General features: G+C 60.8%; 44 protein-coding genes, 1 pseudogene and 1 riboswitch (2 of these 46 cut by a window edge). Of the genes and pseudogenes, 12 read left to right on the top strand and 33 right to left on the bottom strand.

All coding sequences use genetic code 11. From position 1 onward, the window contains the following. On the bottom strand, nucleotides 1-413 hold the 5' end (the start) of the coding sequence (gene serB / locus AC2LD7_RS09855; protein WP_484597572.1) for a phosphoserine phosphatase SerB. 802 nt of this gene lie to the left of the window's left edge; only the first 413 of its 1,215 coding nucleotides appear in the window; the start codon lies at nucleotides 411-413; the stop codon falls past the left edge of the window. Between the two features lie 206 nt (nucleotides 414-619). Here serB and AC2LD7_RS09850 point away from each other — a divergent pair, with 206 nt between their 5' ends. Beyond that, nucleotides 620-2,152 carry an AhpA/YtjB family protein gene (locus tag AC2LD7_RS09850; RefSeq protein WP_484597571.1) on the top strand — a complete coding sequence of 511 codons (1,533 nt, stop codon included), beginning with the start codon at nucleotides 620-622 and terminating at the stop codon, nucleotides 2,150-2,152. Between the two features lie 185 nt (nucleotides 2,153-2,337). On the opposite strand, the gene AC2LD7_RS09845 is transcribed toward AC2LD7_RS09850, so the two are convergent. The 9 genes from AC2LD7_RS09845 to nudF all read right to left on the bottom strand — a co-directional run bounded on the left by AC2LD7_RS09845 (nucleotide 2,338) and on the right by nudF (nucleotide 11,707). After that, the gene (locus AC2LD7_RS09845; RefSeq protein ID WP_484597570.1) at nucleotides 2,338-3,024 is read right to left on the bottom strand and encodes a PqiC family protein; all 687 of its coding nucleotides are present in this window, start codon (nucleotides 3,022-3,024) and stop codon (nucleotides 2,338-2,340) included. Nucleotides 3,025-3,236: 212 nt separating this feature from the next. After that, nucleotides 3,237-5,495: a DNA topoisomerase IV subunit A gene (gene parC, locus AC2LD7_RS09840; protein ID WP_484597569.1), complete on the bottom strand. Its 2,259-nt coding sequence runs from the start codon at nucleotides 5,493-5,495 to the stop codon at nucleotides 3,237-3,239. Beyond that, a complete protein-coding gene (locus AC2LD7_RS09835; protein WP_484597568.1) occupies nucleotides 5,492-6,019 on the bottom strand; it encodes a retropepsin-like aspartic protease family protein in 528 nt (175 codons plus the stop codon). Before AC2LD7_RS09835 ends, parC begins: the two co-directional genes overlap by 4 nt. After that, a complete protein-coding gene (locus tag AC2LD7_RS09830; RefSeq protein ID WP_484597567.1) occupies nucleotides 6,016-7,011 on the bottom strand; it encodes an esterase-like activity of phytase family protein in 996 nt (331 codons plus the stop codon). Before AC2LD7_RS09830 ends, AC2LD7_RS09835 begins: the two co-directional genes overlap by 4 nt. Beyond that, nucleotides 7,008-8,894, bottom strand: coding sequence for a DNA topoisomerase IV subunit B (parE, locus tag AC2LD7_RS09825; protein WP_484597566.1), 1,887 nt, complete (start codon nucleotides 8,892-8,894; stop codon nucleotides 7,008-7,010). The genes AC2LD7_RS09830 and parE overlap by 4 nt, the downstream gene beginning before the upstream one ends. 19 nt (nucleotides 8,895-8,913) lie before the next feature. After that, nucleotides 8,914-9,531: a YqiA/YcfP family alpha/beta fold hydrolase gene (locus AC2LD7_RS09820; RefSeq protein WP_484597565.1), complete on the bottom strand. Its 618-nt coding sequence runs from the start codon at nucleotides 9,529-9,531 to the stop codon at nucleotides 8,914-8,916. Nucleotides 9,532-9,669: 138 nt separating this feature from the next. Next, a complete protein-coding gene (gene cpdA, locus AC2LD7_RS09815; protein WP_484597564.1) occupies nucleotides 9,670-10,485 on the bottom strand; it encodes a 3',5'-cyclic-AMP phosphodiesterase in 816 nt (271 codons plus the stop codon). A 161-nt stretch (nucleotides 10,486-10,646) separates the two neighbouring features. Further along, nucleotides 10,647-11,093 carry a DUF1249 domain-containing protein gene (locus AC2LD7_RS09810; RefSeq protein WP_484597563.1) on the bottom strand — a complete coding sequence of 149 codons (447 nt, stop codon included), beginning with the start codon at nucleotides 11,091-11,093 and terminating at the stop codon, nucleotides 10,647-10,649. Then, nucleotides 11,090-11,707, bottom strand: coding sequence for an ADP-ribose diphosphatase (nudF, locus tag AC2LD7_RS09805; protein WP_484597562.1), 618 nt, complete (start codon nucleotides 11,705-11,707; stop codon nucleotides 11,090-11,092). Before nudF ends, AC2LD7_RS09810 begins: the two co-directional genes overlap by 4 nt. Nucleotides 11,708-11,937: 230 nt before the next feature. Between nudF and AC2LD7_RS09800 the strand changes: the two genes are divergently transcribed. Further along, complete coding sequence (locus AC2LD7_RS09800; protein WP_484597561.1) at nucleotides 11,938-12,663, top strand: DUF3298 domain-containing protein; 726 nt, start codon at nucleotides 11,938-11,940, stop codon at nucleotides 12,661-12,663. Here AC2LD7_RS09800 and cytX read toward each other — a convergent pair. Together cytX and thiC are read right to left on the bottom strand one after the other, a co-directional pair. Beyond that, the gene (gene cytX / locus AC2LD7_RS09795) at nucleotides 12,629-13,930 is read right to left on the bottom strand and encodes a putative hydroxymethylpyrimidine transporter CytX (protein ID WP_484597560.1); all 1,302 of its coding nucleotides are present in this window, start codon (nucleotides 13,928-13,930) and stop codon (nucleotides 12,629-12,631) included. The genes AC2LD7_RS09800 and cytX overlap by 35 nt on opposite strands. Nucleotides 13,931-14,142: 212 nt before the next feature. Beyond that, nucleotides 14,143-16,023, bottom strand: a complete 1,881-nt coding sequence (thiC, locus tag AC2LD7_RS09790) for a phosphomethylpyrimidine synthase ThiC (RefSeq protein WP_484597559.1) — start codon at nucleotides 16,021-16,023, stop codon at nucleotides 14,143-14,145. Nucleotides 16,024-16,126: 103 nt separating this feature from the next. Continuing rightward, nucleotides 16,127-16,233: riboswitch (TPP riboswitch) on the bottom strand. Nucleotides 16,234-16,428: 195 nt separating this feature from the next. Between thiC and AC2LD7_RS09785 the strand changes: the two genes are divergently transcribed. Beyond that, nucleotides 16,429-17,880, top strand: a complete 1,452-nt coding sequence (locus tag AC2LD7_RS09785; RefSeq protein ID WP_484597558.1) for a TolC family outer membrane protein — start codon at nucleotides 16,429-16,431, stop codon at nucleotides 17,878-17,880. A 243-nt stretch (nucleotides 17,881-18,123) separates the two neighbouring features. On the opposite strand, the gene waaA is transcribed toward AC2LD7_RS09785, so the two are convergent. After that, nucleotides 18,124-19,389: a lipid IV(A) 3-deoxy-D-manno-octulosonic acid transferase gene (waaA, locus tag AC2LD7_RS09780; protein ID WP_484597557.1), complete on the bottom strand. Its 1,266-nt coding sequence runs from the start codon at nucleotides 19,387-19,389 to the stop codon at nucleotides 18,124-18,126. 145 nt (nucleotides 19,390-19,534) lie between these two features. On the opposite strand from waaA, the gene AC2LD7_RS09775 reads away from it, so the two are divergent. The 4 genes from AC2LD7_RS09775 to AC2LD7_RS09760 all read left to right on the top strand — a co-directional run bounded on the left by AC2LD7_RS09775 (nucleotide 19,535) and on the right by AC2LD7_RS09760 (nucleotide 22,847). After that, on the top strand, nucleotides 19,535-19,867 hold the full coding sequence (locus tag AC2LD7_RS09775; RefSeq protein WP_484597556.1) for a DMT family transporter: 333 nt from the start codon (nucleotides 19,535-19,537) through the stop codon (nucleotides 19,865-19,867). A 67-nt stretch (nucleotides 19,868-19,934) separates the two neighbouring features. Continuing rightward, complete coding sequence (locus AC2LD7_RS09770; RefSeq protein WP_484597555.1) at nucleotides 19,935-21,110, top strand: NAD(P)/FAD-dependent oxidoreductase; 1,176 nt, start codon at nucleotides 19,935-19,937, stop codon at nucleotides 21,108-21,110. After that, nucleotides 21,107-21,919, top strand: coding sequence for an aldo/keto reductase (locus AC2LD7_RS09765; protein ID WP_484597554.1), 813 nt, complete (start codon nucleotides 21,107-21,109; stop codon nucleotides 21,917-21,919). Before AC2LD7_RS09770 ends, AC2LD7_RS09765 begins: the two co-directional genes overlap by 4 nt. Nucleotides 21,920-21,959: 40 nt before the next feature. Next, on the top strand, nucleotides 21,960-22,847 hold the full coding sequence (locus tag AC2LD7_RS09760) for a metal ABC transporter ATPase (RefSeq protein ID WP_484597553.1): 888 nt from the start codon (nucleotides 21,960-21,962) through the stop codon (nucleotides 22,845-22,847). Between the two features lie 175 nt (nucleotides 22,848-23,022). On the opposite strand, the gene hldE is transcribed toward AC2LD7_RS09760, so the two are convergent. From hldE to AC2LD7_RS09745, 3 genes and pseudogenes are all read right to left on the bottom strand, one after another. Further along, a complete protein-coding gene (gene hldE / locus AC2LD7_RS09755) occupies nucleotides 23,023-24,444 on the bottom strand; it encodes a bifunctional D-glycero-beta-D-manno-heptose-7-phosphate kinase/D-glycero-beta-D-manno-heptose 1-phosphate adenylyltransferase HldE (protein ID WP_484597552.1) in 1,422 nt (473 codons plus the stop codon). Nucleotides 24,445-24,597: 153 nt separating this feature from the next. Beyond that, nucleotides 24,598-26,427 (bottom strand): lipid A export permease/ATP-binding protein MsbA, encoded by a 1,830-nt coding sequence (gene msbA, locus AC2LD7_RS09750; RefSeq protein ID WP_484597586.1) that lies wholly within the window; start codon nucleotides 26,425-26,427, stop codon nucleotides 24,598-24,600. 261 nt (nucleotides 26,428-26,688) lie between these two features. Further along, nucleotides 26,689-27,114: pseudogene (locus AC2LD7_RS09745) on the bottom strand (O-antigen ligase family protein); the annotation flags it as partial. A gap of 592 nt (nucleotides 27,115-27,706) precedes the next feature. Here AC2LD7_RS09745 and AC2LD7_RS09740 point away from each other — a divergent pair. Continuing rightward, a complete protein-coding gene (locus tag AC2LD7_RS09740) occupies nucleotides 27,707-28,336 on the top strand; it encodes a toluene tolerance protein (protein ID WP_484597585.1) in 630 nt (209 codons plus the stop codon). Here the strand turns inward: AC2LD7_RS09740 and AC2LD7_RS09735 are convergent. From AC2LD7_RS09735 to glnE, 14 genes are all read right to left on the bottom strand, one after another. Beyond that, nucleotides 28,288-29,409, bottom strand: coding sequence for a glycosyltransferase (locus AC2LD7_RS09735; protein WP_484597551.1), 1,122 nt, complete (start codon nucleotides 29,407-29,409; stop codon nucleotides 28,288-28,290). The genes AC2LD7_RS09740 and AC2LD7_RS09735 overlap by 49 nt on opposite strands. A 30-nt stretch (nucleotides 29,410-29,439) precedes the next feature. Further along, a complete protein-coding gene (locus AC2LD7_RS09730) occupies nucleotides 29,440-30,306 on the bottom strand; it encodes a DUF6625 family protein (RefSeq protein WP_484597584.1) in 867 nt (288 codons plus the stop codon). Nucleotides 30,307-30,359: 53 nt separating this feature from the next. After that, nucleotides 30,360-31,319, bottom strand: a complete 960-nt coding sequence (locus tag AC2LD7_RS09725; RefSeq protein WP_484597583.1) for a glycosyltransferase family protein — start codon at nucleotides 31,317-31,319, stop codon at nucleotides 30,360-30,362. A gap of 21 nt (nucleotides 31,320-31,340) precedes the next feature. Continuing rightward, complete coding sequence (locus AC2LD7_RS09720) at nucleotides 31,341-32,162, bottom strand: hypothetical protein (protein WP_484597550.1); 822 nt, start codon at nucleotides 32,160-32,162, stop codon at nucleotides 31,341-31,343. 177 nt (nucleotides 32,163-32,339) lie between these two features. Then, on the bottom strand, nucleotides 32,340-33,455 hold the full coding sequence (locus AC2LD7_RS09715) for a glycosyltransferase (protein WP_484597549.1): 1,116 nt from the start codon (nucleotides 33,453-33,455) through the stop codon (nucleotides 32,340-32,342). After that, nucleotides 33,452-35,194 (bottom strand): carbamoyltransferase family protein, encoded by a 1,743-nt coding sequence (locus AC2LD7_RS09710; protein ID WP_484597548.1) that lies wholly within the window; start codon nucleotides 35,192-35,194, stop codon nucleotides 33,452-33,454. Before AC2LD7_RS09710 ends, AC2LD7_RS09715 begins: the two co-directional genes overlap by 4 nt. Before the next feature lie 99 nt (nucleotides 35,195-35,293). Then, nucleotides 35,294-36,733, bottom strand: coding sequence for a lipopolysaccharide kinase InaA family protein (locus tag AC2LD7_RS09705; protein ID WP_484597547.1), 1,440 nt, complete (start codon nucleotides 36,731-36,733; stop codon nucleotides 35,294-35,296). Between the two features lie 100 nt (nucleotides 36,734-36,833). After that, complete coding sequence (locus tag AC2LD7_RS09700; protein ID WP_256047474.1) at nucleotides 36,834-37,571, bottom strand: lipopolysaccharide kinase InaA family protein; 738 nt, start codon at nucleotides 37,569-37,571, stop codon at nucleotides 36,834-36,836. Next, complete coding sequence (rfaP, locus tag AC2LD7_RS09695) at nucleotides 37,568-38,380, bottom strand: lipopolysaccharide core heptose(I) kinase RfaP (protein ID WP_484597546.1); 813 nt, start codon at nucleotides 38,378-38,380, stop codon at nucleotides 37,568-37,570. The genes AC2LD7_RS09700 and rfaP overlap by 4 nt, the downstream gene beginning before the upstream one ends. Further along, nucleotides 38,377-39,498 carry a glycosyltransferase family 4 protein gene (locus AC2LD7_RS09690; RefSeq protein ID WP_484597545.1) on the bottom strand — a complete coding sequence of 374 codons (1,122 nt, stop codon included), beginning with the start codon at nucleotides 39,496-39,498 and terminating at the stop codon, nucleotides 38,377-38,379. The genes rfaP and AC2LD7_RS09690 overlap by 4 nt, the downstream gene beginning before the upstream one ends. Continuing rightward, entirely contained in the window at nucleotides 39,498-40,499 is a 1,002-nt protein-coding gene (waaC, locus tag AC2LD7_RS09685; protein WP_484597544.1) for a lipopolysaccharide heptosyltransferase I, read from the bottom strand. The genes AC2LD7_RS09690 and waaC overlap by 1 nt, the downstream gene beginning before the upstream one ends. Then, entirely contained in the window at nucleotides 40,500-41,534 is a 1,035-nt protein-coding gene (gene waaF / locus AC2LD7_RS09680; RefSeq protein WP_484597543.1) for a lipopolysaccharide heptosyltransferase II, read from the bottom strand. A gap of 80 nt (nucleotides 41,535-41,614) precedes the next feature. Then, nucleotides 41,615-42,538 carry a branched-chain-amino-acid transaminase gene (ilvE, locus tag AC2LD7_RS09675; protein ID WP_256047469.1) on the bottom strand — a complete coding sequence of 308 codons (924 nt, stop codon included), beginning with the start codon at nucleotides 42,536-42,538 and terminating at the stop codon, nucleotides 41,615-41,617. Nucleotides 42,539-42,583: 45 nt separating this feature from the next. Further along, nucleotides 42,584-45,529, bottom strand: coding sequence for a bifunctional [glutamate--ammonia ligase]-adenylyl-L-tyrosine phosphorylase/[glutamate--ammonia-ligase] adenylyltransferase (gene glnE / locus AC2LD7_RS09670; protein ID WP_484597542.1), 2,946 nt, complete (start codon nucleotides 45,527-45,529; stop codon nucleotides 42,584-42,586). Nucleotides 45,530-45,805: 276 nt separating this feature from the next. On the opposite strand from glnE, the gene aceE reads away from it, so the two are divergent. Together aceE and aceF are read left to right on the top strand one after the other, a co-directional pair. Further along, nucleotides 45,806-48,451: a pyruvate dehydrogenase (acetyl-transferring), homodimeric type gene (aceE, locus tag AC2LD7_RS09665; RefSeq protein ID WP_484597541.1), complete on the top strand. Its 2,646-nt coding sequence runs from the start codon at nucleotides 45,806-45,808 to the stop codon at nucleotides 48,449-48,451. A gap of 27 nt (nucleotides 48,452-48,478) precedes the next feature. Beyond that, complete coding sequence (gene aceF / locus AC2LD7_RS09660) at nucleotides 48,479-50,476, top strand: dihydrolipoyllysine-residue acetyltransferase (protein WP_484597540.1); 1,998 nt, start codon at nucleotides 48,479-48,481, stop codon at nucleotides 50,474-50,476. 131 nt (nucleotides 50,477-50,607) lie between these two features. Here the strand turns inward: aceF and AC2LD7_RS09655 are convergent, their stop codons facing one another. After that, the gene (locus AC2LD7_RS09655) at nucleotides 50,608-51,135 is read right to left on the bottom strand and encodes a hypothetical protein (protein ID WP_484597539.1); all 528 of its coding nucleotides are present in this window, start codon (nucleotides 51,133-51,135) and stop codon (nucleotides 50,608-50,610) included. Between the two features lie 110 nt (nucleotides 51,136-51,245). Between AC2LD7_RS09655 and AC2LD7_RS09650 the strand changes: the two genes are divergently transcribed. Both AC2LD7_RS09650 and msrA read left to right on the top strand, forming a co-directional pair. Then, on the top strand, nucleotides 51,246-53,921 hold the full coding sequence (locus AC2LD7_RS09650) for a putative bifunctional diguanylate cyclase/phosphodiesterase (protein ID WP_484597538.1): 2,676 nt from the start codon (nucleotides 51,246-51,248) through the stop codon (nucleotides 53,919-53,921). A gap of 102 nt (nucleotides 53,922-54,023) precedes the next feature. Beyond that, complete coding sequence (gene msrA / locus AC2LD7_RS09645) at nucleotides 54,024-54,671, top strand: peptide-methionine (S)-S-oxide reductase MsrA (protein WP_484597537.1); 648 nt, start codon at nucleotides 54,024-54,026, stop codon at nucleotides 54,669-54,671. Nucleotides 54,672-55,079: 408 nt separating this feature from the next. Here the strand turns inward: msrA and AC2LD7_RS09640 are convergent, their stop codons facing one another. Both AC2LD7_RS09640 and AC2LD7_RS09635 read right to left on the bottom strand, forming a co-directional pair. Further along, a complete protein-coding gene (locus AC2LD7_RS09640) occupies nucleotides 55,080-56,858 on the bottom strand; it encodes an acyl-CoA dehydrogenase C-terminal domain-containing protein (protein WP_484597536.1) in 1,779 nt (592 codons plus the stop codon). Between the two features lie 375 nt (nucleotides 56,859-57,233). Then, nucleotides 57,234-57,671 carry the 3' portion of an acyl-CoA dehydrogenase C-terminal domain-containing protein gene (locus tag AC2LD7_RS09635; protein WP_484597535.1) on the bottom strand. 1,356 nt of this gene lie beyond the right edge of the window, so only the last 438 of its 1,794 coding nucleotides appear in the window; its start codon lies beyond the right edge, outside the window; it ends in the stop codon at nucleotides 57,234-57,236.

Below are 57,671 nucleotides of genomic sequence, written 5' to 3'. Positions count from 1 at the left end.
AGCGGCTGGCGCCCTGAAAGACGGTCGATGTGATCGATATTGAGGCCATATTTGGCAGTGATCGAGCTGACCCGTTGCAACTGTTCGGCGGTGACCTTTCGTGTCAGCAGAGTGACGATATGCCGAGGTTTACCCTGTCCCGCGACCCACTGCTGGTAGTCCTCCTCAGCAACGGGCGTGAAGCGCACCTGCTGGTCGTGCTTGTAGCCCATGAAGAGCACGTCCTTGAGCACCGAGGAAGCGCGCTCGGTATCAGGGATTTCAACCAGAATGCCGAACGACAGCGTGTCATGAATCACCGCCTGACCGATATCCAGGATATTCACGCCACCCTGGGCGAGCACGCCGGTGATGGCCGCGGTCAGCCCGGGGCGATCTTCCCCGGTAATGTTGATCAGGACGATTTCGCGCAAGGCGTAGCTCCCATGGCAAAGAAGGCAGGCATTCTACAACAGCCGGCCCGGCAGCTGGACGCCGCTGCATGCGGCAGATCATCGGCACCACGTGGTCGTTCCGGTGCATATTTCTGCAATTCGTCAGCTTTGACCGTGAGACCTTCAGCCCCCAGTGCGCTTTCCGTATACTGCGCGGCACTTCCCTAAGAGTAGAGCCGCGCTCTGTGAACCGGCCCGCATCCGTCAAGCCCGACAACTTCTTCCTGCTGATCTACCGCGCACTGCGCCAGCGACGTATTCCGCTGGTGCTGCGAGTGGCCAGTCATACACTGCTGCTGGTCGCCCTGGCGCTGATCATCTATGCCTGGGTCATGGGTATGCAGTTCAAGCACGCCATGGAACAGCAAGCCGATGCCCTCGGCCAGAGCCTGATCACCCAGACAGCCGCCTCGGCGACCGATCTGTTGGTGGCCAACGATATCCTCAGCCTCAACGTTTTACTGAGCAATCTGGTAAAGAACCCGCTGGTGGCTCACGCAGCGATCTATAGCGTCGACAACCGCGTACTGGCGGAGTCTGGCGCTCGCCCGCAGCGCAGCCTGCTAGGCGACGAGGAAGGCCTCTACTCTACCCCCATCAGCTTCCAGGACGTGATTGCCGGCCACCTGCGTATCAACCTCGACATGCAGCAGTTCCAGCAACCGATGACCATTAGCTTGCAGAGCATGGGGCTGCTGAGCCTGATCCTGCTGGCGCTTACCCTGACGCTCAGCATGCGCCTGGGCCGTCAGCTGTCGCTGCCGCTGATGCAGCTGCGCCTGTGGCTGCGTGACCCGGACGATCCAGCCCCCGGTGCAGGACGGCAAGACGAAATTGGCGATCTCGCGCGGCAATTGCAGGCTCGCCTGGTGCCAGAAGAGCCCGAGCCGGAGATCGAACTCGACGAAAGCATGCAGGACATCTACTCGGCGCACTTCGATGTTCCTGCCGCTGCCCTCAATGCCGTCAACGACCGCCCCGCCACTGATCTCAGCGATGACGCCGTAGACGAAGACGACTGGGACAGCTATCGCCCCGACACGCTGGCGGCCGCGGATGACTTCGACCCGCCATTCGAGGAGCCAAAGCCACAGCCACGTCCAGCGACCTCCGCCCCGGTGTTACCTGTCCCTGTCGTGAGCGGAAAAAGTGGTGTACTGGCGATACAGCTGGGGGCCCAGGAGCAGTTACGTCGACTGCCCCGCGCTCGCCTTACCGAGCTGCTGCAGCGCTACACCGACTGCCTGCAGCAAGCCGCGACGCTGTATCAGGCCGAGCTTCATACACTCAACGATGGCAGCAGTCTGATGCTGTTCCACAGCCAGGACGACGAGCAGAACTACCTGACCCACGGCCTGTGCTGCGGCGAGCTGATGCGTGCTCTCGGGCATGCATTGCAGATCGAGGTGGCTGACAGCGGTATTACCCTGCAGTTGCAGCTCGGCCTGACCCAGGGCGAAGGACTCTACGATCTGAGCCAGGGCGACCTGCTACTCAGCGAGCCAGCACAAGCAGCGCTGGCCATGTCCCAGCACAGCCGCAATCTGTTGCTGGTCGAGCGCAGTATTGGCGAAGACAACCTGATCCGACAACGTGCACGCATCCGACCGATTGCCAGCCCGGAGGGTGCCTGCTGCGTCGAACGCCTGCTCGAACCCTACCCGTCACTGCTCGAGCGCCAGTTGGCGCGCATGCATGAGCTGCGCAGCCGTAGCTGAGCAAACCTTCATGATGCGTAAGTAGGAACGGTTGAATCCGGCCGCCAGCATGAGCACTGGCCGTGGACCGATGACGCAAACTGGGGATTTATCTACCGGAACTACCTGACAGACCCTTGAAAGGGTCTGCGTTATGGTCGTTCCAGCTTCTCTCGGCTGCCTCGCCTATCTTTTTCAACGACCAGCTAGAAGCGGAAGACTTCCAGATCGGTCCTGATCGGCTCCGCCGCGGGAATTGCCGGGAGGGCTTCAGACTTGCCCCGCCCCTTGGAGGTGTTGCGCTTGGCGGGTATCTTGGCGACCACCATCGGCTCGATGGCCGTCGCCATCATCTCGCTCAGACGCTGCAGCAGAACGCTCTGTGCACGCACCTGGTCGGTCGTGCTGCCCTGATGCTCTTCCTGCAACCGCACCAGGCGGCTGGCCTGACGCTTACCCTGATTGTCCAGCAGGCGCCATTGAGCCTCCAGCACAGCGGGGTGCTGTGGCCCGGAATCCAATCGGGTGATTTCGAGTTCGACCTGCACCTCGGGAGTAAAGCCCTTGCTGCCCGGGCTCAGTTCGAGGCTCTGAGTCTTTAAACGCGAAGCCAATTGGCGCAGCAACAACTGGCTGATATCGCCCTGCAGACTGCCGGCCCAGCGCGCCTGCTGTCCATCAACCGCCAGGCTGCCATCGGGCAAACGCTGCAGCAGCACATCACGCTGCAGATAGTCGGCCAGCAGTACCGGCCCCAGCAATATCGCCGCACCATCCGCTTGGGCGGGCATCTCGACAGTTCCGTTGTCGAGGCGATACATGGGCACCGGTTGGGTGACACAGCCAGCGAGGCCGGCACAGGTCAGCAGTAAAACAGTCGTGAAGCGCAGCACGTTGGTCTCTACCTTTGCACCGGACCCAGGTGAGGTTATCGCCAGCGGGGTTCGCCCGCCCCGCTGTCAGCGGTCACCATCGGTCGCCGTGCCGATTATCTTCGACTGCCGATGCAGCTGGTGGTCGAGCTGCATCGGCGAATCGGGATGAAATTGAAGGCCGCTATCTTCCGTGAAACCGTCGTCGGAAGCCAGCCTCTAGCGCCACCATCTCAGTTCGCAAACTCGGCCAGCAGCGCATCCACACGTTGGAAGCCGCGCGGCAGCTTGTTGCCACGGCGTCCGCGCTCGCCCTTGTAGTGTTCGAGGTCGTCAGGCTTGAGCGACAGAGTACGCTTTCCGGCTTGCAGCATCAGCGTCGCCCCCTCAGGCAGCACGGCGAGGTCCGTCAAATATTCCTCCCGGGTAGCCACGCGATCGCCGGGGATACCGATGATCTTGTTGCCTTTGCCCTTGCCCAACTGCGGCAGGTCGCGGATCGGAAATACCAGCAGGCGCCCCTCGGTGGTGACCGCGGCCAGCCAATCCTGATCACGATTCTTCAACGGCCGCGGCGGAACCACGCGCGCGCCTGCCGGCAACGACAGCAGCGCCTTGCCCGCCTTGTTTTTGGCCTGAAGATCCTCGCCCTTGACCACGAAGCCGTAACCGGCATCGGAAGCGATCACATACAACGCTTCGTCATCCGGAAGCAGCACGCACTCGAAGCTGGCACCAGGCGGTGGGGTCAAGCGCCCCGTAAGCGGCTCACCCTGCCCTCTGGCCGAGGGCAGCGAATGCGCCGCCAGCGAATAGCTGCGCCCGGTGGAATCGATAAAGACTGCATACTGATTGGAGCGACCTGCCGCCGCGGCCCGGAAACCATCGCCAGCCTTGTAGGACAATCCGGTGGCATCGATATCGTGCCCTTTGGCGCAGCGTGCCCAGCCCTTCTCGGAGATCACCACCGTGACCGGCTCGGAAGGCAGTAACTCGTTTTCCGAGAGCGCCCGGGCTTCGGCCCGCGCGACGATCGGCGAGCGCCGGTCGTCGCCATAGGTTTCGGCGTCGGCAATCAATTCCTTGCGCACCAACTTCTTCAGCTTGGCCTCGCTACCGAGCAGCGCCAGCAATTTCTCACGCTCTTTTGCCAGTTCGTCCTGCTCGCCACGGATCTTCATTTCCTCCAGCCGCGCCAGTTGGCGCAGGCGGGTGTCAAGAATGTAGTCGGCCTGCAACTCGGACAGCTCGAAACGTGCCATCAACACCGGCTTGGGCTGGTCCTCGGTACGGATGATATGAATCACCTCGTCGAGGTTGAGGAAGGCCACTAACAGGCCTTCCAACAGGTGCAGGCGCTTTTCGACCTTGTCCAGGCGGAACTGCAGCCGTCGGCGCACGGTGCCGATGCGGTAGGTGAGCCATTCGCTGAGCAGCACCCGCAGATTTTTCACCTGGGGTCGGCCGTCGAGACCGATGACATTAGTATTGACCCGGTAACTGGATTCCAGCTCGGTAGTGGCGAACAGATGCTGCATCAGCTCGTCGGCATCGACCCGGTTGGAACGCGGGATGATGACGATCCGACACGGGTTCTCGTGATCCGATTCGTCACGCAGGTCGGCCACCATCGGCAACTTTTTCGCCTGCATCTGCGTCGCAATTTGCTCCAGCACCTTGGAGCCGGACACCTGATGTGGCAGCGCGGTGACGACAACATCGCCATCCTCGACGCGGTATACCGCGCGCATGCGCACCGAGCCGCGTCCGGTCTCATAAATCTTCAGCAGATCGGCACGTGGCGTGACAATCTCCGCCTCGGTCGGGTAGTCCGGGCCCTGCACATGTTCACAAAGCTGCTCGACCGTACTGCTGGGTTCGTCCAACAGACGCACGCACGCAGCAGCGACTTCACGAAGGTTGTGCGGTGGCACATCGGTTGCCATGCCCACGGCGATGCCGGTGGTGCCGTTGAGCAGCAGATTGGGCAGGCGCGCCGGCAGCGTCGCAGGTTCGTCGAGGGTGCCGTCGAAGTTGGGCACCCAGTCGACGGTGCCCTGGCCGAGCTCGGACAGCAACACCTCGGAATAGCGCGACAAGCGTGCCTCGGTGTAACGCATGGCGGCAAAGGACTTCGGATCGTCCGGCGCGCCCCAGTTACCCTGACCGTCGACCAGCGTATAGCGGTAGCTGAACGGCTGAGCCATCAGCACCATGGCTTCGTAGCAGGCCGAATCGCCATGCGGGTGAAACTTGCCGAGCACGTCACCGACGGTACGTGCCGACTTCTTGTGCTTCGAATCGGCGCTCAGTCCAAGTTCGCTCATGGCATAGACGATGCGCCGCTGAACGGGTTTAAGACCATCGCCGATATGCGGTAGCGCACGATCCATGATCACGTACATGGAGTAGTTGAGATAGGCCTGCTCGGTGAAGTCGGCGAGAGAGCGTCGCTCCACGCCGTCCAGGCTCAGGTCAAGAATTTCGCTCATGGTCGATCCGTGGCGTGTTGGCGCAGCACCAGGGTGCCGGCGCGCTGGGTGAATTCGAGTTGTTTCAGGGCGCTCATGCCGAGCAGAATCTGTTCGCCACCAAAGCCGGGCGCGACGATGGCACGGACGTCACGCAGAACGATGTCGCCGAGGGCAAGGCTATCGAGAACGGTGCGATAGCCGGTGGTCTGGCCGTTGGCGGTCTGTAACATCACGGGAGCGCCCCGGGCAAGTTCGAGGCGTTCCGCCTGCTCAGCCGGTATTGCCACATCGGTGGCACCGGTATCTAACAAAAAGGTTACCGGCTCGCCGTTAATCAAACCATCGGCAACGAAATGTCCTTGCACGTTGCCTTCCAGGCGCACCTCGATCTGGTCCCCCTGCACCATCGATACAGGTTCGCGATTGGGATTGACGCGGCTTTGCTCCCAGTCAGCGAAAAATCGCGTTGCCAGCAGCAATCCCGCGCCCCAGGCCAATACCAGCATGACGCGACCGGCACGACGACCGGCAGGCTGAGTCACTGCGCGGCACCCCAGCCGCCCTCGGGTGCGGCGAAGCGCCAGACGATCGGCCGCTGCTCGCCGTCGGCACGGGGGTGTCGATTGTTATCGACACCAATCCAGGCGCCCTCGGCATCAACCCAGAGCGCCTCGGCGTTGCCGAACGGCGTGTCGTAGCGACGCGAATCAGCCAATGCCGTAGCGGCGTAGGACCAGCACAGTCCCCTGTCGCCACTGGACGGATCGCGCCGACAGACCTTATGCGCGGCGGGCTCCAGCGTGAACAGCTTGCCCTGGTGAAACGCCACCCCGGAAAAGGCCCGCGGCAATGCTTGCTCACCCAGCGCCAGCGGCGGTAGTTCGCGACCACCTTCGGCAAGCAATACGCAGCCGCCAGTGCATTGCCAACTGCTCTGATTGCGATGCATGACCAACAAGCCACGCCGGTCACGCTCGGCGGCGAGCCAGAGGCGACCGGCCTCGGGGTCAACCGCAACGCCTTCGAACATGGCGTTGAACTCCAGCAGCATGCCGCTCGCGCGTGCCTGGCGAACCAAAGCACTCGGCAGATTGAGCCATGCGGCGGTGCCGGCCGGACTGACCTGGAGTACTGCGGCATGCGCCTCGCTGGCCAGATAGCGATTGCCCAAGTTGTCGCAGCTGAGCCCTTCGAAATCCATCTTGCCGCCGCGCACCATGCCGCTGATGGCAGTGCGCACACGCATGCCCCATGACAAACCGGTATCAGGCGCTGGCGGTAAATCGAAGCTTTCGCCCTCGGCCTGCCAGACGGTTTCGCTGGCCTCGAGGCGATACAGTTGGTTGTCCTCTCGGTCCGAGACGGCCCAGAGCGCGTCACCACACCAGGCCAGCCCGGACAGGTTACCTTGGGCTATCCCTTCGACAGGGTGCTCGCTGATCAGTGTCAGCTCGGGCGCCAGTTCGGGCGCCCTCTCGGCGCCCCACGCCGGCGTCGCCAGGGCAAACAGCAATGCGATCCAACGACGATTCAAATCAGTACCTCGGCGAGATTGCCCTTGGACTCGAGCCAGCTCTTGCGATCACCCGCGCGCTTCTTGGCCAGCAGCATATCCATCATTTCATGGGTGCCGTCGAAGTCACCGAGGGTCAGCTGCACCAGCCGGCGCGTGTTCGGGTCCATAGTGGTTTCGCGCAGCTGCGGCGGATTCATTTCACCGAGGCCCTTGAATCGTGTTACCTGGGGCTTGCCGCGGCGCTTTTCGGCCAGCAGGCGCTCGAGAATGCCGTCGCGCTCGGCTTCGTCCAAGGCGTAGAAAATGTCCTTGCCCAGGTCGATGCGGTACAGCGGCGGCATCGCGACATAAACGTGCCCGGCATCCACCAGTGGCCGAAAATGCTGAACGAACAGCGCGCAAAGCAGCGTGGCAATGTGCAGGCCGTCGGAGTCGGCGTCGGCGAGGATGCAAATCTTGCCGTAGCGCAGCTGCGATAGATCATCCGAACCCGGATCGAGCCCCACCGCCACGGCAATGTTGTGCACCTCCTGGCTGGCCAGCACCTCGCCCCCATCCACCTCCCAGGTGTTCAGGATTTTGCCGCGCAACGGCAATATGGCCTGGAATTCCTTGTCGCGCGCCTGCTTGGCAGAGCCACCTGCGGAGTCACCCTCGACCAGGAACAGCTCGGAGCGCGCCGGGTCCTGCCCGGCACAGTCGGCCAGTTTGCCGGGCAGCGCCGGACCCTGAGTGATTCGCTTGCGCTCGATCTTTTTACTCGCCTTGAGCCGCCGGCCGGCGTTGCTGATCGCCAGCTCAGCCAGTTGCAGGCCCAATTCGGGATGCGCGTTGAGCCAAAGGCTGAAGGCATCCTTGACCACGCCGGAAACGAATGCTGCCGCCTCGCGGGAGGAGAGACGCTCTTTGGTCTGGCCGGAGAATTGCGGTTCCTGCATCTTCGCCGAAAGCACGAAGGCAATCCGTTCCCAGACGTCCTCAGGTGCCAGCTTGACGCCACGCGGCAGCAGCGTGCGGAACTCGCAGAACTCGCGCATGGCGTCCAACAGCCCCTGACGCAGGCCATTGACGTGGGTGCCGCCCTGCGCGGTGGGAATCAGATTGACGTAGCTTTCCTGCACGCTGTCGCCGCCTTCGGGCAGCCACAGCAAGGCCCAGTCGATGGCCTCCTTGTTACCGGCCAGGCTGCCGCAGAAGGGTTCGTCGGGCAGACGGGCAAACTCACTGACGGCATCCACCAAGTAGGAACGCAGACCGTCCTCGTAATGCCACTCGACCTTTTCGCCAGTGCTCTTGTCTTCGAAGCTGACGTTAAGCCCCGGACAGAGCACCGCCTTGGCTTTAAGCACATGTTTGAGGCGGCTGATGGAGAACTTCGGCGAATCGAAGTATTTCGGATCGGCCCAGAAATGCACGCTGGTGCCCGTGTTGCGCTTGCCGACAGTGCCGATAATGTCCAGCTCGCTGGCCTTGAATCCATCGCTGAAGGCCATGCGATATTCACTGCCATCACGCTTGACCGTCACCTCGACCCGAGTCGACAGGGCGTTCACAACCGAAATGCCAACCCCATGCAGACCGCCGGAGAACTGGTAGTTCTTGTTGGAAAACTTTCCGCCCGCGTGCAGCTTGGTGAGGATCAGCTCGACGCCCGATACGCCCTCGTCCGGATGGATGTCCACCGGCATGCCACGGCCGTCGTCGATCACCTGCAGCGAACTGTCCTGGTGCAGGATTACCTGCACTGAACTGGCGTGGCCGGCCAACGCCTCGTCGACGCTGTTGTCGATGACTTCCTGAGCCAGGTGGTTGGGCCGCGAGGTGTCGGTGTACATGCCCGGACGCTTGCGCACCGGATCCAGGCCGGAAAGGACTTCAATGGCTTCTGCGGTGTAAGACATGTGCGTCTCGTGATGTCCTTTATAAATCGGAGAAATCGAGTTCTGCAAAGACTGCCGGGTCGAAGCCGGCAAAAGCCAGCAATGCTGGAAGTCGCGCGGCAAAACCCTGGAAGCCATGATCGCCGCCGGCCTGGATGCGCACGGCACACCCCTGGTAGAAGCCAGCAGCGTGGCGGTAGTCCAGCGTTTCGTCGCCAGTTTGCAGCCATACCTGATAGCGCTCGGCATCCTGCGGCGGGGGTACTTCCAGTTCGGACAGGGCAACGACGTGGTCTTCGGTCAGGTCCCAGACCTCACCGGTATACAAATTGGTCTGCGGTCCGAGGTAGCCATCGAAGCGCCGATGCGGCGTCACTGCCGGATTGATGAGCAGGGCCTTGAGCCCATGACGCTCGGCGAGGTGCGTTGCATAGTATCCGCCGAGAGAGCTACCGACCAGCACGGGACGCCCCAACTCTGTGATCGCCGAATCGAGTTGAGCGATGGCCTGACGCGGATGATGAGGCAACGCCGGCACTCGCAGCCGTGCACTCATACCCATGCGCTTCAGCGCTGCGGTCAACTGATTGGCCTTCTGCGATAGCGGAGAGCTGTTGAGGCCATGCATATAGAGAATGGCGGGTTGGTCGCTGATCATCGGGTTCGCTGAGCTGGCAAAAGATGGGAAAGGCTACTAGGCGCAAGCTGCAAGCTGCAAGCTGCATCAGGTATTCCTGACTGCCCCTCCGCTTCATCTGCTTTATTTGCCGCTTATGGCTTGTAGCATGCAGCTGATTCAATACCCCTTGATGCCGTAGTCCACTTCGAAGTCCATCCCGACGACTCGTGAAACGCCGGTTTCGAGTTTGCCATCAGCGTACAGCCGCAGCCAGCGGTAGCCCGGCGCGAGCGTATCAACCTGAAAGTCTTCACTGCCAGGCGTGAATTGCACCCCCGTAGACGGAGCGGCCAACAATCGAACACCGCCACGCCACCCATCGAACTCCTGATGAATGTGCCCCCAGAGCAGCGCCTTGACGCAGCTGAATCGGTCGAGGACTTCGAACAAAGCCTCACGGTTGTGCAATCCGATAGTGTCCATCCAGCGGCTACCGATGGTAACCGGATGATGATGCAGGCAGATCAGGTGAGGTCGCTCAGGCGATTGCTGTAAGGCGCTTTCCAGCAGCTCCAACTGCTCGGTGCAGAGCATACCGAAGACTGCTCCGGGCACTAGGGTATCGAGCATCACGACACGCCAGGCACCGATATCGAGCACCGGCGCCATCAACTCGCTGTCACGGGCGGCACGCTGCATTGTCGCGCGTTCATCATGGTTACCGGGACACCAGCGCACGGGCGCCTCGATTCGTTCGGACAGCTGGCGGAAACGTTCATAGGAGGCGAGCGAGCCGTCCTGAGAAAGATCTCCGGTAGCCAGCATCAGGTCGATGCGAGGATGTTCACCGAGGGCCAGATCGACCACCCGCTGCAAGCTCTCGGCCGTATCCATGCCCAACAACTTACCGCCCGCCTCGGCGAACAGATGGCTGTCGGTCAACTGCACGAGCAGTACCGAGTCTTTTTCAGCAGTGAGGGGCGCAGCAGCCAAGACCCGTCTCCTTTGGCGAAATCGCAGAGGAATTATGGTGGCTGGCGGCTGCGGGGGTAAACCGCGCGATGCGGGCCTGCATCACAGAACACACGGCGAACTGAAAGCTGTATTAGCCAGGCGTGTTCTTGGAGCTTCTGGCTTGACGCTGATCACTGTGTCTACAGCACAGGCTCCAGTTCATGACCGCAAGCCAGGCAATGGCCGAGCCATTCGCCGAGGAACAAATTGAGCTGGTTCTTCTCGTTGGGCTGGTGCATCTGCGCGTTGGGATAGCTGTAAATGCCGCGGAACCGCCGTGCATTCTCTGCACTGATGACTTCAGCCATACGCGCATCGTGATAGACCCGCACGTCCATCTGCGGCACCGGTAGCCAAGGCAGGCAATCCTGCTGACTGATCTGCACGGTCGTGGTGTACGGGCAGCTCTCCATTACTTTCAGCACCAGTACGCCAAGCAACCGATCCCCCTGGCTCATGGCAATACGACGCGTATCCGGTTGGTTGCGCATGTCGGGCAACAGGCGCATCAACCGCAGATAATTTGCCTCGCAGGCCGCCTGCAGTTCCAGCAGATCGACACGGTATCGTTCACGCGTGCGCCTCATGCCCATGCCCCCCTGATTTCGTCGCGGTTCAAGGCCAGCCATTGCAGCGCGATAATGCTCGCGGCATTGTCGATGCCGCCGTCGCGCACGGCTTGCAAAGCTTGTTGCAACGACCACACATGCACGCGGATATCCTCACCCTCCTCATCCAGGCCGAACACGCCGCCTGCGCCCGAGCTGTCGCAACGTCCCACGTAGAGATGCACTCGTTCAGTGCTGCCGCCAGGTGAGGGGAAATACGTGGTCACCGGCCACAGTTCGGCGACCTCCAAGCCTGCCTCCTCGACGGACTCGCGACGCGCGACTTCTTCGGGCTGCTCGTCTTTATCGATCAGACCGGCGACCAATTCGATCAACCAAGGGTTATCGACCTTACCCAGTGCGCCTACCCGGAACTGCTCGATCAGCACGACCTCATCACGCCGAGGATCGTAAGGCAGTACGCAGACCGCATCGTGGCGGACGAACAGCTCACGTTCCAACTGCCGACCCATGCCGCCGCTGAATAGTCGATGACGCAGCTGCAGCCTGTCTAGGCGATAGAAGCCACTGAAGCATTGCTCTCGTTCGATGATCTCGACATCATCCGAGCCGGGTTTGAAGGTATCAATCATGAGTAACTCACTATCGGTTTGTTCCGCGCTTGCCTAGCGCCGGAAAAAGCTGCAACCGTCACGGCGTGAGCGGTCTCTCTTACGTCATCCTAGCGCGCCGTTTCTCCAGGCGCAGCCCTTTGCAGACCACTCGCACAGGGAAAAATTACCCAGCGACTCGTTTACGAACTTCACAACCTGCGCGCACTCGAATTCGCACCGCAATTACCACAAGAGCCATAGAACCATTGATGCCTTTTCGCAAAGTCTTCGTAATGACGGCGTTCAGCCTGCTACTCGGCGCATGCCAACACTTCGGCGAGCCGCCTGTCGAGGTTCGGCAGATCCTCAGTGAGCAACGCCCCGCCGGCTGTCCGAAACAGGACGATAACTGCCCACTTGTGAACATCGATACCCAACTGTTTGCCGATGAGCCGGCGCTGAACGCACTAATCGATGAGCGGCTGCGCATGATGACGGTCAATAGCCCAGACGCTCAGATTCCAACAACGCTGGAAAGCTACCAGCAAGACTTTCTTGATGGCGCGGAGAGCGGCTGGAGCAGTTATTTGCAGGCCAAACTACGCGACCAACATGGATCGCTGTTGGTGGTCGAGTTGTCGAGCTATCTGTATACCGGTGGCGCCCACGGCATGCCGGGCCGCGGCTTCATCAACTACGACCGCGAACAGGATCGCGAGCTGAAACTCGCTGATGTGCTCCTGCCAGGTAAGGAAGGCGCCTTCTGGCGTATCGCCTCGAAAGCGCATCAGCGCTGGTTGGTGGCGAACCAGCACGACGCCGCGTTCAGCCAGCAATGGCCATTCCTGCAAACCTCCAATGTCGCTCTGCTACGCGACAAGGTACTGCTCAAATACGACGTATACAGCCTCGCGCCATATTCGAGCGGCCATCCGGAGCTGGAAATCTCCTACGCCGAACTCAGCGAGATTCTGAAGCCGCAGTACCTGCCGTAACACCACCGAAACGGCTCAGCACCAGCAGCAGCCCGCCGGACAGAAACAGTGCCGGCAGGCTGGCACCGACTTCCGGCCAGGCGCTGGCGAGCACATGATAAGTAGCCGCTCCGCAGCCCCAGGCCAACAAGGTCTCCCAGCGCAAGCCGGCAGCCGGAGCGGCCAAGCGGCCTCGGCGCCGAAGAATGAAATGATCGACCAGCACGACACCGAACAACGGCGCGAATACCGAGCCGATCAACAGCAGGAAGTTCTGATACTCGACGAGCGGCGCGAACCAGGCGATCAATGTGCAGACGGCGCCGGTGGCCAACGCCAGCCGCTCGACCTTGAGCGGCAGCAGGATGCCCACCGACACCGCAGCCGAATGGATGTCGGCGAAGGCGTTTTCCGACTCGTCGAGCAGGATCAGCAGCAGCGGGATACCCAGCCCTGCGCCCGCCAGCGCCAATAGCAAGGCGTTGACTTCACCCCCCTCGGCGAATGCCAGGGTGTACGCCACACCCAAACTCATCAGCCAGAAGTTGCCGGCAAAGAACCCCAGAGCGGTTCCACCGAAAACACGCACGGCGGCCCGACCGAATCGCGAGTAATCGGCGATCAGCGGTAACCAGGACAGCGGCATGGCGATGGCGATATCGAAGCCCAGCGCGAACGGCAACGAGCCATCACCCTTGCGAGCCCAGAGCGCCGCCAGGTCCGCCTTGTCGAAGAGATTCCAGGTCAGCCAGACACAGGCGCCCAGCAGCAACCAGATGCCCCATTTGCGCAATATGCGGCGCACGAAGGTCAGCGGACCGGTGACCGCCAGCAGCGTGGCGAGGCTGCCGAAAAACAACGTCCACAGCGCAGGACTGTTCAGCAGATTGCCCTCACCGAATGCGCGAGTCGCCAGCAGGCTGGCCGCATCGCGCATGACGATGATCTCGAATGCGCCCCATCCGATCAGCTGGACGAGGTTCAGCAGCGCTGGCAGCGCAGCACCGTGACTGCCTAGGGTGAGCTTCAGCGCAGCCATCGATGACAGGCCCGTGTCGGTACCGATCACTGCGACCGCCCCCAGTAGCAACACGCCGACGGCGGTTCCGCAGGCGATTGCCAGCAGCGCACCACTCATGCCCAGCCCTGGCGCCAGCAAGGCACCGAGCTGTAGCACCATCAGGCCGATGCCCAGGGAAAACCACAAAGAAAACATGTCACGGCCGCCGAACACGCGGTGTCCGAGGGCGACGCTTTGATGGGGCGAATAACGGCCAGGGGTATTCACGATGGTATTTCTCAAAAGGATCGTTGGAAATCTGGCGGGCAGATTTAGCCAGGTAAGCGATAAATCGTTGTCGTGAAGGAGCGACCGTGCTCGCGATGCTCAATTGCGGCATAGATCGCGAGCAAGCTCGCTCCTATAACAAGCATGTTGCGGCGCACCGCAGGCTAGAGCCGGCTTGTTCGTCCGGCCTCCAGCCTTCAGCGCTCTTTACGTTAGACCTGCTTGTAGATCACCGAGCCTTCGTCCTTGAAGCGCGAGGACTGCTCGGCGAAGCCGGCTTCGATCGCCTTCTGCTCATCGGTCAGGCCGTTTTGCGCAGCGTACTCGCGGACCTCCTGGGTGATTTTCATCGAACAGAACTTCGGTCCGCACATGGAGCAGAAATGCGCGACCTTGGCCGAGTCTTTGGGCAGCGTCTCGTCGTGGTAGCTGCGCGCGGTGTCCGGGTCCAGCCCGAGATTGAACTGATCTTCCCAGCGAAATTCGAAGCGCGCCTTGCTCAGGGCGTTGTCGCGGATCTGCGCGCCGGGGTGGCCCTTGGCGAGGTCGGCGGCATGCGCCGCGATCTTGTAAGTGATGATCCCGGTCTTGACGTCATCCTTGTTCGGCAGCCCCAGGTGTTCCTTCGGCGTGACGTAGCAGAGCATGGCGCAACCGAACCAGCCGATCATCGCCGCGCCGATGCCGCTGGTGATGTGATCGTAGCCAGGGGCGATGTCGGTGGTCAGCGGGCCGAGGGTGTAGAACGGCGCCTCGTCGCAGCACTCCAGCTGCTTGTCCATGTTCTCCTTGATCAGTTGCATCGGCACGTGACCGGGGCCTTCGATCATGCACTGCACGTCGTGCTTCCAGGCGATCTTGGTCAGCTCGCCGAGGGTTTCCAGCTCGCCGAACTGGGCAGCGTCGTTGGCGTCGGCAATCGAGCCCGGACGCAGGCCATCGCCCAGCGAGAAGCTGACGTCGTAGGCCTTCATGATTTCGCAGATTTCCTCGAAGTGGGTGTAGAGGAAATTCTCCTGGTGATGCGCCAGGCACCACTTGGCCATGATCGAGCCGCCGCGCGAGACGATGCCAGTGACGCGCTTGGCCGTCAGCGGCACGTAACGCAGCAGGACGCCGGCGTGGATGGTGAAGTAATCCACGCCCTGCTCGGCCTGCTCGATCAGGGTGTCGCGGAACAACTCCCAGGTCAGGTCTTCGGCCACGCCATTGACCTTCTCCAGTGCCTGGTAGATCGGCACGGTGCCGATCGGCACCGGCGAGTTGCGAATGATCCACTCGCGGGTTTCGTGGATGTGCTTGCCGGTGGAAAGATCCATCACCGTGTCCGAGCCCCAGCGGATGCCCCAGGTCAGCTTGGCGACTTCTTCCTCGATGCTTGATCCCAGCGCCGAGTTGCCGATGTTGCCGTTGATCTTCACCAGGAAGTTGCGGCCGATGATCATCGGCTCCAGCTCGGTGTGGTTGATGTTGGCGGGGATGATCGCGCGACCGCGGGCAACTTCGTCGCGCACGAATTCAGGCGTGATTTCTTTCGGGATTGAGGCGCCAAAGCTCTGGCCGCCGTGCTGCTGATCCAGCAGGCCGGCAGCGCGATGCTCCTGCAGCTTCATGTTCTCGCGGATGGCAATGTATTCCATCTCGGGCGTGATGATGCCCTGACGCGCGTAATGCATCTGGCTGACGTTCTTGCCCGGCTTGGCGCGGCGCGGGTTGCGCACGTGGGCGAAGCGCATCTTGGTCAGCTCGGCATCGGCCAGGCGCTGTTGGCCGAAGTGTGAGGTCAGCCCGTCGAGCTGCTCGGTGTCGCCACGGTCGTCGATCCAGGCCGAGCGCACGTCGCCAAGCCCCTTGCGCACATCGATGGTCACGGTCGGATCGGTGTAGGGGCCGGAGGTGTCATAGACCAGCACCGGCGCGTTGATCTCGCCACCGAAGTCGGTCGGCGTGACATTGAGACTGATTTCACGCATCGGCACGCGAATATCAGGGCGCGAACCCTGCACATAGATTTTCTGCGAACGCGGGAAAGGCTGGATCGATTGCTGATCGACCTGGGCCGATTCACTGAGATTTTGTTGTTCTGCACGCATCAGACTGGCTCCTCGATAGTTGTCGGAGCGAACCTGAAAAACACGGCGGGTGAAGGGCATCGGGCGCGCCGGAACTGGCGCCGAGAGAGCTCGCCGGAGGGATTGGCGAGCACATCTTGTTCCCTACGCAGGCCTTAACCTGATCAGGTTCAACGGGATCCGGAACTTTCCGATCTCAGCCTTCGCTTCAAGGCACCCCGACAAGAACGGGAGCGAGTCTAATCAAGAGTGCGAGGGAAAGCCACGCCGACCGCGCGATATGCGACCGCCGGGTCACATTCTGTACTATCGACCGGGTTACTCGAGGCGCGCTCAGCAAGCTCCCGATGGCATCGCCAAGCACCTTGACCGTCCGCATGGCGGCGCATAGCCTTGCCCATCATTTCGCTTCAGGGAAAGATGCACATGCTGCGCAGACTCACTCTGGCACTCGCCGTGACCGCCGCCTCGTCGGGGCTGGCATGGGCCGAGACAGCGCCCCCACTTTCCGCCCGCACCGATCTGGTCAGCGTCTACCGGCAGGCGATCGAGAACAATGCCGACCTCGCCGCGGCTCGCGCTCAGTTCAAAGCAATTCAGGAGGTCGTGCCCCAGGCGCGTGCCGGCCTGCTGCCGAACCTCAGTGGCGGTGCGGAGCTGAGCAACACCCGCACAGACGTCGACACCAACGCCGGCTCGCGCTCGCTGTCGCGCAGCGGCACCGTCTATCAGGCGACGCTGAGCCAGCCGATCTTTCGTGCAGACCGCTGGTTCCAGCTACAGGCGGCCGAAGCCATCAGCGAGCAGGCCGCGCTGGAATACTCGATCGCCGAGCAGGATCTGATTCGTCTGACCGCGCAAGCCTACTTCGCGGTGCTGCGCGCGCAGGACAACCTCGCCGCCGCAAAGGCCGAGCAATCGGCCTTCCAGCGCCAGCTCGATCAGGCTGATGAGCGCTTCGAAGTGGGTCTGTCGGACCGCACCGACGTGCTCGAAGCGCAGGCCGGATTCGACACCGCGCGCGCCAATCGCCTGCTTGCCCAACGCCAGGTAGACGATGCCTTCCAGGCGCTGTTCACCCTGACCAACCGCGAATACCTCGCACTGGAAGGCATCGAGCACAGCCTGCCAGTGCTGCCGCCGGCCCCCAACGACGCCAGCGCCTGGGTCAATACGGCCACCCAGCAGAACCTCGATCTGCTGGCCAGCAACCAGGCGGTTAACGCCGCCGAGGAAACCCTGCGTCAGCGCCGCTCGGGCCACGCACCGACGCTCGACGCGGTGGCGCGCTACAGCAAGGGCGACAACGACAGCCTGGGCTTTACCAATACGGGCAGCGAAGCGATTCCCGGCATCCCCCGTTACACCGGCGACGTCGAGCAGCGCAGCATCGGTTTGCAACTGAACATTCCAATCTACAGCGGCGGACTGGCCAGTTCTCAAAGCCGCGAGGCCTTCTATCAGCTGACCCAGACCGAGCAACAACGCGAAAGCCTGCGCCGTCAGGTAGTCGAGTCCACCCGCAACCTGCACCGCGCGGTCAATACCGATGTCGAGCAGGTACAGGCACGCCGGCAATCGATCGTCTCCAACCAAAGCGCGCTGGAAGCCACCGACATCGGTTATCAGGTCGGGACGCGCAATATCGTCGATGTGCTCGACGCCCAGCGGCGCTTGTTCGCTGCGGTCCGCGACTACAACAACGCCCGCTACGATTACATTCTCGACAACCTGCGCCTGAAGCAGGCCGCCGGCACGCTCAACCCCGGTGACCTGGAAGATCTTCAACGTTATCTCAAGGCAGATTACGACCCGGACAGCGACTTCCTGCCACCGGACCTGTCGGAAAATTTCGGTCGCCCGGTGCGCGTCGAGTAGGAAAAAGGCAAAACCCGGCGGCACGGGCCGATGAAATTTCCCAGGGAGCACGTCTTAGGATGGAATCGCCGTAGGCGTTTCCGTCGTTTACCGCGAATGACGAGGCGCCTGACTGCGCATGGTGATCTAGCATCGGAGCGACAGAGACGCATGGCGGACGCGCTCGCGTAATGTCGGATTACGCCTTCGGCTAATTCAACCTACAGAAAAGCCGGAGTTGCCTGTCCGGATCACGCCTCAGCGTTAGATCAGCCGCCCCAACCCCGCCAGCAGCCGCTCCAGCGCGCCCTGATTGTTTTTCAGCACAGCGTATCCCGCGGCTCGTACCCGTTCGACTCGCTCAGGGTTGCTCCAGAGCGCCGCGACCTCAACTGCCAGCTCAGGGGCGCTGGCAATTTCGCCAAGCGCCCCGGCATCTCGCAATTGCGCGGCAATGTCGAGGAAATTGAACAGGTGTGGGCCGGTCAGCACCGGTTTGCCGAGTGCGGCTGGCTCCAACAGGTTGTGCCCACCAGTCGGCACCAAGCTGCCGCCGACAAAGGCAACATCTGCCAGCGCGAAAAGAAACAGCAGCTCGCCCATGGTGTCGCCGAGCAGTACTTGGGTATGGGGCTGCGGCGGTTCCTCGTTCGATCGGCGAACCGTGCTGAAACCCTGTTTGCAGCAGAGCTCGTACACCGAGCGAAAACGCTCCGGATGACGCGGCACCAAGATCAGCAAGGCATCGGGGCGCTCGACTAGCAGCTGTCGATGGGCAGCCAGAAGGATTTCATCTTCGCCGGTGTGGGTGCTGGCGCCGATCCATATCGGCCGGGTCGAGGCGCGCCACTGCTGGCGAAGCGCCTCCGCCAACTCCGGTAGCGCCGGGTCGATGCTGAGGTCGAACTTGATCGAGCCGGTGACCTGCACGCAAACCTCACGGGCACCGAGATGGCGAAAACGCGCGGCTTCGGCCTCGGTCTGCGCAGCGATCAAACTGAGCTCGGCAAGCATCGGCGCGGTCAGCCGAGCGAAACGCGCGTAGCCCCGCGCAGAGCGCTCGGACAATCTCGCATTGGCCAGCGCCACGGGAATATTGCGGCGGGCGCATTGATGAATATGATTGGGCCATAGCTCGGTTTCCATCACCACGGCCAGCGTTGGCTGCAGCCGTTGCAGAAAGCGCGAAGCCGCCCACGGCAGGTCGTAAGGTAGATAGCAGTGCTGCACCGAGTCGCCAAACAGCGCCCTGATCCGTTCCGACCCGGTCGGCGTCATGCAAGTGACGGTAATCGGCAGCTGCGGATAGCGCATCTTCAGCTCGCGAATCATCGGTGCAGCGGCGATGCTCTCCCCGACCGAGACCGCGTGAATCCAGATGCCATGCGGCTGAAACTCGGGCAGCCCGATGGCAAAGCGTTCACCGATACGTTTCGAATAGGCCGGGGCTTTCCGGGCACGCCAAAGTAGGCGAACCACGACCAACGGCAAGGCGAGATGGAACAGCAGGGTATAGAGGGTGCGATTCATGGCGCGGAGCTTAGCAAAGGCATCTGCGCAACGACCACAGCGAAGCTCTTGGCAAATCCGTTACCGTGCAGAGAACTTGCACACCCTGCTGCAGCCGAATGAACCGCAGACCCCATCATTCGGGCCGCGCCCAACCGGAGACTTTATGACTGGCTATATTTATCTCGCCATCGCCATTACTGCCGAGGTGATCGCGACCACGTCCATGAAGGCATTGGCCGGCTTCAGCCGCCCGCTGCCGCTGTTTCTGGTGATCGCCGGCTATAGCCTTTCGTTCTGGATGCTCGCTTTGGTGGTCAAGACCATTCCGGTGGGGATCGCCTACGCCATTTGGGCCGGTCTCGGCATCGTTCTCGTGAGCATCGCGGCTGCGGTGATCTATCAGCAGAAGCTTGATCTTCCGGCAATGCTTGGCATGGCCCTGATTGTCGCCGGTGTGGTGGTGATCCAGCTGTTTTCCGGCAGCACGGGGCACTAGCTGTATCGACTGGTGCCAACGAGCAAGCGGTTATACTGCCCGCCCGACTTCACAACGAGGCCCGCCCATGTCCGAATCCCTCAGCACCGACGTCCTGATCGTAGGCGGCGGCGTCGCCGGTCTCTGGTTGAATGCCCGCCTGCGCCGGCAAGGCTATTCGACGCTGCTGATCGACAAGGGCGTGCTCGGCGGCGGACAGAGTGTGAAATCGCAGGGGATCATTCACGGCGGTACCAAGTACGCTTTGAGCGGCGCGCTGACTGGCGCCTCCGAGGCTATCGCCGACATGCCGCGGCGCTGGCGCGAGGCGCTGGCCGGTAGCGGCGAGCTGGACCTGAGCGGCGTGCGGCTGCTATCCGATGCGCACTACTTGTGGTCGCCCGGCACCCTGACCGGCAACCTCACCAGCTTTTTCGCCAGCAAGGCAGTGCGCTCGCGGGTTGGCCAAGTCAAGGGCAGCGAGCTGCCACCGGCTTTGCAAGACCCGCACTTCAAGGGCAAGGTCTATCGGCTCAGTGAGCTGGTGCTGGATGTGCCCAGCCTGATTCATCGTCTGGCGGAGCTGGCTGATGCCCGCTTTCTGGCCGCCGACAAGGTCGAACCGCTGCGTGAGAACGATGAACTGACGGGGCTGATCGTCGATGGCCGCGCAATTCGCGCGCAGCGCATCGTCCTCACCGCTGGCGCTGGCAACGCGGAGCTGCTGAGCGCACTAGGTCTCGCACAACCGGCGATGCAGAAGCGCCCGCTGCATATGGTGATCGTCAAGGCCGCTACGCTGAAGCCACTGTATGCGCATTGCCTGGGCGGCGGCTCGAAGCCGCGGATTACCGTTACCAGCCATCCAGCAATCGATGGCGAGTGGATCTGGTATCTGGGTGGCGACCTGGCCGAGGCCAGTGGTGTTGCGCGCGACGAAGCGACGCAAATCGCCGCGGCGAAGAAGGAGCTTGCTGAACTCGTGCCCTGGATCGACCTGTCCAAGGCGCAATGGGCGACGCTGCGCATAGATCGAGCCGAGCCGGCTCAGTCCGCACAGGCCCGGCCAGACAATGCCTTTCTCGCCGAGCAAGGTCGGCTGCTGGTCGGCTGGCCAACCAAGCTTGCGTTGTCGCCTGACTTCGCGGATCGCGTCGAAAAAGCACTGACTCGGGACGGCATCCGGCCACAGCAGCATCCAACGTTTCCAGAGCTGCCACGCCCCGCCGTTACCGGTCCGTTCTGGGAAGGATTAATGTCATGACGGCAACACTGCATGACCTGCACCGCCCATTGGGCAGCACAGGCCTGACGGTTTCACCGCTGGGCCTTGGCACCGTCAAATTGGGCCGCGATCAAGGTGTGAAATACCCCAACGGCTTCAGCATCCCCGATGACGCACAAGCACGTCAGCTGCTTGGACTGGCGCAAGATCTGGGCATCAATCTGATCGACACCGCACCGGCTTACGGTGTCAGCGAGCAGAGACTGGGGCCTCTTTTGCACGGCCAGCGCGACCATTGGGTGATCGTCAGCAAGGTCGGCGAAGAATTCATCGACGGCCAGTCACACTTCGATTTTTCGCCTGCACATACTCGCCTTTCAGTCGAGCGCAGCCTCAAGCGCCTGCAAACCGACCGAATCGACCTGGTTCTCGTGCACTCGGACGGACGCGACCTCGACATTCTCCAACACAGCGGTGTTTACCAGACCCTCGCTGACCTCAAGCGCGAGGGCAAGATTCTCGGCTATGGTCTTTCCGGCAAGACGGTGGAGGGAAGCCTGCTCGCGCTCGAACAGGGCGATTGTGCGATGGTGACCTACAACCTCAACGAGCAGAGCGAAAAACTAGCGCTGGACTACGCTCATACCCACGGCAAGGGCATCCTGGTGAAAAAAGCGCTGGCCAGCGGTCATATCTGCCTGAAACCAGGCGAGGACCCGGTGAAGCTCAGCTTCGAGCTGCTCTTCGCGCATCCGGGCGTGGGCGCTGCCATCGTTGGCACCATCAACCCGCAACACTTGTCAGATAACGTGCATATCGCTGCAGCCGTTTTATCCCAACAACAATAACGACGGCCCTACGGCCGACCCCGACGCAAGGAGGAGCCGAATGCCGCGCGTGCTGATCCGCAAGAATCCCACCGCATTCAAGACCCTGCCGGTACTGGTCGATGCCAGCCCGGAAGGGCTGCGTTACCAAAGCCTCGGCCGGCCGCTGAACTTCAGCGAAATGCTCGAACGCCGCCGGCCAGCCGAAGTCGACGACCCGGCCCGCTTTAGCATTGAACTGGCAAATCTCGGCGTCTCGGTACGCCTGACCCTCTGCTGGCAGGGGCAGGAATACTGGGTGCTGGTGCGACAACAACGCCTGGACCGCGGCGATGTCGTCCTCAAGCTCATTTCCGGTTATGTGCCGGCGCACGAACTCAGCCTGCCACTGCTCACCGCGATCCAGGAAGTCGCCGAAGAGTGCCTTCTGGAAACACCGGAAGGCTGGCTCGCTGGGCGTTTCGGCGATATCTGGCTACCCGCGCCCTACCAGGACAACCTGCGCTATCGCGAGGCGGTGCACTTCAACCTGACCTCTTTGTCCGGATCGGCCAAGCCCGTGCAATGCGGCCAGATGACCTTGATGGAACGCCCGCGGGCCTACGTCCATCTGCCAACCGCTTCCCTGCAACTGATCTACGACATGCGCCTCGATCTGCCGAAGGAAACCCGCGAACTCAGCCTGTTTCATGTCGACGAGCGGCTCGAGGGCGAAGAGCTGGTCGCCCAACTGGACCGTAGCCGGCCCGACCTCTATCTGATCCCGTTGCATGAGGGCCAGCCACAGGATCAGCTCCTGCAGCTGCGCAATGGCCAGCTCAGCACCCTAGGCACGCGTGGGCTGTGGCTAGCGGAGAGTTTCGCGCAGCAGGAGGGCTGGGTGGTTCGCGACGAGCGCATCCGCTGGAGGGAATGGTGGGCGGCGAGGCCTGCGGCCGTGACGCGCTGAGCGACTCGCCAACATTGAAGGAGCAGACCATGCCTGCGAACAAAGGCCACACTTCGGCGCGGGGCTCTTCGTGGGGCATCCTACCGCCGAGAACGGTACGAGCTTGCTCTAGCGTCCGATCCGGAGCACGACCGTAGCGCTTTGCGCATGGCTACGATCGGCCGTTTACACCCATCTAGGCCTTGCGAATCCTCTCGACGATCGCCGTGGTGGAACTGTTCTCGACCAGCCCCAGCACCTTCACCACACCGCCATAAGCCTTGACCAGATCCGCCCCGACCACCTGATCGACGCCGTAGTCGCCGCCCTTTACCAACACGTCCGGCCTGACCTCAGCGAGCAGCTTTTCCGGTGTGTCTTCGGCGAAGCAGACAACCCAGTCGACAGCACCGAGGCCTGCCAGCACAGCCATGCGCCGGTCGACCGAATTGATCGGCCGGCCCGGCCCCTTCAGGCGACTCACCGAGCCGTCATCGTTGACCGCGACGACCAGTCGATCGCCCTGCGCGCGGGCCTGCTCCAGATAGGTCACATGACCGGCGTGCAGAATGTCGAAGCAGCCGTTGGTAAACACGATCTTCTCGCCTTCGGCGCGGGCGTCCTCAATCGCGGTGAGCAGTTGCTCGAGCGTCATCACCCCGCGCTCTGAACCCTCCTCGCGCTGCACGGCACGGCGCAGCTCAGGCGCACTGATGCAGGCGGTGCCCAGCTTGCCAACCACGATGCCAGCGGCCAGATTGGCCAACGCCACGGCCTGTGGCAGCTCTTCCCCCGCCGCAATGGCGGCCGCCAGGGTCGAAATGACGGTATCGCCAGCGCCGGTGACATCGAACACCTCACGGGCGCGCGCCGGTAAATGCAGCGGAGAGTGCTCCGGACGCAGCAGCGTCATGCCGTGCTCGCCGCGGGTGACGAGCAAAGCATCAAGCTCCAGCTGTTGCATGAGCTCAGCGCCCTTGGCCACCAGTTCGGCTTCATCAGCGCATCGACCGACGATGGCCTCGAACTCGCCGAGATTCGGCGTAATCAGCGAGGCGCCACGATAGATTTCAAAATCCTTGCCCTTGGGATCGGCCAGCACCGGAATGCCACGGCGGCGAGCAGCCTCGATCAGCGACTGATGATTCTTCAGCGCGCCCTTGCCGTAATCGGACAGCACCAGCACTTTGACGCCAGCCAGCAACCCTTCGACATCCTCGAGCAATGCTCCAGCATCGGTTTCGAAGGCTTCCTCGAAGTCCATGCGCAGCAGTTGCTGGTGGCGGCTCATCACCCGCAGCTTGACGATGGTCGGCTGATGCTCGATGCGCTGGAAATGCGCCTGCACACCGGCTGCGGCCAGACTGTCGGCCAGGCTTTGGCACGCTTCATCTTCACCGGTCACCCCCACCAGCGCAGCCGGAGCGCCCAGCGCCGCGATGTTCAGCGCGACGTTGGCCGCACCACCGGGACGGTCCTCGATCTGCTCGACCTTGACCACCGGCACCGGTGCCTCCGGCGAAATCCGTGACGTGCCGCCATGCCAGTAGCGATCGAGCATGACATCGCCCACTACCAGAACGGGGGCTTGGTCGAAACGGGGCATGGACAGCTTCATGAGGGCTCCGGGGCGGAAGAAAAAACGCTGCAAAGCATAGCAGCATGGGAGTGGCGAATTCTTGCCGTAAACACAGGGAGAGCATGGCGATTGCAGAACGTTACGGACCTGCGGCGATGTGAAACCGGCCGAAACTGACAGGCCTTGCGTGCATCATTCTGCAGGTCCCGTCTCGCCCTCATCCTTGAACTGTGTTGCGTGCAACCTGGCATAGGCACCATTGGCCACGAGCAATTCGGCGTGCGTACCACGCTCGACGATACGCCCCTGCTCCATCACCAAAATGAGATCAGCCTTTTCGATAGTACTCAGGCGGTGCGCGATCACCAGCGTGGTGCGCCCCGTCATCGCATGATCCAGCGCGCCCTGGATGTGACGCTCGGATTCGGTGTCCAGCGCCGAGGTCGCCTCGTCCAGAATCAGTACCGGCGCGTTCTTCAACAGCGCACGGGCGATGGCCAGACGCTGACGTTGACCGCCGGAAAGCAGCACGCCATTTTCTCCGACTTGGGTCTGGTAACCCTCAGGCATCTGCTCAATGAATTCATCGGCGTAGGCGTCGCGGGCCGCACGCTGGATATCTTCCAGCGGTGCGCCGGCCAGATCGCCATAGGCGATGTTATTGGCAACCGTGTCGTTGAACAGCGTGACCTGCTGTGTGACCAGGGCGATGTGCCGACGCAGGTTGCGTAGTCTGTAATCCGCGATCTCCACGCCATCCAGCAAGATCTTCCCTTGATCATGCTGGTAAAACCTAGGAATCAGGTTCGCCAGCGTCGACTTGCCGCTGCCCGAACGGCCAACCAGCGCCACCATCTGCCCTGGCTCGACCGTGAAGCTGATATCGTGCAACACCTGTTTGCCAGTGCCTGGATAGACGAAGCCAAGATCACGCACCTCCAGCTGACCGCTGACTTTGTCACGCGCCACTGTGCCGGTATCCACTTCAGGCACTTCGTCCAGTTGCTCGAAGATGCTCTCCGCACCCGCTACGCCCTTCTGGATCGTCGAGCTGACTTCCGAAAGCTGGCGGATCGGCTTTGGCAGCAGACCCGCCAGAGTGATATAGGCCACCAGATCGCCGGCAGACGCATCGCCGCGCAGCAGCAGCACAAGAAACATCAGCAGCGCCATCGCGGTATAAATCACTAGTTGCAGGCTGGGCGTATAGACCGCATTGGTCTTGACCATACGCAGCTGCTTGGCCGTGTTATCAGTGCTGGAAGCCAGAAAACGAGTCTGCTCGTAGGCCTCACCACCGAAGCTGCGTACAACGCGGTAACCCTGGATGGTCTCGGAGGCCACATGGGTCACATCGCCCATCGCCACCTGGATTTTCTTGCTCTGCTTGCGAAATTTCTTGCTGGCACTGGATACCATCACGCCTATCACCGGCAGGATAGCCACCATCACCAATGTCAGCTTCCAGTTCATCCAAAGCAGCGTGCCGAACAGGAAAATGACGGTCATGCCCTCGCGCACCACGACCTTGATCGCATCGGTCGCCGCGCCAGTGACCATCGTCACGTTGTAGGTGATGCGCGAGATCAGATGCCCAGAGTTGTGGCTGTCGAAGTAGCGATTGGGCAACGTCAGCAGGTTATTGAACAGCGCGACGCGCAGATCGTGAACCAGGCCCAGCGAGACCTTGGCCAGAAAATAGTTACCGAGAAACGAGCCGACACCCTGCATCAACGCAATGAGCACGATCAACAACGGCACGGCCTGCAGCAGCTTCAGCTCGGCCAGCCATTCCAGCTCTTTCAGGTGAGGCACCTGGGCGAAAAAGCTGGCATCCGGGTTATTCAATCCATCGACGAAGAACTTGAGGATGTAGCCCAGCATCGGCTGGGTGGAGGCGAAAATGAGGAAGCCGAGAAGGCTGATTGCGAACAGCCCCCAATAGGGGAGCACGTAACGCAGCAACCTCAGGTAGATGCTTAGACTTGAAGCCGTGTCGGCCTTCAGGGGTGAGCCACTCATAGAAGAATGCAACTCATATGTCGAAGGGCGGGAATGGTAACACAGCGAATTATCCGACCCCGCCCTCAGCCCCAGCGCTAGCCCCACTGGCAGCCAAGTCAAGAACCACTCGGGTCGAGGTGAATCCCAAAGACTCGCGCCATCGAACAATAGCGCCATAGTGCTGAACAAAAGCATACCCAGCAATGCGCTACCAAGTGTCGTGGCCCGCTCGCGCACTGCAATGACGAAACTGCGGCCCCAGATTGCCAACCAGAGGATGAAGCCAGGCAGCCCTAGCTCCAACGCCACATGGGTAAACAGGTTATGAGTATGGTCGAACATGCGTTTCAGAGCTTCGACTTGATACTCGCTACCTAACCCTAAGCCCAGCCAGGGCCGATCCGCGATCATTCCTAGGCTCGCAGCGAAGATTTCGGGGCGATAAGAGGTGCCTCTAGCGACCACATAGTTGCCAAATAACCAGTAACCGACAGCAGCCACCAAAAGTAGCAAAACGGCCGCAATCAAACCGGCCCGTCCAGCCCGCCAAACAGGCATCAACAGCACACTGGCCAGCAGAGCAACCCATACACCGCGGCTCTGTGTCATCACGATGAACGTAAAAAGTGCCAACAAACCGGCCGCCCAGACCAGCCGCAGCGCAGTCCGCCTGGGTGGCAAACAGAACCACCAGATCAGCGCCATGCCGAATACATAGCCGCCAATAATCGGATGATCGAGCAGGCCAAACCCCTGCGCCCGCCATGCCCAAGGCTTCGCCTCAAGCCCATAGCGTTGTATCAGCGCGGCCAGCGCAGCAAGTGCCAGACCGAGACCAGCCCACCGCAGCACAGAGACGACACGCGATGGTGTCTGCCCCAGGCAAACCAAACCCAGTAGGAAAAACAGCACATAAATCAGTCGTTTGGCTTCGCGCGCAGGCTCCTCGGCAGCGCTCCAGAACACGCTGATTGCAGCCCACGCGACCAGTGCAAGCAATGCCGCCACAAGCGGCTTTTCCTGCCGCCAGAGGTCGAGTAACAGTGTGCGATGGGACCAGGATGACCAGATAGCTGGAATCCAGAACAGAACAATCAAGCCTTGTTGGTAAAGCTTAGCCGTCGAAATCCACGTTATACCAAGCAAAAACCAGAGCAGACCCAGCGTCAGCCAGGCCAGCCCTATGCGACGGCTATCCATATTACCCCTTCGGAAAACAGCAAAATGCGCCAGTATTAGCGATGTTAGAATGCACGCCCTGCTCGACGTTCGTACACTGCTTAAGGCCCTCTCCACGATGCACGTAAGCCAATTATGCCAGCGAGACTTGCAACAGCTCACCCATAATGCGGCCGTTCTCGAAGCGGATGGCCTGGGCCCTAAAGTTCTGCAGCTTGAGAACGGTCAGTTTCTAAAAATATTTCGTCGCAAGCGCTGGCTTTCCTCAGCACTTCTACGTCCTTACTCGCGCCGTTTCGTCAACAACGCCGAACGCCTCCAGGCCCTTGGTATCGCCACGCTGAACGTCCAGGCGCTATACGAGCTTCCCGACAAGTCGGCCAGCGCGGTGCTCTACGCCCCGCTGCCAGGCAATTCGCTAACTCAGCTCGCCAAGCAGCCTGAATTCAGCTGGACGCCGATCTTGCCTGAACTGATCCGCTTCGTACGCGAGTTGCACCGCAAGGGCATCTACTTCCGCTCGCTGCACCTGGGCAATATCGTCCTCACCCCGCACGGTTCGCTGGGGCTGATCGATATCGCCGACATGCGTTTCCTGGGCCGACCTCTACCTAACCACATGATCCGACGCAACCTGGCGCACTTCAGCCGATATCTTGAACGCGAAAGGTTTCAGAACGCCTTTCCGTTTTTGCAATTCTACGATGCCCTGACCGGGTCCGAGTCATCGGTCAGCAGTTCCGCGTAACTGTTGCAGAACTGCTGCCAGGCGTCCTCCGGTGCGAGCTGACGATCCTGCTCACCGGCGAGCGATTGCCGATCCGAATCGAGTACGTGCTCGATGGCCGCGACCCAGCCGGACACATCGTTCGGCGAGACGTAAATGCCTCTGAGCCCCAACTGCTCGACGAAGACTGGCAGGTCACTGGCCACAACCGGCACATGCGCCATTACCGCTTCCTGCAAAACCAAACCCAACCCCTCGCCGCGGGACGGGATCAACATCACGTCGAACGCCTGGTACAACTGCGCAGCGTCCTGGCGATGCCCCGCCAGCGTCACCATTCGCTCCAGGCCCAGGCACCGGATACGTGACTCCAGTTCCGGCCGCTGCTCCCCGTCACCCACGAGCACCAGATGGATGTCCGCCCGCGTGCGCGACAACTCACTCAGCACATCGAGCATCGGCAGAAAGCCCTTTTCCTCGACCAGCCGCCCGACCGCGCCCAGGACAATGCACGCGCTATCAACGCCCAACCTCATCCTGGCTTCGGCGCGGGAAATCAGGGCCTGCTTGAATGAATGCGGATTCATCGCTGTTCGCGTAGCGGATACCGTTCTCCCCAGCTTCGCGCCCAGGGACTCGGCGAGCGCCTCGGACACCGCGACCAGCTTCAGGCGATGCGCAGCAATCGCGCCAAACAACCTCGGATCGCTACGGCGTATGCGGCTCTGCCCGTGGAACACTACGACGACCTGGAGTTCAGGGTTCAGTCTCGCCATCACCGGAATGATCAGCCGTGCCACGCCAATGCCATCGAGCAACAACGCTTTCGGATTGACCCGCTCGATCTCGCTGGCGAGGCGCCGCTGTAGCCACCACTGCGAGAGTTTCCAGACACCCCGGCCTTTGAGCGCCTTCGCGCTCAACCGCCAATGCAGCGTTTGCCCGCACCCCGGATCTCTCGCAGCCTCCCGACCCATCAGCATCCAGGTGTGGACCTCACACTTATTAGCCACGAGGGAAAGGATCTGCTCATGCACTTGATGGATCGAGGCATGCGCCTTGCCGGAAGACCACACGATACTGACGATGCTCAAGCCGAATACTCCAGCATGATCGCTCCGGGATTAAAGCGAGTCATCAGTGTCAGCTCTCCGCTCGGTAGCAGCAAACACGCCGTCAGACGTCCGAAACCCTTGCTCGGTAACGCACCACGATGGCTGAGCGGCGAGATCCCCAGGTCGCATCAGCAGTTCGGGGGAACGGCCAGACCACTGGGCGTTCTTCCAGGTTATGAAATGGAAATAGGGAAAATCTCGCGCGCCATCCCGGTTATTGGTCAGCCGCCCATCGCTCCAGATCCAGCAGTCGGGGAAATCGAAGCCACCGCTGAGCCATGGAACCCGCGCATGCGGCGTACTGAACGCCTCGTTAAATTCACTGCATCGACGCCACGGATTGAAGCGATCGGCCACCCGCCGAAGCGCCTCGGGCCAGTTTTTTCGTCGAATGAACAATCGACTGAACGCCGCTTCGTCGAACGCGCGGTGCTCGGGATTTTCGAAACAGGCCTGCCAGCCGGGAACGCACATGAACGCTTGGCGCATACGCTCGTTGTTGCGCAGCAAACACAAATGCCCCGAAACGCGACGTGCGTGGGTAGACAGCAGATCGTACCGTGCGAGCCGCTCCTCGGAAAAATAGCCGCGCAGGTCACCGTAGACGAGATCGATATCGCTGAACCCCCAGAAGTCGAAGCCATCCAGATACTCGGCGTGGATATGCCCTAGCGCAGGCTTGATATCGCAGAGCTTGTAAGGATTGGTCGGCTTGAAGCATATGCCCAGACGCTCGCTGACCAATTGACAGTAGTCAGCAAACGAAATCGGTACGATCCGTACGTTATCCGGAAGGTCGTCTGGCGTTCCGCAATCGCTGAAAAAGAGCCAGTCTATATCGGCGTTCCGCTTGCAGGTCTGCAGGAAAAACGGCATCCAGAACGGCCATCGGCCGAAATAGGGAATCAGCAAGCGAATACGTGATTGATTCACTTCAGCCTCCAGTACAGACGCAGTCGATACCACAGGCCCATCGGCGGGCGGTCCCGTAACGGCTTATCCAACGCCAGGACGATACGCTGCCCGACACGCGAGAAGCTGTACTCCCGCTCCGCCAAGGCCCGACCCGCAGAAGCGATGCGCGCCGCCAGGCCGGGATCCGAACGCAACATCGCCAGCTTGCTTCGCAGCTCATCGACACTGCGGTAAAGCACCAGGTTCTCCATATCGACGAAACCCAGCGCCTTGTTTTCCGCTTCGCCCTGATCCCACGCCAGCAATACACAACCGCAGGCCATAGCCTCGAAGTTCTTGATCATGTATTCGCCCATACCGACGTCGGCACTGACGAAGAAGCGAATGCGGTTGAGGGTATTGCAATAATCTTCACCGGAATTGGTGCGTGTAACGACCAGATCCTCGACTTTTGCCAGCTCATCGAGTAACGCCTTGCGTTCGCTATAGGCGCCGCTTTTGGTGCTGCCCACGAAGGCCAGCTCAATATCTCGCGCCTGCCCCAGGTCGCACAGCAATGTCTGGTCGTAACCCTTAGGGACGAAGACTGCATCGAAACCTTCCTGGCGAAGCCGCTCGCTGACCATGAAACCGGAGCTGATCACACGCACCCACGGCAAGCGGCGATAGTGTGCGCTGAACTTCCCGGTGTATTTGCAGGCGATGTAGTTCTGATAAGCGTCGTGCTCCAGTATCACCAGATTCGGCACACTGCGAATGAACCCAACTTGCCGAATCTCCTGCTTGAAGCGCACGAAGAACACAATGCGGTCATACCCCTGCGGGTTTACGCTCTCGGCGAAGTAGCGCTTCAAATTGGCCTGCTCTTCACGGCTCAGCCACCGAGTGTCGCATTCACAATTGTGCGCAATACTTTCATACAAGCGGTCAAGCATGACGCGCTGTTCTTTTTGCACAAGTAGCAGAACTTTCAGCATTGGACGGTCTTCCATAAATCAGCCAAGCGTACCGCCCTGCCGATACCGTAGTTTGTCGAACTGCGAGCGCAAACGCGCCATCGGCAGCACGAAACGACTCTCTCGACGACCCATGGAATGCTTGGATGAGAACGTTTCCTCGACCAACTCCCCATTCAGTCGAACCCGGGATGCCCGCATATCAAGTGTGCGCACCAAAGCGCCAGCCTTGCCCAAGGAGAAACGCAGCAATCGCTCGGCATGCAGACCACGCTGCTCCTGCAGACAGAAAGGAATCATAAGCTCTGCACGACGACCGTAAGCGCCATAGACGTCACGACCGCAAACAGCAAAACGATCGTTCAGACCGTTCCACCACTGCCAATGGGGGATGTAGACCGCGCGGCGGTCTGATGTACAGGCGTTGAGCGCGAACCTGGGCAGAGCATCGTGATAGAGCAGGTCGGGACGTACGAAAAGCACGACATCGGGATCGAGCCCATCGACCAGCGCGGTTACCGCATGCAGAGAGTTCAATTGATGGATCAGATTAGACAAAGACTTGAAATCGTCCCGCCATACATCTCCGTGTTTCTTGATCTCGTCGAAATCCCAGCGCTTCAGGCAGGCACCAGCTTCCTCGAGACGACCATCCATACGAGCGAAAGGCAGATAATTGGACTCGCCAATGAAACCGTTCTCCCCAGACCTCGGGTTATTGACCAGCTGGGGCTCGTATAGGTGGTAATAAGACCGCACCTGCGCATTTCTTGGCAGGTGCTGATAGATGTTCTGCTCAATAGATGGGAAGCAGATGGAACTGTTGCGAGGAATTCCGAAAAATGCGACTGCTATTTTCATGCATTATTCACGCGTAAATGCGCATGCTGCGCAGCGCTAGATCCATATCCGACGGCACGTTGCGGGCACGGTCGAAAATCTGGCTATACGCTGGCGATGTCAAAGAAGCATGGCGTTGCCTTCGAGTAACGTTCGATTGCTTGAATCCCCGGTTAACAGGCGTGCAATTGTCGATCATCAGTGAAAGAACCTTTTCGACAGAATCGCATTGAAATCACGCTGCGCACGTGCATCGGAAAAACGTTCGGTGAGACGCTCGAGAGTCGTGGCTGCCGGTCGAGCCGAACCAGCATCCGGTTGTGCCGCTGCCACCAACTCAGCGGCTAACGCATCGCTGTCCCCCAAATGAAATACCTTTCCGACGCCCTCCACCACTTCACGCCCACCGCCACAATCGGTGCAGACCACCGGCACCCCTGCCGCCATGGCTTCAAGCAGCACCATGCCAAATGGCTCGTGGTCTGAGGTCAAGGCAAAGAGATCGAACGCTTTGAAGTAGCGTCTGCCGTGCTGCACCTGCCCGAGAAATCGCACCTGATCGGCGATGCCCAGGTCCTTGGCCAGTTGGCGAAGCGGCGCTTCCAATCGGCCGCTGCCCATGATTGCAAGCAGGCTGTCGGCGGGCAGTCGTGGCAATGCCTGGGCGAAACCTCGGATCAGGGTGGCCTGATCCTTGTCGGGGTGCAGGCGGCCGGCGTTGCCAACTACCCAGGCATCCGGAGGCAGCCGCAGCGCCGTACGGGCGTCGAGGCGGGAGACCTGCTCGGCCTGCATGGCGGCGACGTCGATGCGATTGTAAAGGGTTTCGATACACGCGCTTTCCCAGCCGGGGAGATCAGCACGCATCTCGTCACGCACCGCATTGGAAACGCCGAGCAGCAGCAAGCGGGCACGAAAACGATTGACGAACCAGCGGCGCATGGGCCGGCTATAAACGCCAAAGGCATGATGCACGCCAATTACCGGCAGCCCGGTCGCCAGCAATGCGGTGTAGATTGGCTTGAACCGATGGGCGATGCAGAACCGATAATCTCGCTTGGCCACGATGCTGCGCAGCCGGCGCATGGCGCCGAGCTTGAGCCCACGAACATCCTTGCTGTCGTAGCCGAGAAAGATCACCTCATCCGAAGCCGAACCGCGAATGACCTCTTCGCTCGGCGACCCGGTCAGGTAGACGGTACAGATCTTATATGGCGTGCCTGTGAAAAGCGCGGCGTACTGACGTGCGCAATCGAGAAACGGGCCGTCATAGCCATGGCAGAACTGCAAAACCCATGGATCGGACGCTGTCATGCCAGCTTGTCGCCCTTCACAACCAATATATCTTCCATGATCAGGTACTGCAGATCCGACCCGTAGAACATATTCAACGCATCGGTCGGCGAGCAGATCATCGGCTCACCGCGGCGGTTGAGTGAAGTATTGAGCGAGACGCCGTTGCCGGTGAGCTTTTCCAACTCCAGCATCAGGTCGTACCAGCGCGGATTGTGGCGGCGCTCAAGGACCTGGGCGCGGGAGGTGCCGTCTTCGTGGACGACTTCGCCGACGCGCTCTTTCCAGCCCTCGTTGACCTCGAAGGTGAAGGTCATGAAGGGGCTGGGATGGTCGACCTTGAGCATCTGCTCGGCCACGGTATCAAGCATCGACGGGCAGAAGGGCCTCCAGCGCTCACGAAACTTGATCTGTTCGTTGATGCGGTCGGCCACGCCCGGAATGCTCGGGCAGCCGATGATGGAACGGCCACCGAGGGCGCGCGGGCCGAATTCCATGCGGCCCTGGAACCAAGCAACCGGGTTGCCGTCGACCATGATCTTGGCGATGCGCTCAGGCACGTCATCGATTTTCTGCCAGACCGGCTTGCTCGGATGGCGCGTGCAGGCGGCGATAACGTCTTCGTTAGAGTAGGACGGGCCGAGATAAACGTGTTCCATCTTCTCCACCGGCACGCCGCTCTGGTGCGAGACGTAGGCGGCGGCGCCCACGGCAGTGCCGGCATCACCTGACGCTGGCTGAACGAACAGCTCCTTTACTTCATCGCGGGCGATGATTTTTTGGTTGAGTTTGACGTTCAGCGCGCAACCGCCGGCGAAGGCGATCTTACCGGTCTGGCGGATGATATCGCCCAGGTAGTAATCCATCATCTCCAGCGCCAGCTTCTCGAACAGCGCCTGCATGCTGGCTGCGTAATGGATGTAGGGATCGTCGGCGATGTCGCCTTCGCGCTTGGGACCGAGCCAGTCGATTAGCTTGGGCGAGAAGTAGTAACCCTTGCCCTTTTCCTTGTAGCGACGGAAACCGATGACGTTGGCGTAGTCGGTGTTGATGATCAGCTCGCCGTTCTCGAATTTCGCCAGGCGGGAGAAATCGTACTTGGCGGCATCGCCGTACGGCGCCATGCCCATAACCTTGAACTCGCCGTCGAGCATCTCGAAGCCGAGGTATTCGGTGACCGCACCATACAGGCCGCCCAGCGAATCCGGATCGTAGAATTCCTTGATCTTGTGGATTTTGCCGTTCTCACCCCAGCCGAAGAAGGTGGTGGCGTACTCGCCCTTGCCGTCGATACCGAGGATGGCGGTCTTCTCGGTGAAGCCGGAGCAGTGGTAGGCGCTAGAGGCATGGGCCAGGTGGTGTTCGACCGGCTGCAGTTTGACCTTCTTCAGGTCGAAGCCCAGCTGCTGCAGGCACCACTGGATGCGCTTCTTATAGCGGTGGTAGCGGCGGTTGCCCATGAGGATGGCGTCCAGCGCGCGGTCCGGGGCGTACCAGTAGCGCTTGGCGTAATGCCAGCGGGCCTTCTCGAAGATGCTGATGGGCGCGAAAGGAATCGCCACCACATCGACGTCGGACGGCTTGATGCCGGCCTGCTCCAGGCAGAATTTGGCCGACTCGTAGGGCATGCGGTTCTTGGCATGCTTGTCGCGCACGAAGCGCTCTTCTTCGACGGCGGCGATCAGTTTGCCGTCGATGTATAGAGCGGCGGAAGGATCATGACTGAGGGCGCCGGAAAGGCCGAGAATCGTCAATGCCACGGTTGGAAGCCTCTTAAAAGCAGCTTGAAGCTTGAAGCCGGAAGCTCGAAGCAACAGCGAATATGTCTAGTTCAACCCCGCAGGGCTTTTCGTCCAGCTTCAAGCTTCTGGCTTCAAGCTGTCCTTCGGTAAACGTGCATCCAGTAACCGGCATAACGCCGATTCGGCCGGCCAGTTGCGCAGAAATCGCGCACGGTCCTTGGCATAGGCGCGGGAGAAGCTGGTATCGCTACTATGTTGCTGCGCCGCGTCCAGGTCGATCAGCGCCCAGCGGCCCTGCTCCCAAAACAAATTGGTGCCTTTCATATCGCCATGGCTGATGCGCTCGCGCAGCATGGCTTCGAACAGCTCATCCAGCGCCACCAGCTCGAGCTCGGGCGGTGAGCTGGAGAGATACGGCTGAAAACGGGCGATTATATCCTCGCCCACGCTGTATTCGGTAATCAGGTAGCTGCGGCGGCGCAGGCCTAGCCAACGCAACTCCAGCATCGCCAGCGGCCGGGGCGTGGCGATGCCGAGAAATGCCAGGCGATTGCCTTCTATCCAGCTGTGCCAAGCGCGGCTCGGCCGCCAGCAACGCCGCAGCCAGTGCGCCAATCCTTTGATGTTGTAGCGTTTGATGACCAGCCGCTGCCCAGACTGCTCGACCAATGCCACGGTCGAACTACCGCCCAGCTTCAGCGCCCGTCCTGCTTCAACAGCCACATCCGGCGCAGCCAGCAACTCACGCAGCGCCGGCTCATCCTCACGGCGCACGACACGCAGCTGACTAGCACTGCGGTTTACGCTAAACAAGGAACAATCACGCCCGAGCTTGCCGAGATAATCGCGCAGCCGCCAACGCCGGACGCTGACGATTTCTCGCAGCAAGGCTTCCAGCGGCAGCGCATGTTCGCCATTGATCAGGAGGTAATGCACGAACAACTCCTCGATATGCGGTTCGAGGCTGGCAGGCAGCTGGGCAAAGAAGACGCCAAGGTTCGCCAGCACTTTGTCACGATCGAGCGGTTGTCCGGGTGTCTGCGCCTGCACGCCGCCGCCATCGATGACATACAGCTGCCCCTCATGGCGCAATAGGTTGTCCAGGTGTAGATCGCTCTGCCACAAGCCTCTGGCGTGCAACTGCGCGAGGGCGCCGAGCGCCTCACCCAGCACGTCCTGTTGCGCATCGGACAACATGGGTTGCCGCTCCACCTCGCGCCACGCCTGCTCCAGGCTTTGCGCGCCCGTCAAGTAGTCGAACAACAGCCAGCCGCCCTGCCCTGCCGCGACCCCCTCGACGAGCAAAGCGGGTGTGGTCATCCCCTGCTCGGCCAGTAACCGTGCGCCATGCCGCTCACGCTCGAAGTGACGCTCGGCCTTGCCACCGACCAGCAGTTTGGCCAGCACGTCGCGGCCCTGCCATTGCGCCTTGGCGACATAGCGCTGCCCTGGCAATACGCGCAGCCACCGCTGCAAGGTCAGCTCGCCAGCGGGTAGCATCACGCTCAAGGGCAAAGCCGGCGAGCGCCCGGCTCGTGCAAGTTCCGTCAGATTCATGCGCGCGCGCCCTTGCTTTGCCGACGACTGGCAATACGCTCCATGACCGGAGCACTGGAATCCTTCTTGAGATAGGCCTCGGCGGGGTTCAGCTCGGTTCTCATTCACGCCCCTCGAAGTACTTGAGCACTTGGTCGATCAGCTCGCGATCAGCCGGTACCAGACGCGGGCGTTGCTGGTACTGCAGGTAGAAGCGCAGCCGCTGTGTGCGGCTCAGGTGATACTTGGCAACTTTGTCCAGGCAGGCCAGATCCTTGACGATGCGTCGGCGCAGGAACGGGCCCCACCAGAAGTCGCCGGACGGACAATCGATCAAGAACAGCTCGCCGGCACCGTTGACCAGCAAATTGCGCCACTTCAGGTCGTTGTGAGCGAAGCGATGATCGTGCAGGGTACGGGTCGCAGATGCCACCTGCCGGCTGATGCGCTCGACCCAGCTCCGGTCGCCCAGGCGTGGGTCGTTGCCCTTGGCCAGTGCCGCCATGTCCAAGGTATCCGGTACTTCCAGGGTGATCAGCGCGCCGCGCGCGAATGCGCCAGCGCGACGCTCCATACCCCAGGCCACCAGCGGCGCCACGGGTATGCCCCAGCGCTCGAAATGTTTGAGGTTTTGCCATTCAGCCTTGACCCGCGGGCGGCCCAGGTAGCGGCGTAGATTCTTGCCCGCCGCCCAGTAACGTTTGACGTAATAACGCAGGCCTTCGTACTCGACGCGGATCACCTCGGACAGCGGGTCGCGGGCGATCGGCTCGCCTTCAAGCGCAAAAACCATATCCAGATTGGCAAACGCGTGCGCCGCGCCGGCCGTAATGTCACCGACGACCCGCCAGCCACTCATTGAGCACCCGGCGCGTACTTGCGCTCATAACGGCTTTGAAGCCTGTCCGCCTTGCTTTCCAGCCAACGCAGCAACGGGGCCTCGTCACGCAGAGCCTCGCGCAGCGGACGCTGGAAATAGGTCTGCAGAAAACGCAGTTTGTCGCGAGGGGTCAGGCCAATGCCCAATGCCGAAAAATACAGCCCGGCCAGGTCCTTGTTGCGCCAGCGCCGTGGCGTTTCGCTGCGTGTCTGGGCGCGGTGCAGGTCGATCAGCGACAGACGGAAATCCTGGGCCAATACTGGCTTGTCGGTGTGCAGCAGGAAGTGACAGATATAGAAGTCCCGATGATTGACCCCGGCACGGTGCATGGTGCCGGCCATGTGCGCGACTTCTGCGATCAGCGCGCGTTTGAGCGCCGGCTCAGGCGGGCTCTGCAGCCAGTCGGCACTGTAATCCTCGAGGCTAATCGTCGGCGCCAGCTCCTCGGTGATGATGAAGGAGTGCTGCGCCGCAGGATTTCCACCACGCTCGCCATAAGCCACCGCGGTCATGGTCGGCACGCCCGCTTGATGCAGGCGCTGGATGGCCCGCCACTCTTGCCCAGCGCCCAGCACTGGCGCCTTGGCAGTGCTCAGGTTCTTGAAAATCTCGCCCCAGCCGATCCCGCGGTGGATCTTGACGAAATACCCACGCCCATCGACCTCGGTACGCAAGGTGCGGCGGCCTTCCAGTTCGCGGTAGACCTGACCCTGCAATTGTTCGACGGCCTCGAACGGGTCACGCCCCGCCCAGAGCGTTTCGAAGGGCTCGGCAAGAATCAGCTTCATGGACGTTCCGCCAGGATCACGTCGGCCGCCTTCTGCGGCATCGAGTAGAGGTCCGCGGTCTCGGCATAAGCCAACGCATTTTTTGCCCAGCGCCTGCGCTGCTCATCATCAGCCAGCATGTCGGCCAGCAAACGGTCGAGATTGGCCTGCTCGAACGGGCTGGGCACCACCTGCCCGCAATCGGCGTCTGCGATGTAATGCGCGTAACCGCAGACATCGGTCACCAGTACTGGTAACCCGGCGACCAGCGCCTCCAGCAGCACGGTGCCGGTGTTCTCGTTGTAGGCGGGATGGATCAGCAGGTCGGCGCCCAGAAGAAACCGCGGGATATCGCTGCGACCCTTGAGAAATTCGACCTGACTGGAAATGCCCAGCGTCTTGGCTTGAAGCTGGAAAGGCTTCGGGTCGTCCTGGCCGATGACGAACAGGCGGGTTCGCTTTTTCAACTCGCAGGGGAGCGATGCCACGGCCTTGAGGCTGCGGTCGAGGCCCTTGGTCTTGAACCCGGAGCCGATCTGCACGAGCAACAACTCGTCGCATCCCAGCTCGAACTCCTCACGAAACGCCGAGCGAATCTTGGCTGCGTTGTGCGGGGCGCGGCGGTCCGGGGCGATGCCGGGGGGCAGCAAGTGAAAGCGCTCGGCTGGCGTGGCGTAGTGCTTGACGAATAGCGGCTGCTGCACCTCGGAGATCATCAGGATTTCCGTGCTGGAGCGTGGATCGAACACCGCTCGCTCGTATTCGGCGAAATGCTTGTAACGGCCCCAGCGGCGATAGATCGGGTTGCGCAGGGTTTGCGCCTTGTCTTCGAAACAGGGATCGGCCGCGTAATAGACGTCGAGCCCGGGCATCTTGTTGAAGCCGATTACCCGGTCTACGGGACGCTTTGCCAGATCCGCCTCGACCCAGACCGTGAATCGTTCATTACGGGTGTGATTGAAGATCGCTTTGACCGGTGCGATCAGCACTTCGAAGCCGTCGGGCACTTCACCTTCCCAGATCATCGTATAGACGCGAATGGCGTGCCCACGCCGCTGGCACTCCAGCGCGATGCGCATGAAGTCGCGCTGCAGCCCACCGAAAGGAAAGTACTTGTAAAGAATGAAGGCCAGTTGCATCAGTTTGTCTCCGATGACCGCAACAGGGCCTTGAGTTCACTGGCGACGCGCTCGGGTTGCAGCTCATCGAAACAGGGTTTGTGGCGATCGCCTTTACCGGCGTTAGGGCCGGATGCGCACAGGTGCACCTGCGACTGCCCATAGGCGCCGACGCGGCCCGGCAACGTGGGGCCATACAGCGAAATACTGGGTACGTCCAATGCAGCTGCAAGATGGCCAAGCCCGGTATCTACCGCCACGCAGGCTCGGGCACCAGCAACCACTTTGGCAATTCCGCCCAGATTCAGCCTGGGCAATACCGAGACGCCGGGCAGTCCGTCGGCGATGCGCTCGGCCCGTGCCTTTTCTTCAGCATTCCCCCATGGCAGGCGAATCGCCCAACCAAATTCGCTCATCCTCTGGGCGAGCTCGCGCCAATACGGCTCAGGCCAATGCTTGCTCGGCCAGGTAGTACCGTGCAGGAACAATAGATAGGGTTGCTCGTTGGGCGTCGCCAGCAGCCCGCGATCCAAGCCGTAAACGGCAACCGTCTCGGGGACCGGATAACCCAACGCCTGAGCGAACAGCTGACGCACGCGTTCGAGCGCGTGCTGCTCGCGCGCCACGCTGTAACGGCGATCATAGAACCGAGCCGCAAGCGGTTCGCGCGCGGAATCACGATCCAGCCCGGCGACAGGCGCCTGGACATAGCGCGTCAGCCACGCGCTCTTGAGCAGGCCTTGGGCGTCGATTACCAGATCGTAGCGAGCTTCGCGCAGACGAGCCTTAAAGCGCCGCCATTCACCGGAACGAAATGTCTGGAGCGGATGATTGCGCCAACGGCGAATTGCCACCGGAATCACCTGCGCAACAGCAGGATGCCAGGCGGGAATCTCGGCGAACCCCTCTTCCACCACCCAGTCGAACTGAATACCGGGTATTGCCCGCTGCGCATCGGTCAACGCGGGTAACGTATGCACCACGTCACCCAACGAGGAAGTTTTGACCAGCAACACTCTCACTCAGCGCACCTCGACCGGCTGTGGAACCAGGCGATCAAGCGCTTCGATCACCATCGGCGGGTGCAGTTCGCGCATGCAATTGTTATGGCCGAAGCGGCAGGTACGCTCGAAACAAGGACTGCAATCCAGGCCCAGCCGCACCACCTCAACCTGTTCGGACAACGGTGGCGTGAAAGCCGGAGATGTCGAGCCGTAGATAGAAACCAAAGAACGACCCAGCGCTGCGGAGACGTGCATCAGCCCCGAATCATTGGATACCACCGCTTCGGCGCAAGACAGCAAGTCGATCGCTTCGGCTAGGCTGGTTTCACCCGCAAGATTCGTCGCCTCTTCACGCAGCCCCGGAATCAGACGCTGCAGAATCTCTTCGCCAACCGGATGATCGTTCTTCGAGCCGAACAGCCAGACCTGCCAGCCCTGACGAATCTTCGCTTCCGCCACCTTGGCGAAATGCTCGGCCGGCCAGCGCTTGGATTCACCGAATTCCGCACCCGGACAAAGCGCGAGCACGGGACGGTCCAGCAGCAATCCGAACCGCGCCAACGCAGCGTCACGCGTTTCGGAGTCGATCCGCAGTGACGGTTTCGGGTACGGCTTGGGCAACTCGGCGCCCGGCTCGAAGGCCAGCGCCATGAAACGCTCGATCATCAGCGGATAGTGCTGCTTGTCCAGCTTGCGCATATCGTTGAGCAAGCCGAAGCGCATCTCGCCGCGCCAACCGGTACGCTTCGGAATGCCGGCAAAAAAAGGTACCAGCGCCGACTTCAGCGAGTTGGGCAGCAGGATCGCCTGCTGGTATTGCCCGCGCAGGCTCTGCGCGATGTTGCGCCGGGTCGCCATGTCGAGCACGCCGTGCCCCACCGGAAAGCTCAGCGCCTGACGCACCTCGGGCATGCGCTCAAGAATCGGGCGACTCCACTCAGGTGCGAGCACGTCGATCTGGCAATCCGGATGGCGCTGTTTCAGGCAGACGAACAGCGTCTGCGCCATGACCATGTCGCCGACCCAACTGGGACCCACAATCAGAATATTCATAAGGGCTGCAGGCTATAGGCTGCAGGCCGCAGGCTCAAGGCAACTTGCCTGCCGCCTGTAGCCTGCAGCCTGACGCCCTCTTACTTCACAAGCGTCCGCCATTCGGCGTGCGCATCGGTCTTGCCGGAAACCAGATCGAAGTAAGCTTTCTGGATGCGTTCGGTGACCGGGCCGCGGCGGCCGATGCCGATATTGCGGCCATCGACTTCGCGAATCGGCGTGACTTCAGCGGCAGTACCGGTGAAGAAAGCTTCGTCAGCGATGTAGACCTCGTCGCGCGTGATGCGCTTTTCCACCACCTTGATGCCCAGCTCGTCAGCCAGGGTCAGCACGGTGCCACGGGTGATGCCGTTGAGGCAGGCGGTGACTTCGGGGGTGTAGATCACGCCGTCCTTGATGATGAAGATGTTCTCCCCCGAACCTTCGGCGACGTAGCCTTCCGGATCGAGCATCAGCGCCTCGTCGGCGCCGCCGGAGATGGCTTCCTGCAGGGCCAGCATGGAGTTGATGTAGGCGCCGTTGGACTTGGCGCGGGTCATGCTGATGTTGACGTGATGACGGGTGAAGGAACTGGTGCGCACCTTGATGCCCTTCTCCAGCGCCTCATCACCCATGTAGGCGCCCCAATGCCAGGCGGCGACAATGACATGCACCTTCAAGCCGCTGGCGCGCAGGCCCATGCCTTCGCTTCCGTAGAACACCATCGGACGGATGTAGGCGCTTTCCAGATTGTTCTCGCGAACCGCGGCGCGGGTCGCCTCGTTAATCTCTTCCTTCGAATACGGCATCTTCATGTTCATGATGTGCGCCGAATCGAACAGGCGGTCGGTGTGGGCCTGCAGGCGGAAGATCGCGGTGCCGGCCGGAGTATCGTAGGCGCGCACGCCTTCGAAAACGCCCATGCCGTAATGCAGGGTGTGAGTCAGCACATGGGTGGTCGCATCGCGCCACTGCACCAGCTCACCGTCATACCAGATCACGCCATCACGATCGGCCATCGACATTGTTGCCACCTCGGAATTCGATAAATGCTCTGTTTGCAGACGAGTTCAGCTGAGCCCCAGCTCGCGCCAAAAGCGCATCACCGCGCGCCGCTCGTCATGAAATTGGTCCCCACTCACCACACCGGGAAGCTTCTGCAGTGATTGCCGGTGAGCCACCGCGCGGTAGGCCTTGTAGGCGTCCTGCAGCAACCGAACCTCATCGCCGGTCATCAACCCGGCCTGCTCCAACCCGTCGAGAATGCGGATGTTATCGGTATAGCGCAGCAGTTGCGGATGCTGGTGCGACCACGCCAAAGCCGCGTATTGCACCATAAATTCGATATCCACGATACCACCGGCATCCTGCTTGAGATTGAACTCGGCCTCCGCCTCGAACGCCTTCTCGGCCAAGCCCGCCTGCGTTGCACGGGTACCGAGGTTGTCGCGCATCTTGGTGCGCATCTCGCTGACTTCGCGGCGCAGCTGTTCGAGGTCACGCGGGCGCCCCAGCACCGCGGCGCGCACCTTCTCGAAGTTCGCAGCCAGTTGCGGGCAGCCAACCAGCACCCGAGCGCGCACCAGGGCCTGATGCTCCCATGTCCATGCCTCCTGGCCCTGATAGCGCTCGAAAGCACTCAGCGAGCTGACCAGCAACCCGGACACGCCCGACGGCCGTAGACGCATATCGACTTCATAGAGCTGGCCGGAAGTGGTCTGGGTTGTCAGCAAATGAATGATGCGCTGCCCCAGACGGGTGAAGAACTGAGCGCCGTCGATCGGCTTGGCGCCGTCGGTTTCGGCACTCGGATCTCCGTCGTGAATGAACACCAGATCCAGGTCGGAGCCGTGGCCCAGTTCGAGCCCGCCGACCTTGCCATATCCGAGGATGATGAAAGCCGGGTCGCAAAGCACACCGTCGACGCGCCGGGGCTGACCATGGCGAGCCACTGTATGCCGCCAGGCCAGCGCCAGCACTTGTTCGAGGATCGCTTCAGCAAGCCAGGTCAGATAATCGCTGACTTTCATCAGTGGCAAAGTTCCGGCGATCTCCGAAGCGGCCACACGCAACCGATGCGCCAGCTTGAAATGCCGCAGCGCTTCCATCTGCTGTTCCAGGTCGTCTTCCGGAATTCGCGTTAGTCGTTCACGTAATTCAGCAGCCAATTCTGGCGCCTGCGGCGGGCTGAACAGTCGTCCGGCGTTCAGCAGCTCGTCCAGCAGTAGCGGGAAACGGGCAATCTGCTCGGCAATCCAAGGGCTCCCTGCACAGAGCTCCAGTAGCCGCTGCAGCGCACCGGGGTTTTCCGTCAGCAGAACCAGATAGGCCGAACGCCGTGCCACCGCTTCGACCAGCGGCAACACCCTTTCCAACACCAGATCGGGATCATCCTGTTCGACCGCCTGCGCCAGCAAGCGAGGGATAAAGGCGTCGAGCCGCTCGCGCCCGAGCCGTTGCATAGTCCGCACCTGGCTGCCGCTACGCAGCGCGGCGAGACGCTGACAGGCGACTTGACCATCGCGAAACCCGGCGTCGGCCAACTGACGACAAGCAAATTCCTCGTCCCAATCCTGCTCCCACAGAGGCAACCACTCGCCACCGACAAGCGCCTCGCCTTCGGCGCTCTCATCTTCGTCGGGGTCGGCAATCACTTGACGGAAATGCCAATCGACCCGATCGCGCCAATGCAGCAGGCGCGCATGGAAAGTTTCCCAATTGTCGCAGCCGAGCATGAAGGCGACGCGATCGCGGTCGGCTTGGCTGTCCGGCAGCATCTGCGTCTGACGATCATCGATGGCCTGTAGCGCGTGTTCGGTGTAGCGCAGAAACTCATACCCTTCGCGCAATTCCTCGACGGCACCTGCCGGCAAATAGCCCTGCCCGGCCAGGGTTGCCAGTACCTTCAACAAGGGCCGTTGCTGCAGACTCAGATCGCGCCCACCGTGAATCAGTTGGAACGCCTGGGCGATGAACTCCACTTCGCGAATGCCGCCGGAGCCCAGCTTGATGTTCGCGGCCATGCCCTTGCGTCGCACTTCCTGCTGGATCAGTTGCTTCATGCTGCGTAGCGCATCGATGGCCGAGAAATCCAGGTAGCGGCGGTAGACGAACGGTCGCAGCATATCGAGCAGTTCCTTGCCCGCATCCTGGCTTCCCGCGACCACCCGCGCCTTGATCATCGCGTAGCGCTCCCAGTCGCGCCCCTGATCCTGGTAGTACTGTTCTAGCGCATTGAAGCTCAGCACCAGCGACCCAGACGAGCCGTATGGCCGCAAGCGCATGTCGACGCGGAAGACGAAACCATCCACGGTGGCCGCATCGAGCGCCTTGATCAGCCGCTGCCCGAGACGCACGAAGAACTCTTGATTGTCCAGCGAACGCTTGGCGCCAACTGTTTCGCCACCCTCCGGGTAACCGAAGATCAGATCGATGTCGGAAGATAGATTGAGCTCGCGCGCACCCAGCTTGCCCATGCCAAGGATGACCATATGTTGCGCCTGACCACTGCGTCGTCCGGTCGGGACGCCGAACTGATCGCAATGACGCACGTACAGCCATTGATACGCCAGATCGATACAGGCATCGGCCATGTCGGACAGGTCGCCGCAGGTTTCAGCCAGATCCGCCTGACGAGTCACATCGCGCCAGATAATCCGCACCTGCTGCCGGTTGCGGAAGCGCCTCAGCACGCTCGACAGGCTGTCCTCGTCATTGCAGCCGACAAGGGCCTCGGCCAGTACCGCGCGCAGCTCCCCTTCCCGTAGCGAGCATTCCAGCAAGCCGGATTCCGCCAATTGCAGCAGCATTTCGGGATCTCGGCTAACCTGCTCGATGACGAAGTCACTCGCTGCACAGACTCTACCGAATGCCTCGCGCCGCTCGGGCGGCCATGCATCGAAGCGCCCGACCGCCTGCTCCGACGGGTCGCGCATCGCGCTGAGGAACGACTCCTCGGCGCGGTTGACCAATGGCAGTAGCGACGTCGGCAGTGCAACCCGTGGTGGCAGACTCATAAAAAGTTCCTTAACGCCGTGGACGGCCTACACGTAGCGGAAACGCCCGATCTAGAGCCATTCGCGCTAAAACCCGCTAATCAGGCCGAACCGCCGCGATTGTAGTTTTACTACGAAAGAATGTTGCAGGGGGCTGAATTAGCCGTTGTTTTGTAGTAAAACTACAGAGCCCGGCTCTACCCCCGGCAACATCCAAGAACATATACGCACCGGCCCACAAAGCCGGCAGCGAAGCAGGCAACCGATTCTGGAAGCCTTTCCGCCCTGGAGCAAGCCATGCAAGATCTCGATCCCGTCGAAACCCAGGAATGGCTGGACGCCCTCGAGTCAGTACTCGACCGTGAAGGTGAAGACCGCGCCCACTATCTGATGACCCGGATGGGGGAACTGGCCACCCGTAGCGGCACGCCACTTCCTTACGGCATCACTACGCCGTACCGCAACACCATTCCTGTCACCCGCGAAGCGAAGATGCCCGGCGACCTGTTCATGGAGCGACGCATTCGCTCGCTGGTCCGCTGGAACGCACTGGCGATGGTGATGCGCGCGAACATGAAGGACCCGGACCTGGGGGGACACATCTCCACCTTCGCCTCCAGCGCGACGCTGTATGACATCGGTTTCAACTACTTCTTCCAAGCGCCTACCGAGGAGCATGGCGGCGACCTGATCTACTATCAGGGCCACGCCTCGCCGGGTATCTACTCGCGCGCATTCCTCGAAGGTCGCCTGACCGAAGACCAGATGCTCAACTTCCGCCAGGAAGTCGATGGCAAGGGTCTGTCGAGCTACCCGCACCCGCACCTGATGCCGGACTTCTGGCAGTTCCCGACCGTTTCCATGGGCCTGGGCCCGATCACTGCGATCTACCAGGCACGCTTCATGAAGTACCTGGAAAACCGCGGCTTTATCCCGAAAGGCAAGCAGCGCGTCTGGTGCTTCATCGGTGACGGTGAGTGTGACGAGCCGGAAACCCTCGGCGCCATCTCGCTCGCCGGTCGCGAGAATCTCGACAACCTGGTCTTCGTCATCAACTGCAACCTGCAGCGTCTTGACGGCCCGGTTCGCGGTAACAGCAAGATCATCCAGGAACTGGAAGGCGTGTTCAAAGGCGCCAACTGGAACGTCAACAAGGTCATCTGGGGCCGCATGTGGGACCCGCTGTTCGCGGTCGACGAAGACGGACGCATGCAGCGTCGCATGGACGAGGCGATCGACGGCGAATACCAGAACTACAAGGCCAAAGATGGCGCCTACGTGCGCAAGCATTTCTTCGGCGCCGATCCTGAGCTGCTCAAGCGCGTCGAGAAGCTGTCCGACGAGGAAGTCTGGAAGCTCAACCGTGGCGGCCACGATCCGTACAAGGTCTACGCAGCGTACCACCAGGCAGTCAATCACAAGGGCCAGCCGACGGTCATTCTGGCCAAGACCATCAAGGGTTATGGCACTGGTGCCGGTGAGGCGAAGAACATCGCCCACAACACCAAAAAGGTCGATATCGACAGCCTGAAGATGTTCCGTGACCGCTTCGACATCCCGGTCAACGACTCGCAGCTTGAAGAGCTGCCCTTCTACCGTCCCGCCGAAGACAGCGCGGAGATGAAATACCTGCGCAAGTGCCGCGAGAAACTTGGCGGTTCGCTGCCGCAGCGCCGGCCGAAGAGTTTCAGCATTCCGACACCGCCGCTGGAAACACTCAAGGCCGTGCTCGACGGCTCCGGCGACCGCGAAATTTCCACCACCATGGCGTTCGGTCGGATCCTCTCGCAACTGGTCAAGGACAAGGACCTGGGCAAGCGCATCGTGCCGATCCTCGCTGACGAGGCGCGCACCTTTGGCATGGAAGGTATGTTCCGCCAGCTGGGTATTTACTCCCCGGTGGGGCAGCTGTACGAGCCAGTCGACCGCGATCAGGTAATGTACTACCGCGAAGAAAAGGACGGCCAGATCCTGCAGGAAGGTCTCAACGAGGCCGGCGCATTCTCCTCGTTCATCGCTGCCGGTACTGCCTACAGCAACTACAACCAGCCGATGCTGCCGGTCTACATCTTCTACTCGATGTTCGGCTTCCAGCGTATCGGCGACCTGGCGTGGGCCGCCGGTGATGCGCAGACTCGCGGCTTCCTGTTGGGCGGCACCGCCGGGCGCACCACACTGAATGGTGAAGGCCTGCAGCACGAGGACGGTCACAGCCACATCCTCGCCAGCACCATCCCGAACTGCCGCAGCTATGACCCCACCTATGGCTACGAGCTTGCGGTAATCATGCATCACGGCATGCACGAGATGATGGAGCAGCAGAAGAGCGTCTACTACTACATCACCGTGATGAACGAAAACTACCAGCAGCCGGCCATGCCGCAGGGTGTCGAGGAAGGCATTCTCAAGGGCATGTACCTGCTCGAAGAAGCCAAGGGTGACTTCAAGCATCGCGTACAGCTGATGGGCTCGGGCACCATCCTGCGCGAAGTACGCGCCGCGGTGGACATCCTCGCCAAGATGGGCGTGGGCGCGGACGTCTGGAGCGTGACCAGCTTCAATGAGCTGCGCCGCGATGGCCTGGCTGTGGACCGCTGGAACCGTCTGCACCCGACCGAGGAGCCGCGCAAGAGCTACGTCGAGCAGTGCCTGGAAGGCCGCGAAGGGCCAGTGATCGCCTCGACCGACTACATGAAGCTGTTCGCCGACCAGATCCGTCAGTGGGTTCCGTCCCGCGAATATCAGGTACTGGGCACCGACGGCTTCGGCCGCAGCGACTCACGCGCCAAGCTGCGAGACTTCTTCGAAGTCGACCGTCGCTGGGTCGCCGTCGCCGCGCTCCAAGCACTCGCCGATCGTGGCGCCATCGAACGCAAGGTGGTGGCCGAGGCCATCACCGAGTTCGGTATCGACCCCGAGAAGCGCAATCCCCTGGATTGCTGATGCTGCGTGCGCACAGGAGAACCTATTGTGAGTGAAACCATACGCGTACCCGACATCGGCAGCGGTGAGGGTGAAGTAATCGAGTTGTTCGTCAAGGTCGGCGACCGCATCGAAGCCGACCAGAGCATCCTGACGCTCGAGTCCGACAAAGCCAGCATGGAAATCCCAGCGCCCAAGGCGGGCGTGGTGAAGAGCCTGAAGGTCAAACTCGGTGATCGTCTGAAGGAAGGTGACGAACTGCTCGAATTGGAAAGCGAAGATGGTCAGAACAGCGAGGCGCCGGCGCAAGCCGCTGCCGAGCCCGCCGGTGCGAGCAGCGGCGGTCCGGCCGATGAAGCTGAAGAACCGACCCCTCCCGGCGATGAAAACCCTTCGGCCTCGGCCGAGGAAGGCGAATCGCAAGAGATCAAGGTGCCGGACATCGGTTCCTCAGGCAAAGCCAGCGTGATCGAAATATCGGTCAATGTCGGCGACACCATTGAGGCCGAACAGGCGCTGATCACCCTCGAATCCGACAAGGCCAGCATGGAGATCCCCTCTCCTGCCGCCGGCGTGGTCGAGAGCATTTCGGTCAAGATGGGCGACGAAGTCGGCACGGGCGATCTGATCCTGATTCTCAAAGGCGCAGCGCCAAGTAAGCCGGCAGCGGCCAGCAGTGCACCGCAAAACCAGCCTCAGGAAAAGCTTACCGAGCAGGCCGCTGAAGAACCCGCCGAAGCCGCTGGCGAATCCGTTGAAGAGGTTCGTATTCCGGATATCGGCTCGAGCGGCAGCGCAAACGTCATCGAGGTCATGGTCAAGGCAGGCGATACCGTCGAGGCCGATCAGTCGCTGATCACCCTAGAATCCGACAAGGCCAGCATGGAAATTCCGGCGCCCAAGGCAGGCATTGTGGAATCGTTGTCGATCAAGGTCGGTGACGAAGCCAAGACCGGCGATCTGATCCTGACTTTGAAAGTCGCAGGCGCGGCCCCAGCCAAGAAAGCCGAAGCCAAGCCGCAGGAAGCGGCACCGCAACAGCAGGCAGTCGCGCCAAACAAGCAGGGCGTACCGGAAGCCAAGGCTGCCGCGACCCCTGCTCCAGCGGTAAGCGGGCCAAGCAAGACCGGCACCAAAGTGCACGCGGGTCCGGCGGTGCGCATGACCGCACGCGAGTTCGGCGTCGAACTGGCTGATGTTCAAGGCACCGGCCCGAAAGGACGGATTCTCAAGGAAGACGTCCAGGCCTACGTCAAGAGCATGATGAACAAGGCCAAGCAGGCCCCGGCCGCAGGCGCGACGGGCGGTGCGGGAATTCCGCCGATCCCTGAGGTGGATTTCAGCAAGTTTGGCGAAATCGAAGAAGTGCCAATGACTCGCTTGATGCAGGTCGGCGCCGCCAACCTGCATCGCAGTTGGCTAAACGTGCCGCACGTGACCCAGTTCGAGTCGTCCGACATTACCGAGTTGGAAGCCTTCCGCGTCTCGCAGAAAGCTGCCGCCGAGAAAGCCGGCGTCAAACTGACTGTGCTGCCGCTTCTGCTCAAAGCCTGTGCGCACCTGCTCAAGGAGCTGCCGGAATTCAATGCCTCGCTTGCCCCAAGCGGCAAGGCAGTAATCCGCAAGAAGTATGTCCATATCGGCTTCGCCGTGGATACGCCGGACGGTTTGCTGGTACCGGTAATCAAGAACGTCGATCAGAAGAGCCTGTTGCAGCTGGCGGGCGAAGCTGCGGAGCTGGCCGAGAAGGCCCGCACCAAGAAGCTTTCGCCGGACGCCATGCAAGGCGCCTGCTTCACCATTTCCAGCCTCGGTCATATCGGCGGCACCGGCTTCACGCCGATCGTCAACGCGCCGGAAGTGGCGATTCTGGGTGTGTCCAAGGCGGCCATTCAACCGGTATGGGATGGCAAGGCTTTCCAGCCGAAGCTGATGCTTCCGCTGTCGCTGTCATACGACCACCGCGTCATCAATGGCGCAGCGGCGGCGCGCTTCACCAAACGCCTGTCCGAGCTGCTGGCGGATATCCGTACGATGCTGCTGTGATCGTTTGATGCGAAATAGCCCTACCGTCCGGCGGGGCTATTTAGCCTCAAGCCTCAAGCCTCAAGCCTCAAGCCTCAAGCCTCAAGCCTCAAGCCTCAAAAGCTTGGGGCTTTTCTATTTGCCGCTTGCCTCTACCCTTTCTGCAGATTTCTAAACAGGAAAGACAAAGTTTTTGCCAGCGCTTCGGCGCCTTTGGGGTCGCGCAGAATGGTTAACCAGGGATCACCGCCAGTCGGGTTGATGAAAACGCAGACGAAGCCGTCAGGCGGACATTGATACTGGAGATAAGGATCCATACCGAAAACTGAAAGGCTGCGGTTGCGCACGGCGATATTGCCGTGCGCGTCGCGTCGCTCTTCGCGGATACGCAGCTCGCCGGGCGCACCCACGCTCAGGCGATAATCGAGATCCTGCGGATTGGCCTGACCGACTTGATAGGCCGCTTGCAGCCCATAGGATTCAAGCAGAGCGTTGCTGTGGGCAAGCAGGGCTTTTCGCTCATCCGAGGTAAGATAAAGCGCTTTGAGTTCGGCCAGATATTTGGCCGGTTCATCGGAGCCCAAGGTGTTCGATTCATCAGCTTGCAGCGGTAAGCTGGTAACTAGAAAAACCGAGATCAACAGTATCTTCGAAAGCCGACTTGTCAGTCCCTGCTGCATGATGCACCCTTGCCGTGATTAATATTATTTAGCCATTGTTTCGCCATCAAAATCGCCTAAGCTGCGGCTAGCGAAGCGATTCCCGCAGCATACTGGAAGCAAACCGCTCGATGAAAATACATACCGATGCCGCCAGCCGTTTGGCGACCGAGGTTGTGACGCAGTTGCCAGTGCCTTCAAGGCTCGGGATGCTGCGTTTCGAGCGCTTGAATGAGTCCAGCTGGGCATTGCTCTACTTGGACCCCGCCTGTGAAAAATACCTGGGCCAACCGGCTCATGAGCTCTGCTCGTTAATCGATTCGCCTTATGCCAGCTTGATGGAACCGCAGGTGCGCCTGCAGATGCACGACGTCATCCAGGCGCAACTGGCCACTCAGGGCCATTATTCTGTCCGTTATTGCCTCCACGCGATCGACGGCCCGCTGGATCTGCTGGAGATCGGAGAAACCTGTCAGCAGTATGGGCGAGAATTGGTCCGCGGCTACCTGGTCGTCGAGCCGTATTCGACTGGAACATCGGCGGCCCCGAAATTACCGGACTCGACGCTCAAGCCGTCAGCGGATTTTTATCAGCAAGCCCAGAACGTACATCTCGAACACCTGATTCGTTCACGCGCTCAGCAGAGCTTGATCGTGCGTCTAGCCAGGCACCGCTACAGTTCGGCCAACCCCCAACTTGAAGCAGCCAAGCTGATCACCCAGGCCGCCAGCGAAGCCTACGGAATCTCACGAGCCGCGATTTGGCACCTGAATGGCAACCAGCTGGAAGCCGTGGCCGCCTACCGGCGCGACAACGATAGCCATGAATACCCATCGGCACTGGACATATCGACCTGTCCCCGTTACATGGACGCGCTGCACAGCGGCCGCTCCATCGACGCGCCGAACGCTCTGGAAGATCCCCGCACCCAAGAGCTGGCCGATAGCTTCTTCAAGCCGCGCGGAATCACATCGATTCTGGATGCGACCATTCGTGTCGGCGGCGAAGTGATCGGCGTGCTCTGTCTGGAGCATTCCGGCTGCATACGCGCTTGGCATGCCGACGAGGTGGCATTCGTGGGCGAACTCGCCGACCAGTACGCGCAGGTGCTGGCCAACCAGCAACGACTCAGCGCCACTCATACGTTGCACCTGTTTCAGCGTGCGGTCGAACAGAGCGCGAGCGCCTTCATCTTGGTCGACAGGAACGGTGTCGTCGATTACGTCAATACGAGCTTCACTGCCATCACCCAATTTTCCGCCGACGAGGTGCGCGGGCGTCGCCTCACGGAATTGACGACGCTGGAGAATCTCAGCGACCTTCTTTTCGATACGTCATCCACCCTGGCGCAGAACAACAGCTGGCAGGGCGAGTTTCGTAGCCGGCGCAAGAACCTGGAGCCGTATTGGGGGCAACTATCAATATCCAAGGTGTTCGGCGAAAACGGCGAGCTGACGCATTACATCGGTATTTACGAAGATATTACGCATAGCAAGCTGGCGCAGCAGCATATCGAGCGCCTGGCCTATACCGACAACCTGACCAACCTCGGCAACCGCCCGTTCTTCATCCGCAGCATCGAAGAACGCTTCGCCCACAACAAGGATCCACAGCTGTGTCTGCTGTTGGTCGACATTGATAATTTCAAACGCATCAACGACAGCTTGGGTCACCAGACCGGTGATAAGTTGCTGGCCAGTCTCGCGCGACGCCTGCGTAACAGCTTGAACCGTGACAGCGTGCTGGCCCGCTTTGCCAGCAATGAGTTCGCCCTGCTGCTCGATGACATGGATCTCGAAGAGGGCCAGCGCTTGGCGAATCAGGTGCTGCGCATCCTCGACAAGCCGCTGTTCGTTGATAAACAACTGATCAGCGTGAGCGGATCCTTGGGTCTAGCCTGCGCACCACTGCACGGTGGCGACCCGGAAACGCTGATGAAGCACGCCGGCCAGGCGCTGCACAAAGCCAAGGCCAACGGCAAAAATCAGGTACAGGTATTTACCGAAGCGCTGCACGCCGAGGCCAACTACAAACTTTTCGTGGAGAACAACCTGCGCCGTGCGCTGGTGCAGAACGAACTCGAAGTGTTTTATCAGCCAAAGCTTTGCCTGCGCACTGGCCGACTGCAGGGATTAGAGGCTCTGCTGCGTTGGAATCATCCAGAAAAAGGCATGATCTGCCCGGACCAGTTCATCAGCGTTGCCGAAGAAACCGGGCTGATCATACCTATTGGCAAGTGGGTTGCACGCGAGGCCTGTCGGATGGGCATACAGCTTGCTGCACTCGGCATCGGCACACCGCAGATGGCGATAAACCTGTCACCCAAGCAATTTTCCGATCCGGATCTCGTCAGCTCGATCACCGCAATTCTTTTCGAAGAGCAGTTGCCACCAGGCTTCCTGGAATTGGAGCTAACCGAGAGCCTGCTGCTCGATGCCACCGAGGAGACGCGTCAACAGCTGATCGGCCTCAAGGCGCTCGGCGTGACGCTGGCGATGGACGACTTCGGTACCGGTTATTCCTCGCTGAGCTACCTGAAGAAATTTCCCATCGACGTGATCAAGATCGACCGGAGCTTCATCAAGGACATACCAGGCAACCAGGACGACATCGAAATCACATCGGCCGTGATCGCCATGGCCCGCAACCTCCGTCTGAAGGTGGTAGCAGAAGGCATCGAGACCACTGAGCAACTGACCTTTCTACGTCATCAGCGATGCGATATCGGCCAGGGCTATCTGTTTGACAGGCCCATCCCCAGCAACCTGCTGGTCAATTCGCTCCGGCGCTATCCGCGCTGGAGCTGATCCTTTCGTCAGCACACCACTCACGCAAAAGCGCTTTGGTTTTGCCCTCTTGGTAGCCTAGGCTTCCAGTAGCCCTTACGACTATCAGGCTCGAGGACCATCATGACCCTGCGCTCGCAAATTCTCGCTCATAAAAAGGCACTCCCCGACTCGGGACAAGCCCTGCCCGGCCGCGCCACAGCGGTATCTGTCCCGGCGACCCACTTCATCAATGGCAATCCTTTGCAACCGCCGTTCCCTGCTCATCTGCAGCAGGCGCTGTTCGCCATGGGCTGTTTCTGGGGCGCGGAGCGGCGTTTCTGGGAGCAGTCCGGCGTCTGGACCACCGCAGTGGGCTATTCCGGGGGCCACACGCCGAACCCCACCTACGAAGAAGTCTGCTCCGGCCTCACCGGACATACCGAAGCGGTACTGGTTGTGTTCGATCCTCAGGAAATATCTTACGGCGAACTGCTAAAGCTGTTCTGGGAAGCTCATAACCCGACCCAAGGGATGCGCCAGGGCAACGATATCGGTACTCAATACCGTTCGGCGATCTACTGCTTCGATGCTGCTCAGCTAGACCAAGCGCGGGCGAGCGAAGAGCGCTTTCAGGCGGAACTGGACAGACAAGGCTTCGGCAACATTACGACGGAAATCGCCGAGGCCCCGTCGTTCTATTATGCCGAGGCCTACCATCAGCAATACCTAGCGAAGAATCCCGGCGGTTATTGCGGGCTTGGTGGCACCGGCGTGTGTATGCCGGCCTGACCATTGATCATGGATTGTGCGCGAGCGACGCCAGCGTCAGGCAACGCCGGGCATGCGCCAGTCATTTGTTGGGGGAGATAAAAGAAAACCCCGCCGAAGCGGGGCCTTTGCAGACTGAATCCTGACATCCATGACCTGCGCCGTCCTGGCGTCGTTCCTCTACGCTTCCGTATTCTTGTGTGCGCATCCATACGCGGCGTCCATAACGCGAAAGACTACCGAGCGGTCGAACGAAGCTGTAGTAGCCATTTGCCCCACGGCCTGTAAGTAATTACTTACAACGATCCGATCCATGGTTCGTCTTGTAAGTGATTAACTACAAACGGTGCAGATCTATGACTGGCGTAGTGGCGCAGCGTTCCCATACATGGCTAATTAATTTCATTGTGCCTGCACGGATTAATTCGCTTAGAACTGCACAGCGTCGAGTAGGTACAGCGAATCACTACCCGCCCCGACCGACGCGCTCAGCGAGTGGATGCGTGGTAGCAACCGCGCGAAGTAGAAGCGTGCGGTCCCGAGCTTGCTGGCGTAGAAATTGTCTTCACCTGTCTTGCCCAGCGCAGCGGCCGCCATCCGTGCCCACATATAGGCGTAAGCCGTATAGCCGAACACGTGCAGATACTCCACCGAGGCGGCGCCGATTTCGTTGGGGTTGTCTTTCGCTTTATCGATGACGAAGGCGGTCAACGCGTCCAGGTTATCCAGTGCTGCTTTCAATGGCGTCACAAACTCGCCGAGCTCCGGAGCGGCCGATGCACAGAATGCTCGAATCTCTTCAGCGAAGATGTTGTAAAGCTCCCCTCCGCTACCGACAACCTTACGACCCAGCAGGTCCAGCGCCTGGATGCCATTGGTACCTTCGTATATCTGGGTGATCCGGCAGTCGCGGACCAACTGCTCCTGCCCCCACTCACGAATGAAGCCATGGCCGCCGAATACCTGTTGGCCGTGCACTGTGGTTTCCAGCCCCATATCGGTTAAGAACGCCTTGGCTACCGGCGTCAGCAAAGCCACCTGCGCCTCGGCGCGTTGACGGGCCTCGGCGTCATCGCTGAACTTGGCGATGTCCAGTTGCAGGGCGACGAAGCTGGAGAAGGCGCGGCCGCCTTCGTTCAGCGCTTTCATGGTCAGCAACATACGGCGCACGTCCGGATGGACGATGATTGGATCAGCCGCCTTGTCTTGCGCAACCGGGCCTGTCGGCGCACGGCTCTGGGTACGCTCGCGCGCATAGTCGATGGCGCTCTGGTAGGAGCGCTCACCCGTGGACAGGCCCTGAATACCTACGCCGAGGCGCTCGTAGTTCATCATGGTGAACATCGCCGCTAGGCCCTTGTTCGGCTCGCCGACCATCCAGCCAGTAGCGCCGTCAAAGTTCATCACGCAGGTGGCCGAGGCCTGAATGCCCATCTTGTGTTCGATGGAGCCGCAGCTCAGGCTGTTGCGCTCGCCCAGGCTACCAGCCTCATTGACCATCACCTTAGGTACCAGAAACAACGAGATGCCGCGCGAACCGGCCGGGGCATCGGGCAGTTTGGCCAGCACCAAATGGATGATGTTCTCGGTCAGGTCGTGCTCACCACCGGTGATGAAAATCTTCGTGCCACTGATCTTGTATGAGCCATCGGCCTGCGGCTCGGCCTTGGTGCGAATGATGCCGAGATCGGTCCCGGCATGCGGTTCGGTCAGGCACATGGAACCGGACCAAACCCCCGCATACATATTCGGCAAATACTTTTGCTTCAGTTCTTCGCTGGCGTGGGCATAGATGGACAGGCAGGCACCGGAGGTCAGCATGGGATAGAGGCCGAACGCCAGGCTGGCGGAGTTCATCATTTCTTCGACCTGCGCGGAAATCGCCTTAGGCATGCCCATGCCGCCGTAGGTTGGGTCACCACCAACGCCGACCCAGCCGCCTTCGGCGTACAGGCGATAGGCTTCAGGATAGCCGGCTGGCGTGCTGACCACGCCATCGGCCCAGCGACAGCCCTCTTCATCGCCACTACGGTTGAGCGGGGCGATGGTGTTGGCGGTAATCTTGCCCGCTTCTTCAAGGATGGCATCGGCGGTTTCTGCATCGACGACCTCGGCCAGCGCTGGCAACGTCTGCCAGAGCTTCGGCGCGTCGAAGACTTCATTCAGAACGAAACGCATGTCGCGCAGCGGTGCTTTGTAGTCAGCCATGGGAAGGACCTCGCAGAAACATGTCACCCGGCCGGTTGGCCGCAGCAGTTTAGCGAGTCTAACTGAACACCAATCGGCGCCCGAAGCGTCTTATTCTGACCGGGTGGTTCTGCTCTTCAGGCGCAAAACTATTGAATGTTCAAGCGGGTATCTGTGCTGATAACACCCTCACAACGAGATATTTTGAAAGTAAAAAGCCCGCGCGACAGACTGTGTGAAAACTACTGCGCTCGGTTAGGCCGCGTTAAAAACAGGCTCGGAATGCTCATTTACAACTCGTAAACTCCGCTTCCTCGCCTGCTTTTGCCTTGCCTAACCTTCGCTCGCTACGTTTTCACACGGTCTGGCAAAGCGGGTCCATTACACGAGTCGCGGTTAGAAAATGAACTGATCAGCCGCCAATTTCATCAAGCCTTCGCTGCCGGCTTCGATCGCAGCCTTATGCGCGGCGGTACGCGGTAGCAGTCTCGCGAAGTAGAATTCAGCCGTGATCAGCTTGGACTGATAGAAGGCCGCGTCGCGGTCGTTTGCATCCAGCTTGCCCTGAGCGACTACCGCCATACGCAGCCAGAAATAGCCGAGGATGAGATAACCGCAATACATCAGGTAATCCACCGACGCGGCACCGACTTCGTCCGGGTTCTTCATCGCGGCCATACCGATCCGCGTGCTGATCTCACCGAGATCGCGGTTGAGCCCAGCCAGTTTCCCAACATAGCCTTGCAGCTGCGGATGCTGGGCATTGGCTTCGCAGAACTTGTGCACCAGCTTGGTGAAGCCGAGCATCAGCTTGCCCTGGCTGCCCAGCACCTT

The sequence above is a fragment of the Stutzerimonas sp. genome, from assembly GCF_982611455.1.
Note: the sequence above shows the minus strand (reverse complement) of the source record. Positions and strands in the feature narration are given on the sequence as shown.

Bases quoted from the DNA above. Each gene is read 5' to 3' on its own strand.
- rfaP (WP_484597546.1), bottom strand. From the start codon at position 38,380: ATGAAGCTGATTCTTGCCGAGCCCTTCGAAACGCTCTGGGCGGGGCGT.
- AC2LD7_RS09640 (WP_484597536.1), bottom strand. From the start codon at position 56,858: ATGGCTGACTACAAAGCACCGCTGCGCGACATGCGTTTCGTTCTGAAT.
- AC2LD7_RS09800 (WP_484597561.1), top strand. From the start codon at position 11,938: ATGCCTTTTCGCAAAGTCTTCGTAATGACGGCGTTCAGCCTGCTACTC.
- AC2LD7_RS09655 (WP_484597539.1), bottom strand. From the start codon at position 51,135: ATGCAGCAGGGACTGACAAGTCGGCTTTCGAAGATACTGTTGATCTCG.
- AC2LD7_RS09700 (WP_256047474.1), bottom strand. From the start codon at position 37,571: ATGAGTGGCTGGCGGGTCGTCGGTGACATTACGGCCGGCGCGGCGCAC.
- glnE (WP_484597542.1), bottom strand. From the start codon at position 45,529: ATGAGTCTGCCACCACGGGTTGCACTGCCGACGTCGCTACTGCCATTG.
- AC2LD7_RS09730 (WP_484597584.1), bottom strand. From the start codon at position 30,306: ATGCCGTTTTTCCTGCAGACCTGCAAGCGGAACGCCGATATAGACTGG.
- msbA (WP_484597586.1), bottom strand. From the start codon at position 26,427: ATGAGTGGCTCACCCCTGAAGGCCGACACGGCTTCAAGTCTAAGCATC.
- AC2LD7_RS09690 (WP_484597545.1), bottom strand. From the start codon at position 39,498: ATGCAACTGGCCTTCATTCTTTACAAGTACTTTCCTTTCGGTGGGCTG.
- AC2LD7_RS09760 (WP_484597553.1), top strand. From the start codon at position 21,960: ATGCCGCGCGTGCTGATCCGCAAGAATCCCACCGCATTCAAGACCCTG.
- AC2LD7_RS09770 (WP_484597555.1), top strand. From the start codon at position 19,935: ATGTCCGAATCCCTCAGCACCGACGTCCTGATCGTAGGCGGCGGCGTC.
- parC (WP_484597569.1), bottom strand. From the start codon at position 5,495: ATGAGCGAAATTCTTGACCTGAGCCTGGACGGCGTGGAGCGACGCTCT.
- msrA (WP_484597537.1), top strand. From the start codon at position 54,024: ATGACCCTGCGCTCGCAAATTCTCGCTCATAAAAAGGCACTCCCCGAC.
- parE (WP_484597566.1), bottom strand. From the start codon at position 8,894: ATGTCTTACACCGCAGAAGCCATTGAAGTCCTTTCCGGCCTGGATCCG.
- AC2LD7_RS09715 (WP_484597549.1), bottom strand. From the start codon at position 33,455: ATGACAGCGTCCGATCCATGGGTTTTGCAGTTCTGCCATGGCTATGAC.
- AC2LD7_RS09650 (WP_484597538.1), top strand. From the start codon at position 51,246: ATGAAAATACATACCGATGCCGCCAGCCGTTTGGCGACCGAGGTTGTG.
- thiC (WP_484597559.1), bottom strand. From the start codon at position 16,023: ATGCGTGCAGAACAACAAAATCTCAGTGAATCGGCCCAGGTCGATCAG.
- AC2LD7_RS09775 (WP_484597556.1), top strand. From the start codon at position 19,535: ATGACTGGCTATATTTATCTCGCCATCGCCATTACTGCCGAGGTGATC.
- AC2LD7_RS09785 (WP_484597558.1), top strand. From the start codon at position 16,429: ATGCTGCGCAGACTCACTCTGGCACTCGCCGTGACCGCCGCCTCGTCG.
- ilvE (WP_256047469.1), bottom strand. From the start codon at position 42,538: ATGTCGATGGCCGATCGTGATGGCGTGATCTGGTATGACGGTGAGCTG.
- waaA (WP_484597557.1), bottom strand. From the start codon at position 19,389: ATGAATCGCACCCTCTATACCCTGCTGTTCCATCTCGCCTTGCCGTTG.
- AC2LD7_RS09705 (WP_484597547.1), bottom strand. From the start codon at position 36,733: ATGAATCTGACGGAACTTGCACGAGCCGGGCGCTCGCCGGCTTTGCCC.
- AC2LD7_RS09765 (WP_484597554.1), top strand. From the start codon at position 21,107: ATGACGGCAACACTGCATGACCTGCACCGCCCATTGGGCAGCACAGGC.
- aceE (WP_484597541.1), top strand. From the start codon at position 45,806: ATGCAAGATCTCGATCCCGTCGAAACCCAGGAATGGCTGGACGCCCTC.
- AC2LD7_RS09740 (WP_484597585.1), top strand. From the start codon at position 27,707: ATGCACGTAAGCCAATTATGCCAGCGAGACTTGCAACAGCTCACCCAT.
- AC2LD7_RS09810 (WP_484597563.1), bottom strand. From the start codon at position 11,093: ATGAGGCGCACGCGTGAACGATACCGTGTCGATCTGCTGGAACTGCAG.
- AC2LD7_RS09820 (WP_484597565.1), bottom strand. From the start codon at position 9,531: ATGATCAGCGACCAACCCGCCATTCTCTATATGCATGGCCTCAACAGC.
- hldE (WP_484597552.1), bottom strand. From the start codon at position 24,444: ATGAAGCTGTCCATGCCCCGTTTCGACCAAGCCCCCGTTCTGGTAGTG.
- waaF (WP_484597543.1), bottom strand. From the start codon at position 41,534: ATGAATATTCTGATTGTGGGTCCCAGTTGGGTCGGCGACATGGTCATG.
- AC2LD7_RS09720 (WP_484597550.1), bottom strand. From the start codon at position 32,162: ATGAAAATAGCAGTCGCATTTTTCGGAATTCCTCGCAACAGTTCCATC.
- nudF (WP_484597562.1), bottom strand. From the start codon at position 11,707: ATGATTGATACCTTCAAACCCGGCTCGGATGATGTCGAGATCATCGAA.